Annotated in this window: 59 protein-coding genes and 1 tRNA gene (2 of these 60 cut by a window edge); 31 read left to right on the forward strand and 29 right to left on the reverse strand. The window is 64.8% G+C overall.

What is annotated here, in order from left to right; genetic code table 11:
• The 16 genes from ACEN9Q_RS19845 to ACEN9Q_RS19920 all read left to right on the forward strand — a co-directional run.
• Positions 1–645: the 3' portion of a YeaH/YhbH family protein gene (locus ACEN9Q_RS19845; protein WP_056443712.1), read on the forward strand. 627 nt of this gene lie to the left of the window's left edge; the window shows 645 of its 1,272 coding nt (coding positions 628–1,272); its start codon lies off the left edge, out of view; it ends in the stop codon at positions 643–645.
• 12 nt (positions 646–657) lie between these two features.
• Positions 658–2,184 carry a SpoVR family protein gene (locus ACEN9Q_RS19850; RefSeq protein WP_056443715.1) on the forward strand — a complete coding sequence of 509 codons (1,527 nt, stop codon included), beginning with the start codon at positions 658–660 and terminating at the stop codon, positions 2,182–2,184.
• A 569-nt stretch (positions 2,185–2,753) separates the two neighbouring features.
• The gene (locus tag ACEN9Q_RS19855; protein ID WP_056443718.1) at positions 2,754–3,410 is read left to right on the forward strand and encodes an energy transducer TonB; all 657 of its coding nucleotides are present in this window, start codon (positions 2,754–2,756) and stop codon (positions 3,408–3,410) included.
• 84 nt (positions 3,411–3,494) lie between these two features.
• The gene (locus tag ACEN9Q_RS19860) at positions 3,495–4,427 is read left to right on the forward strand and encodes a MotA/TolQ/ExbB proton channel family protein (RefSeq protein WP_082548064.1); all 933 of its coding nucleotides are present in this window, start codon (positions 3,495–3,497) and stop codon (positions 4,425–4,427) included.
• A gap of 3 nt (positions 4,428–4,430) precedes the next feature.
• On the forward strand, positions 4,431–4,859 hold the full coding sequence (locus ACEN9Q_RS19865) for an ExbD/TolR family protein (RefSeq protein ID WP_056443722.1): 429 nt from the start codon (positions 4,431–4,433) through the stop codon (positions 4,857–4,859).
• 91 nt (positions 4,860–4,950) lie between these two features.
• Entirely contained in the window at positions 4,951–5,382 is a 432-nt protein-coding gene (locus ACEN9Q_RS19870; RefSeq protein WP_200958343.1) for an ExbD/TolR family protein, read from the forward strand.
• A gap of 70 nt (positions 5,383–5,452) precedes the next feature.
• Positions 5,453–6,685 carry a tetratricopeptide repeat protein gene (locus ACEN9Q_RS19875; RefSeq protein WP_495625758.1) on the forward strand — a complete coding sequence of 411 codons (1,233 nt, stop codon included), beginning with the start codon at positions 5,453–5,455 and terminating at the stop codon, positions 6,683–6,685.
• 244 nt (positions 6,686–6,929) lie between these two features.
• Positions 6,930–7,901, forward strand: a complete 972-nt coding sequence (locus tag ACEN9Q_RS19880; RefSeq protein ID WP_056443727.1) for a bifunctional riboflavin kinase/FAD synthetase — start codon at positions 6,930–6,932, stop codon at positions 7,899–7,901.
• A gap of 92 nt (positions 7,902–7,993) precedes the next feature.
• Positions 7,994–10,885 (forward strand): isoleucine--tRNA ligase, encoded by a 2,892-nt coding sequence (ileS, locus tag ACEN9Q_RS19885; protein ID WP_495625759.1) that lies wholly within the window; start codon positions 7,994–7,996, stop codon positions 10,883–10,885.
• 53 nt (positions 10,886–10,938) lie between these two features.
• Complete coding sequence (lspA, locus tag ACEN9Q_RS19890) at positions 10,939–11,460, forward strand: signal peptidase II (protein WP_056443731.1); 522 nt, start codon at positions 10,939–10,941, stop codon at positions 11,458–11,460.
• 34 nt (positions 11,461–11,494) lie between these two features.
• Entirely contained in the window at positions 11,495–12,715 is a 1,221-nt protein-coding gene (gene coaBC / locus ACEN9Q_RS19895; protein ID WP_056443996.1) for a bifunctional phosphopantothenoylcysteine decarboxylase/phosphopantothenate--cysteine ligase CoaBC, read from the forward strand.
• A 43-nt stretch (positions 12,716–12,758) separates the two neighbouring features.
• The gene (gene dut / locus ACEN9Q_RS19900) at positions 12,759–13,208 is read left to right on the forward strand and encodes a dUTP diphosphatase (RefSeq protein WP_322403447.1); all 450 of its coding nucleotides are present in this window, start codon (positions 12,759–12,761) and stop codon (positions 13,206–13,208) included.
• A gap of 12 nt (positions 13,209–13,220) precedes the next feature.
• The gene (locus ACEN9Q_RS19905) at positions 13,221–14,318 is read left to right on the forward strand and encodes a M48 family metallopeptidase (protein ID WP_056443741.1); all 1,098 of its coding nucleotides are present in this window, start codon (positions 13,221–13,223) and stop codon (positions 14,316–14,318) included.
• 378 nt (positions 14,319–14,696) lie between these two features.
• Positions 14,697–15,593, forward strand: a complete 897-nt coding sequence (locus ACEN9Q_RS19910) for a DMT family transporter (protein ID WP_495625760.1) — start codon at positions 14,697–14,699, stop codon at positions 15,591–15,593.
• On the forward strand, positions 15,590–16,471 hold the full coding sequence (locus ACEN9Q_RS19915) for a DNA-3-methyladenine glycosylase family protein (protein ID WP_495625761.1): 882 nt from the start codon (positions 15,590–15,592) through the stop codon (positions 16,469–16,471). Before ACEN9Q_RS19910 ends, ACEN9Q_RS19915 begins: the two co-directional genes overlap by 4 nt.
• Before the next feature lie 88 nt (positions 16,472–16,559).
• Entirely contained in the window at positions 16,560–17,594 is a 1,035-nt protein-coding gene (locus tag ACEN9Q_RS19920) for a hypothetical protein (protein WP_495625762.1), read from the forward strand.
• A 7-nt stretch (positions 17,595–17,601) separates the two neighbouring features.
• Here the strand turns inward: ACEN9Q_RS19920 and ACEN9Q_RS19925 are convergent, their stop codons facing one another.
• On the reverse strand, positions 17,602–18,024 hold the full coding sequence (locus ACEN9Q_RS19925; RefSeq protein WP_056443752.1) for a T6SS immunity protein Tdi1 domain-containing protein: 423 nt from the start codon (positions 18,022–18,024) through the stop codon (positions 17,602–17,604).
• Positions 18,025–18,183: 159 nt separating this feature from the next.
• Positions 18,184–18,260, reverse strand: a tRNA-Met gene (locus tag ACEN9Q_RS19930).
• Positions 18,261–18,432: 172 nt separating this feature from the next.
• Here ACEN9Q_RS19930 and ACEN9Q_RS19935 point away from each other — a divergent pair.
• The 4 genes from ACEN9Q_RS19935 to ACEN9Q_RS19950 all read left to right on the forward strand — a co-directional run bounded on the left by ACEN9Q_RS19935 (position 18,433) and on the right by ACEN9Q_RS19950 (position 21,658).
• The gene (locus ACEN9Q_RS19935) at positions 18,433–19,014 is read left to right on the forward strand and encodes an NUDIX hydrolase (protein ID WP_056443755.1); all 582 of its coding nucleotides are present in this window, start codon (positions 18,433–18,435) and stop codon (positions 19,012–19,014) included.
• 10 nt (positions 19,015–19,024) lie between these two features.
• Entirely contained in the window at positions 19,025–19,747 is a 723-nt protein-coding gene (gene aat / locus ACEN9Q_RS19940) for a leucyl/phenylalanyl-tRNA--protein transferase (RefSeq protein ID WP_056443759.1), read from the forward strand.
• Positions 19,748–19,808: 61 nt separating this feature from the next.
• On the forward strand, positions 19,809–20,537 hold the full coding sequence (locus ACEN9Q_RS19945) for an arginyltransferase (protein ID WP_056443760.1): 729 nt from the start codon (positions 19,809–19,811) through the stop codon (positions 20,535–20,537).
• A gap of 77 nt (positions 20,538–20,614) precedes the next feature.
• Positions 20,615–21,658, forward strand: a complete 1,044-nt coding sequence (locus tag ACEN9Q_RS19950; protein ID WP_056443765.1) for a quinone-dependent dihydroorotate dehydrogenase — start codon at positions 20,615–20,617, stop codon at positions 21,656–21,658.
• Positions 21,659–21,792: 134 nt separating this feature from the next.
• On the opposite strand, the gene ACEN9Q_RS19955 is transcribed toward ACEN9Q_RS19950, so the two are convergent.
• The 7 genes from ACEN9Q_RS19955 to ACEN9Q_RS19985 all read right to left on the reverse strand — a co-directional run bounded on the left by ACEN9Q_RS19955 (position 21,793) and on the right by ACEN9Q_RS19985 (position 27,790).
• Entirely contained in the window at positions 21,793–22,725 is a 933-nt protein-coding gene (locus ACEN9Q_RS19955; protein WP_056443773.1) for a CysB family HTH-type transcriptional regulator, read from the reverse strand.
• Positions 22,722–23,795 (reverse strand): sulfate/molybdate ABC transporter ATP-binding protein, encoded by a 1,074-nt coding sequence (locus ACEN9Q_RS19960; RefSeq protein ID WP_056443775.1) that lies wholly within the window; start codon positions 23,793–23,795, stop codon positions 22,722–22,724. Before ACEN9Q_RS19960 ends, ACEN9Q_RS19955 begins: the two co-directional genes overlap by 4 nt.
• Before the next feature lie 2 nt (positions 23,796–23,797).
• Complete coding sequence (gene cysW / locus ACEN9Q_RS19965) at positions 23,798–24,712, reverse strand: sulfate ABC transporter permease subunit CysW (protein ID WP_056443777.1); 915 nt, start codon at positions 24,710–24,712, stop codon at positions 23,798–23,800.
• A 1-nt stretch (position 24,713) separates the two neighbouring features.
• Entirely contained in the window at positions 24,714–25,556 is an 843-nt protein-coding gene (cysT, locus tag ACEN9Q_RS19970) for a sulfate ABC transporter permease subunit CysT (RefSeq protein WP_495625763.1), read from the reverse strand.
• 145 nt (positions 25,557–25,701) lie between these two features.
• Positions 25,702–26,475 carry a sulfite exporter TauE/SafE family protein gene (locus ACEN9Q_RS19975; protein ID WP_495625764.1) on the reverse strand — a complete coding sequence of 258 codons (774 nt, stop codon included), beginning with the start codon at positions 26,473–26,475 and terminating at the stop codon, positions 25,702–25,704.
• 233 nt (positions 26,476–26,708) lie between these two features.
• Positions 26,709–27,347 (reverse strand): peroxiredoxin, encoded by a 639-nt coding sequence (locus ACEN9Q_RS19980; RefSeq protein ID WP_056443786.1) that lies wholly within the window; start codon positions 27,345–27,347, stop codon positions 26,709–26,711.
• A gap of 56 nt (positions 27,348–27,403) precedes the next feature.
• A complete protein-coding gene (locus ACEN9Q_RS19985; protein WP_056443789.1) occupies positions 27,404–27,790 on the reverse strand; it encodes a diacylglycerol kinase in 387 nt (128 codons plus the stop codon).
• Positions 27,791–27,930: 140 nt separating this feature from the next.
• Here ACEN9Q_RS19985 and ACEN9Q_RS19990 point away from each other — a divergent pair, with 140 nt between their 5' ends.
• Positions 27,931–28,716 (forward strand): IclR family transcriptional regulator, encoded by a 786-nt coding sequence (locus ACEN9Q_RS19990; RefSeq protein ID WP_056443792.1) that lies wholly within the window; start codon positions 27,931–27,933, stop codon positions 28,714–28,716.
• Positions 28,717–28,962: 246 nt separating this feature from the next.
• Here ACEN9Q_RS19990 and ACEN9Q_RS19995 read toward each other — a convergent pair whose 3' ends face one another.
• From ACEN9Q_RS19995 to ACEN9Q_RS20005, 3 genes are all read right to left on the reverse strand, one after another.
• Entirely contained in the window at positions 28,963–30,087 is a 1,125-nt protein-coding gene (locus ACEN9Q_RS19995; RefSeq protein WP_495625765.1) for a serine hydrolase, read from the reverse strand.
• A gap of 180 nt (positions 30,088–30,267) precedes the next feature.
• Entirely contained in the window at positions 30,268–30,963 is a 696-nt protein-coding gene (locus ACEN9Q_RS20000; RefSeq protein ID WP_495625766.1) for a nitroreductase, read from the reverse strand.
• Between the two features lie 9 nt (positions 30,964–30,972).
• Positions 30,973–31,872: a DMT family transporter gene (locus ACEN9Q_RS20005; protein ID WP_056443799.1), complete on the reverse strand. Its 900-nt coding sequence runs from the start codon at positions 31,870–31,872 to the stop codon at positions 30,973–30,975.
• A 356-nt stretch (positions 31,873–32,228) separates the two neighbouring features.
• On the opposite strand from ACEN9Q_RS20005, the gene phaP reads away from it, so the two are divergent.
• A complete protein-coding gene (phaP, locus tag ACEN9Q_RS20010; RefSeq protein ID WP_056443801.1) occupies positions 32,229–32,804 on the forward strand; it encodes a TIGR01841 family phasin in 576 nt (191 codons plus the stop codon).
• A 204-nt stretch (positions 32,805–33,008) separates the two neighbouring features.
• On the opposite strand, the gene ACEN9Q_RS20015 is transcribed toward phaP, so the two are convergent.
• The 9 genes from ACEN9Q_RS20015 to ACEN9Q_RS20055 all read right to left on the reverse strand — a co-directional run bounded on the left by ACEN9Q_RS20015 (position 33,009) and on the right by ACEN9Q_RS20055 (position 40,790).
• On the reverse strand, positions 33,009–33,734 hold the full coding sequence (locus tag ACEN9Q_RS20015) for an ABC transporter ATP-binding protein (RefSeq protein WP_495625767.1): 726 nt from the start codon (positions 33,732–33,734) through the stop codon (positions 33,009–33,011).
• Entirely contained in the window at positions 33,731–34,498 is a 768-nt protein-coding gene (locus ACEN9Q_RS20020; protein WP_495625768.1) for an ABC transporter ATP-binding protein, read from the reverse strand. Before ACEN9Q_RS20020 ends, ACEN9Q_RS20015 begins: the two co-directional genes overlap by 4 nt.
• Complete coding sequence (locus ACEN9Q_RS20025) at positions 34,495–35,718, reverse strand: ABC transporter permease subunit (protein ID WP_056443810.1); 1,224 nt, start codon at positions 35,716–35,718, stop codon at positions 34,495–34,497. The genes ACEN9Q_RS20020 and ACEN9Q_RS20025 overlap by 4 nt, the downstream gene beginning before the upstream one ends.
• An 11-nt stretch (positions 35,719–35,729) precedes the next feature.
• Complete coding sequence (locus ACEN9Q_RS20030; protein ID WP_495625769.1) at positions 35,730–36,659, reverse strand: branched-chain amino acid ABC transporter permease; 930 nt, start codon at positions 36,657–36,659, stop codon at positions 35,730–35,732.
• A 265-nt stretch (positions 36,660–36,924) separates the two neighbouring features.
• Positions 36,925–37,467, reverse strand: coding sequence for an adenine phosphoribosyltransferase (locus ACEN9Q_RS20035; protein ID WP_056443816.1), 543 nt, complete (start codon positions 37,465–37,467; stop codon positions 36,925–36,927).
• A gap of 62 nt (positions 37,468–37,529) precedes the next feature.
• Positions 37,530–38,480, reverse strand: coding sequence for a 4-hydroxy-3-methylbut-2-enyl diphosphate reductase (gene ispH / locus ACEN9Q_RS20040; protein WP_495625770.1), 951 nt, complete (start codon positions 38,478–38,480; stop codon positions 37,530–37,532).
• A 21-nt stretch (positions 38,481–38,501) separates the two neighbouring features.
• Positions 38,502–38,966 carry an FKBP-type peptidyl-prolyl cis-trans isomerase gene (locus ACEN9Q_RS20045; RefSeq protein ID WP_495625771.1) on the reverse strand — a complete coding sequence of 155 codons (465 nt, stop codon included), beginning with the start codon at positions 38,964–38,966 and terminating at the stop codon, positions 38,502–38,504.
• A gap of 108 nt (positions 38,967–39,074) precedes the next feature.
• Positions 39,075–39,782 carry an SDR family oxidoreductase gene (locus ACEN9Q_RS20050; RefSeq protein WP_495625772.1) on the reverse strand — a complete coding sequence of 236 codons (708 nt, stop codon included), beginning with the start codon at positions 39,780–39,782 and terminating at the stop codon, positions 39,075–39,077.
• Positions 39,783–39,881: 99 nt separating this feature from the next.
• Positions 39,882–40,790 (reverse strand): LysR family transcriptional regulator, encoded by a 909-nt coding sequence (locus ACEN9Q_RS20055; RefSeq protein WP_495625773.1) that lies wholly within the window; start codon positions 40,788–40,790, stop codon positions 39,882–39,884.
• Between the two features lie 78 nt (positions 40,791–40,868).
• On the opposite strand from ACEN9Q_RS20055, the gene radC reads away from it, so the two are divergent.
• On the forward strand, positions 40,869–41,543 hold the full coding sequence (gene radC / locus ACEN9Q_RS20060) for a RadC family protein (protein ID WP_322403491.1): 675 nt from the start codon (positions 40,869–40,871) through the stop codon (positions 41,541–41,543).
• A gap of 35 nt (positions 41,544–41,578) precedes the next feature.
• On the opposite strand, the gene ACEN9Q_RS20065 is transcribed toward radC, so the two are convergent.
• Genes ACEN9Q_RS20065 through ACEN9Q_RS20075 form a run of 3 tightly spaced genes read right to left on the reverse strand, consistent with a single transcriptional unit; the run spans position 41,579 to position 43,947 of the window.
• Entirely contained in the window at positions 41,579–42,634 is a 1,056-nt protein-coding gene (locus ACEN9Q_RS20065; protein ID WP_495625774.1) for a type VI immunity family protein, read from the reverse strand.
• Positions 42,635–42,643: 9 nt separating this feature from the next.
• Positions 42,644–43,372 (reverse strand): VRR-NUC domain-containing protein, encoded by a 729-nt coding sequence (locus ACEN9Q_RS20070; RefSeq protein ID WP_056443839.1) that lies wholly within the window; start codon positions 43,370–43,372, stop codon positions 42,644–42,646.
• Complete coding sequence (locus ACEN9Q_RS20075; protein WP_495625775.1) at positions 43,369–43,947, reverse strand: PAAR domain-containing protein; 579 nt, start codon at positions 43,945–43,947, stop codon at positions 43,369–43,371. Before ACEN9Q_RS20075 ends, ACEN9Q_RS20070 begins: the two co-directional genes overlap by 4 nt.
• A gap of 223 nt (positions 43,948–44,170) precedes the next feature.
• On the opposite strand from ACEN9Q_RS20075, the gene ACEN9Q_RS20080 reads away from it, so the two are divergent.
• The 5 genes from ACEN9Q_RS20080 (at position 44,171) to ACEN9Q_RS20100 (ending at position 46,947) form a co-directional block, all read left to right on the forward strand.
• Complete coding sequence (locus ACEN9Q_RS20080) at positions 44,171–44,722, forward strand: NADPH-dependent FMN reductase (protein WP_229412743.1); 552 nt, start codon at positions 44,171–44,173, stop codon at positions 44,720–44,722.
• Positions 44,723–44,890: 168 nt separating this feature from the next.
• Positions 44,891–45,127 carry a 50S ribosomal protein L28 gene (gene rpmB / locus ACEN9Q_RS20085; protein WP_025511730.1) on the forward strand — a complete coding sequence of 79 codons (237 nt, stop codon included), beginning with the start codon at positions 44,891–44,893 and terminating at the stop codon, positions 45,125–45,127.
• Between the two features lie 13 nt (positions 45,128–45,140).
• The gene (rpmG, locus tag ACEN9Q_RS20090; protein ID WP_029755886.1) at positions 45,141–45,308 is read left to right on the forward strand and encodes a 50S ribosomal protein L33; all 168 of its coding nucleotides are present in this window, start codon (positions 45,141–45,143) and stop codon (positions 45,306–45,308) included.
• Positions 45,309–45,443: 135 nt separating this feature from the next.
• Positions 45,444–46,544, forward strand: a complete 1,101-nt coding sequence (locus ACEN9Q_RS20095; RefSeq protein ID WP_495625776.1) for a hypothetical protein — start codon at positions 45,444–45,446, stop codon at positions 46,542–46,544.
• A gap of 124 nt (positions 46,545–46,668) precedes the next feature.
• Complete coding sequence (locus ACEN9Q_RS20100) at positions 46,669–46,947, forward strand: hypothetical protein (RefSeq protein WP_495625777.1); 279 nt, start codon at positions 46,669–46,671, stop codon at positions 46,945–46,947.
• Positions 46,948–47,037: 90 nt separating this feature from the next.
• Here ACEN9Q_RS20100 and ACEN9Q_RS20105 read toward each other — a convergent pair whose 3' ends face one another.
• The 5 genes from ACEN9Q_RS20105 to ACEN9Q_RS20125 all read right to left on the reverse strand — a co-directional run bounded on the left by ACEN9Q_RS20105 (position 47,038) and on the right by ACEN9Q_RS20125 (position 52,218).
• Positions 47,038–48,249, reverse strand: coding sequence for a DesA family fatty acid desaturase (locus ACEN9Q_RS20105; RefSeq protein WP_495625778.1), 1,212 nt, complete (start codon positions 48,247–48,249; stop codon positions 47,038–47,040).
• A 155-nt stretch (positions 48,250–48,404) separates the two neighbouring features.
• Complete coding sequence (locus tag ACEN9Q_RS20110; protein WP_495625779.1) at positions 48,405–49,742, reverse strand: mechanosensitive ion channel family protein; 1,338 nt, start codon at positions 49,740–49,742, stop codon at positions 48,405–48,407.
• Between the two features lie 9 nt (positions 49,743–49,751).
• Positions 49,752–51,062, reverse strand: a complete 1,311-nt coding sequence (locus ACEN9Q_RS20115; RefSeq protein WP_495625780.1) for an RsmB/NOP family class I SAM-dependent RNA methyltransferase — start codon at positions 51,060–51,062, stop codon at positions 49,752–49,754.
• Between the two features lie 18 nt (positions 51,063–51,080).
• Positions 51,081–51,692, reverse strand: a complete 612-nt coding sequence (purN, locus tag ACEN9Q_RS20120; protein ID WP_495625781.1) for a phosphoribosylglycinamide formyltransferase — start codon at positions 51,690–51,692, stop codon at positions 51,081–51,083.
• A gap of 76 nt (positions 51,693–51,768) precedes the next feature.
• Positions 51,769–52,218 carry a barstar family protein gene (locus ACEN9Q_RS20125; RefSeq protein WP_056443862.1) on the reverse strand — a complete coding sequence of 150 codons (450 nt, stop codon included), beginning with the start codon at positions 52,216–52,218 and terminating at the stop codon, positions 51,769–51,771.
• 391 nt (positions 52,219–52,609) lie between these two features.
• On the opposite strand from ACEN9Q_RS20125, the gene ACEN9Q_RS20130 reads away from it, so the two are divergent.
• From ACEN9Q_RS20130 to tfpB, 3 genes are all read left to right on the forward strand, one after another.
• Positions 52,610–53,131: a glycine zipper 2TM domain-containing protein gene (locus ACEN9Q_RS20130; protein WP_056443864.1), complete on the forward strand. Its 522-nt coding sequence runs from the start codon at positions 52,610–52,612 to the stop codon at positions 53,129–53,131.
• 135 nt (positions 53,132–53,266) lie between these two features.
• Positions 53,267–54,055 (forward strand): class I SAM-dependent methyltransferase, encoded by a 789-nt coding sequence (locus ACEN9Q_RS20135; protein WP_495625782.1) that lies wholly within the window; start codon positions 53,267–53,269, stop codon positions 54,053–54,055.
• A 12-nt stretch (positions 54,056–54,067) separates the two neighbouring features.
• Positions 54,068–54,599: the start of a type IV pilus assembly ATPase TfpB gene (tfpB, locus tag ACEN9Q_RS20140; RefSeq protein ID WP_495625783.1), read on the forward strand. 1,241 nt of this gene lie beyond the right edge of the window; the window shows 532 of its 1,773 coding nt (coding positions 1–532); its start codon is at positions 54,068–54,070; its stop codon lies beyond the right edge, outside the window.

Below are 54,599 nucleotides of genomic sequence, written 5' to 3' on the forward strand. Positions count from 1 at the left end.
ATCGAGCTCAAGCACAAGATCCATCACCTTCATACGCGCCTGCTGGCAATTCCGTTCATCGATCCGATCGACTTGCGCTACAGCAACCGGATCAAGATCCCGAAGCCGTCGACGGCGGCCGTCATGTTCTGCATCATGGACGTGTCGGGATCGATGGACGAAAGCCGCAAGGACACCGCCAAGCGTTTCTTCATCCTGCTGTACCTGTTCCTCAAGCGGGTCTACGAACGGATCGACGTCGTCTTCATCCGCCACCACACGGCGGCGGCCGAGGTCGACGAAAACGAGTTCTTCCACTCGCGCGAGTCGGGCGGCACCGTCGTGTCGTCCGCGCTGCACCTGCTGAACAAGGTCATCAGCGAGCGCTACAGCAGCGGCGACTGGAACAGCTATGTCGCGCAGGCCTCGGACGGCGACAACTGGGACAACGATTCCGTGCTGTGCAGGCAGATCCTGAGCAGCGCGATCATGCCCAGGGTCCAGTATTACACGTATGTCGAGATCACCGACGGACCGCCCCAGAACCTGTGGGAGCAGTACGCGGAGGTGGCGGCCACGCACCAGAACTTCGCCATGCAGAAGATCGTGACGCCGGCCGACATCTATCCGGTGTTCCGCGAATTGTTCAAGAAGCAGCCAAAGTAGCGAGGCCCGCTCATGCCAAGAGATCCCAACAACCCGCGCGCCCTGCCCGAGCAGTCCGAGTGGACGTTCGACCTGATCGAACAGGCGCACGAGGAAATCCGCCGGGTGGCCAGGAAGTTCGGCCTGGATACCTACCCCAACCAGCTCGAAATCATCACGGCCGAGCAAATGATGGACGCGTACACGTCCGTCGGCATGCCCGTCTCGTACAACCACTGGTCGTTCGGCAAGCATTTCCTGACGACGGAAAAGAGCTATAAGCGGGGCCAGATGGGCCTCGCCTATGAAATCGTCATCAACTCGAATCCCTGCATCGCCTACCTGATGGAGGAAAACAGCCTGACGATGCAGGCCCTCGTGATTGCCCATGCGGCCTATGGCCATAATTCCTTCTTCAAGGGCAATTATCTGTTCCGGACCTGGACCGACGCCGACGCCATCGTCGACTATATGGTCTTCGCGAAGAACTATATTGCCGAGTGCGAACAGCGCCACGGCATCGACGCCGTCGAAGAGCTGCTCGATTCCTGCCATGCGATCCAGAACTACGGCGTCGACCGCTACAAGCGGCCTGCCAAGTTGTCGGTGGCACAGGAAGCGGCGCGCCAGAAGGAGCGCGAGGAGTACATGCAGTCGCAGGTCAACGAGTTGTGGCGTACCCTGCCGCGGCGCGAGGAACAGATCCGCGACCAGCCACCGCCGCGCTTCCCGCTCGAGCCCGAGGAAAACCTGCTCTACTTTATAGAGAAGTACGCACCCCTGCTCGAACCGTGGCAGCGCGAACTCGTACGGATCACGCGCAAGATCTCGCAATATTTCTATCCGCAGCGCCAGACCCAGGTCATGAACGAAGGCTGGGCGACCTTCTGGCACTACACGATCCTGCAGGAGCTCTATAAGGAAGGGATCGTCGGCGACGGCTTCATGCTGGAATTCCTGCAGAGCCATACGAACGTCGTCTACCAGCCGCCGGCCACGAGCCCCTATTACAACGGCATTAATCCGTATGCGCTCGGTTTCGCGATGATGACGGACATCAAGCGGATCTGCGAAGAGCCGACGGACGAGGACCGCGCCTGGTTCCCCGACATCGCAGGCAGCGACTGGCTCAAAACGCTCGATTTTGCCATGCGCAATTTCAAGGATGAGAGCTTCATCGCCCAGTACCTGTCGCCCAAGCTGATCCGGGAATTCCACTTCTTCGCCGTGCTAGACGACGACCGCAGCGACAAGCTGACGATTTCAGCCATCCACGACGAAGCCGGATACCGTTACGTTCGCCAGCAACTGGCCGATCAATATAATATCGGCAACCGCGAGCCGAACATCCAGGTCTGGCAGGTCAATACGCGGGACGACCGGGCGCTGACGCTGCGTCATAGCCAGTTCCAGCGCCGCCCGCTGAACCAGCAGGCCCATGAGGTTCTGAAGCACGTTGCACGTCTGTGGGGCTTCGATGTACGCCTCGAGACCGTTGACCCATCCGGGCGCGTCGTCAGCAGCCTGGAGTGCCGTCGCGAGAAGCGCGCACGTTACTGACATCCCGGCCCGCGCTACTCGGCGCGGGCATTTTTTCTTCCATCCTGTTGACACCCTTCTCCCCTTGTGATGTAGTTCAACTAACCTTGGACGTGGTTAGTGAGCCATATCAATCGCCTGTAACCACATAAGATCTTGTTATGGCCGAGCCCTCTGATCTAGGGGGAAAACCGTTTCAACAGTACGCCCTCGCGCATGGAATTTCGATATAGTTGGCAGAAACGCCATGATGCTTTCTTATGAAATTTGCTGAGCTGCAAAATCGGCATCGAAAATTCGGCATTCCGGCGTTCGCGGCCTTATCTTCCACACATTACGAAAGGGGTCCACTCGACATTGCAAAACAACTAACTTCCACCTCCATCGGCATGCCTGCGCCGGTACTTTCTTGATCACTTTCTTTGCCTGTTTTCACAGACAAATAGCCTCTCTTTGAGGGTGTAAAAATGTATGTGCAAAAAAGAATTCGTAGGTATAATTCGCCGATGTCCCGGATGCGGCTCTTAGCTTTTTGTCGTGTTTTGTGGGTTTAGTAGCAACAAAAAAAGGTTGGTATTGGAGAAAGCAGGATGAATTTTTCGCATGAGAAGAACCCCGGGAAGAATTTGACTGGTATCGCCATTGTCATCGTCTTGCACCTGATCGTTGCTTACGGGATCGTGACTGGTCTCGGCAAACGAATGGTCAGCAAGATGGCCGAGGCAGTGGAGACCAAGATCATTGAAGACGTAAAACCGCCGCCACCTCCGGAGACGCCGCCCCCGCCGCCGCCGCCGGAAATGAAGGCGCCGCCTCCGCCGTTCATCCCGCCGGTGGAAGTGCAAGTACAAACCCCGCCGCCGCAGCAGAATGTGATCGCTAACGCGACCCAGACGAAACCGGCGACGACGGAAATCATCAAGGCGCCGCCGGCACCTCCGGCTCCGGTCGCCAAGCCGGCCGGTCCGGCCCGGACCCCGGCAGTCGCGGACTTCAATACGTGCTCGAAGCCGGAGTATCCGAAATCGTCGCTGCGTAACGAAGAAACGGGTGTGTCGACGATCTCGTTCCTGATTGGTTCGGATGGCGGCGTGAAGGATTCCAAGGTCACGAAGTCCAGCGGCTTCCGCGACCTGGATAAGGCTGCTCAGGTGGCACTGGGCAAGTGCCGGTTTAAACCGGCGACTGAGAACGGCCAGGCCATCGAGTCCTGGCAGCCGGTACAGTACGTCTGGACGCTGGAATAACCAGAGGCAGCGTATCGTCTCAACGCATGATTTTCGTTGTCATTAAGTTCAGCGAACTGTTCATTTTAAATTTTTGGAGGAAGCATGTTTAAGAATACCCGTTTGTCCGCTACCGTAGCGGCTCTCCTGTTCTCGGTCACTGCGGCATCGGCACTGGTGTCCGCTCCGGCCTTCGCCGACGCTCCGGCTTCGGCGGCAGCGAGCGCCCCGGCAGCGGCACCGGCGGCTGACGCAGCAGCACCGGCAGCGGATGCTGCTGCTCCGGCAGCGGCTCCGGCTCCGGCAGCTGGCGGCGAAGCCAAGAAGGAAGAAGTCGAGAACCCGTTCGGTATCTCGGCTGTCTGGGAAGGCGGCGTCGTCTCGCGCGGCACCCTGATCATCCTGGCCATCATGTCGATGGGTTCCTGGTACATCATGATCACCAAGCTGATCGACCAGATGAAGATCTTCAAGCAGTCGAAGGAAACCAACCAGAAGTTCTGGAAAGCACCGTCGATCGCCGCTGGTTCGTCGCAACTGACCGACGGCTCGCCGTTCCGCTTCATCGCTGAAACCGGCACCAAGGCAACCCAGCACCACGACGGCGCCCTGCTCGAGCAGATCGACCTGTCGACCTGGGTGACCATGCAGATCCAGCGCGCCGTGGACAAAGTCCAGTCGCGTCTGCAAGATGGCCTGTCGTTCCTGGCAACCGTCGGCTCGACCGCACCGTTCATCGGTCTGTTCGGTACCGTCTGGGGTATCTACAACGCACTGACCAACATCGGTATGACCGGTAACGCATCGATCGACAAGGTCGCAGGTCCGGTGGGTGAAGCACTGATCATGACCGCCTTCGGTCTGTTCGTTGCAGTTCCGGCCGTTCTGGGCTACAACTGGCTGGTCCGTCGCAACAAGTCGGCAATGGAAGACGTCCGCTCGTTCGGCGCTGACGTGCACTCGGTCCTGATCTCGGGCGCGATGCACACTTCGGAAGCTGCACGTGCCGCCGGCGCTGCCGCTAAAAAGGTTGGCTAAACCATGAGCATGAGTGTTGGCTCCGATAGCGGAGATGAAGATGCAGTGATGTCAGAGATCAACACCACGCCCCTCGTGGACGTGATGCTGGTTCTTCTGATCATCTTCCTGATCACCAGCCCGGTTGTCCTCCACCTGCAGAAGATTAAGCTGCCAGTCGAGACCAACCAGGCTGCCAAGACCACGCCGGAAGACGTGAACATCGTCGTCAACAAAGATGGCGAGATGTACTGGAACCAGCGGCACCTGAACAACACCGACGAACTGTTCGAATTCCTGGCCAAAGAATCGGTGAAAGTGCCGCAGCCGGAAGTGAAAATCCGTGGCGACCAAGAAACCCGCTACGAAGCCATCGGCAAGGTGCTCTACACGGCCCAGCGTGCCGGGATTCAGAAGGTCGGTTTCATCACCGAACCGCCTGATAAGGGCTGATCCTTCAGGACACAACCCGCCAGCGTGATAGCGGCGAGCCTCGCGGCTCCGCCGTTATCGCGCTGGTTCCCAAGATTTGAAAGGAAACACCATGGGTATGAACGTTGGTTCGTCCGGTGCTAAATCGGCAGATCCGGAACCGATGATGGAAATGAACATGACGCCGCTGATCGACGTCATGCTGGTGCTGATCATCATGATGATCATTACCATTCCAAAACAAAACCATTCGGTCAACTTGAACATGCCGGTTGGCAATCCGCCGCCGCCGACCAAGGAACCGGTAGTGATCACGATCGACGTGGACTTCGACGGTACGATCCTCTGGGATAACACCCCGGTCCCGGATCGCGCCACCCTCGAAGCAAAGCTGGCCAATGTGGCAGCCCAGGCTGATCAGCCGGAAGTGCACCTCCGTCCGAACAAGCTGGTCGAATACAAGGTTGTCGCTGGCGTGATGGCATCGGCCCAGCGTCTTGGCGTGACCAAGATCGGTATGGTCGGTAACGAACAGTTCCAGTAAATCGCTTTGGCTATAATGAACACGGCAGGGTTTCCCTGCCGTGTCTATTTTGAATGAAAGAATTTCGCTAATGTCCAAATTCCGCCTCGCACACCTCGGCCTCGTTCTGGCCGCACTCGGATTCACCGCCGCAGCTCCGGTCGTTGGCCTGGCTCCCGCCTACGCGGCCGAAGTCCTTCGTCCGGAAATCGGCAAGCCCCTGCAGGAAGCCCAGCAGATGATGAAGTCGGGCAGAAACAAGGAAGCCCTGGCCAAGCTGCGCGAGCTCGACAAGGTCGGCGGCAAGTCGGCAAACGAAACGTACCTGATCGAACGCACCCGTGCCGGTGCCGCGTCGGCTGCCGGCGATTACGACACCGCCGCCAAGGCCTTCGAATACCTGATCGGTTCGGGCAAGCTGTCGGCCACTGAAAAAGCCCAGTTCTCGGAAGGCCTGATCGGCATCTACATGCGTGCCGGCGACCTGGGCAAGGCAAACGCCGCCATCGAACGCCAGCTGAAGGAGCGCGACGATCCCAAGCTGCGCGCCTACCTGATGCAGAACTATTACAAGCAGGGCAATATCCAGGCACTGGAAAACGAACTGCGCACGGCCGAGAAAAGCGGCCGCCTGAGCGAAGACCAGTTGGGCATGCTGGCCAACATCCAGCTCAAGAAGAACGACAAGGCCGGCTACGTCAACACCATCGAGAAGCTGGCGGCCAACTATCCGAATGCCCGGTACTGGACCGACCTGCTGAACCGCGTGCAGGGCAAGCCGGGCTTCTCGGGCCGCCTGGCCGTGGACGTCTACCGTCTGAAGCTGGCCAACAACCTGATGAAGAAGCCGAGCGAGTTCATGGAAATGGCCCAGCTCGTGCTGCAGGCCGGCGCGCCGGCCGAAGCGCTCAAGGTCATCGACAAAGGCTACAAGGCAGGCGCACTGGGCACCGGTCCGGACGCCGCCCGTCACCAGCGCCTGAAGGACCTGGCCGAGAAGACCCTGGCCGACCAGAACAAGACCCTGGCCGCCACCGAAGCGCAGCTGATCAAGGACGGCGACAACGACGGCCTGGCCGCGCTCGGTTACGCGCTGGTCCAGTCGGGCCAGGCCGACAAGGGCCTGAAGATGCTGGTCGAGGCTTCCAAGGCCAAGGACCTGAAGCATCCGGAAGACGTCAAGCTGCACCTGGGCGAAGCGTATGCCGTCGCCGGCAAGAAGCAGCAGGCCATCAACACGTTCAAGGCCGTCGGCGGTACCGACGGCGCCGCGGACCTGGCCCGTTACTTCATCATGGCGATCAACAAGCCGATCTCCGGCTGAGCCACCGTGCTTCCTGCATGACGACCGCCTGCGGGCGGTCCGACAAAGCGCAGCCCGCTCCATGCCGGCTGCGCTTTTTTCTTGTGGTCTCCAGGGCGGACACCACTCTGCCCGCGAGAACGCCAGCGTGATGCAAACGTTACGCGTGGGCACCGGTGCCCACCCTACCAACCAAGGCATTGCGCTGTGCAACATGACCTTTGCCGTATAATCTGGTATTTCGCCTAGAAGCACGAACCATCCAATGAAGGTATTTCGCGGACTTCCCAACGACAGGGCACGCGCGCCTTGCGCACTCACGATCGGCAACTTCGACGGTGTCCACCGCGGCCATCAAGCGCTGTTGTCCCACGTGACCGCGAGCGCCCGCAAGCTCGGACTGGAAGCCGCCGTGATGACGTTCGAGCCCCATCCGCGCGAATATTTCGCCGGCCGCAGCGGCGATATGTCCAAGGCCCCGGCGCGCATCGCCAACCTGCGCGACAAGCTCGAATCGCTGGAAAATGCCGGTGTCGACCGCGTCATCGTCGAACACTTCAACGAGCATTTCGCGTCGATGTCGCCGGATGAATTCACGCAACGCGTGCTCGTCGACGGCCTGCACGTGAAATGGCTGATGGTCGGCGACGACTTCTGCTATGGCGCCCGCCGCGCCGGCAACGTCGCCCTGCTGGCCGAGGCCGGCAAGCATTATGGCTTCGAAGTGCACAGCCTGCCGGCCGTGCTGCACGACTCCACCCGCATCTCGTCCTCGGCCGTGCGCGCGGCGCTCGCGGCCGGCGATTTCGACGCCACCCGCGCCCTGCTCGGCCACCCGTATTCGATGTCCGGCCACGTGATCCATGGCCAGAAACTGGGCCGGACGCTGGGCTTTCCCACCTTGAACCTGCGCGTCGCCCACCGTCCCGCGCTGGCCGGCATCTTCGTCGTGCAGGTGCATGGCCTGGCCGATCGGCCGCTGCCCGCCGTCGCCAGCCTGGGCGTCCGTCCGACCGTCGAGGACGCGGGCCGCATGCTGCTGGAAGTCCACGTGTTCGACTGGAACACGCCGTGCTACGGCAAGCTCGTGCGCGTGGAATTCCTTACCAAGCTGCGCGACGAGGAAAAATACATCGACCTGCCGACGCTCACGGCCGCCATCGAGCGCGACGCCGAGCAGGCGCGCGCCTGGTTCGCCCGACGCGCCGGCGCCCTCACGGCCACCGACCGAATTTGACCGGGACGTCGGCGGTCTTACCGCCCGCCTGTCCCGACGGCCGCGCGCCGTCCCGTCATCACGAACAACAGCAGTCCACTTTAGAAACCACCATGTCCGATACCAAGCAGGGCCAAAAAGCAGGCCAACAAGGCAATAAGAAGCCGGAGAGCAAATACCCGGTCAACATGACCGACACCCCCTTCCCGATGCGCGGCGACCTCGCCAAGCGCGAACCGGGCTGGGTCAAGCAGTGGCAGGACAAGAAGCTCTACCAGCGCATCCGCAAGGCGGCCGCCGGCCGGCCGAAATTCATCCTGCACGACGGTCCACCGTACGCGAACGGCGACATCCACCTGGGCCATTCCGTCAACAAGATCCTCAAGGACATGGTCGTGAAATCGCGCACCATGGCCGGCTACGACGCGCCCTATGTGCCGGGCTGGGACTGCCACGGCATGCCGATCGAGATCCAGATCGAAAAACTGTACGGCAAGAACCTGCCGACGGCCGAGGTGCTGCAAAAGGCGCGCGCCTATGCGCTCGAACAGGTCGACCGCCAGCGCACCGGCTTCATCCGCCTGGGTGTGCTGGGCGAGTGGGACAATCCGTATCTGACCATGAACTTCAGTAACGAGGCCGACGAACTGCGCGCCCTCGGCACGATGCTCGACAAGGGTTATGTCTACCGCGGCCTGAAGCCCGTGAACTGGTGCTTCGACTGCGGCTCGGCGCTGGCCGAAGCGGAAGTCGAATACCAGGACAAGCGCGACCCGGCCATCGACGTCGGCTTCCCGTTCGCGGAACCGGAGAAGCTGGCGCTGGCGTTCGGCCTCGACAAGCTGCCCGCCGGCGACGGCTTCATCGTGATCTGGACGACGACGCCGTGGACCATCCCGTCGAACCAGGCGTTGAACGTGCATCCGGAAGTGACGTACGCATTGGTCAGGGCCGAGCGCAACGGCAAGCCGGTGCTGCTGATCGTCGCGCAGGACCTGGCCGAAGCCGTCCTGCAGCGCTACAAGCTCGAAGGCGACATCGTCGCGACGGCGACCGGCGAGCAGCTCGCCGGCATCCGCTTCAAGCACCCGCTGCACGCGGCCGATCCGTTCTACGACCGCACGTCGCCCGTCTACCTGGCCGACTACGTGACCACCGACAGCGGCACCGGCGTCGTCCACTCGGCACCGGCCTACGGCCTGGAAGACTTCCAGTCGTGCAAGGCGCACGGCATGAAGGACGACGAGATCCTGAAACCCGTGATGGGCGACGGCCGCTTTGCGAGCACGCTGCCGCTGTTCGGCGGCATGACGATCTGGGAAGCGTCGAAGCCGATCTGCAATGCGCTCAACGAAGCGGGCGCGCTGTTCGAACTCAAGATGTTCGACCACAGCTACATGCACTGCTGGCGCCACAAGACGCCGATCGTCTACCGCGCGACGAGCCAGTGGTTCGCCGGCATGGACGTCACGCCGAAGGACGGCGGCCCGACCCTGCGCGAGTCCGCGCTGGCCGGCATCGCCGACACGCAGTTCTTCCCCGACTGGGGCCAGGCGCGCCTGCAGGGCATGATCGCCAACCGTCCGGACTGGACCCTGTCGCGCCAGCGCCAGTGGGGCGTCCCGATGGCCTTCTTCCTGCACAAGGAAACGGGCGACCTGCACCCGCGCACGCCGGAACTGCTGGAACAGGTGGCCAAATTGATCGAACAGGGCGGCATCGACGCCTGGCACAAGCTCGACCCGCGCGACCTGCTGGGCGATGACGCGTCGCTGTACGAAAAGAACCGCGACACGCTGGACGTGTGGTTCGACTCCGGCACGACGCACCAGACCGTGCTGCGCGGCTCGCACGCGCAGCAGTCGCACTTCCCGGCCGACCTGTACCTGGAAGGTTCGGACCAGCACCGCGGCTGGTTCCACTCGTCGCTCCTGACGTCGTCGATGCTGAACGGCCGCCCGCCGTACAAGGCGCTGCTGACGCACGGCTTCACGGTCGACGAGCATGGCAAGAAGATGTCGAAGTCGCTGGGCAACACGCTGGCGCCGCAAAAAATCTCCGACACGCTGGGCGCCGACATCCTGCGCCTGTGGGTCGCGTCGACCGATTACACGGGCGAGCTGGCGATCAGCGAAGAAATCCTGAAGCGCGTGACGGAGGCCTATCGCCGCATCCGCAACACGCTGCGCTTCCTGCTCGCGAACACGTCGGACTTCGATCCGGCCACGAACGCCGTGCCGGTGGCCGAGCTGCTCGAGATCGACCGCTACGCGCTGGCCGAGACGGCGCGCCTGCAGGATGACGTGGCCAGGCATTTCGAGCGCTACGAATTCCACCCGGTCGTCTCCCGCCTGCAGAACTTCTGCTCGGAAGACCTGGGCGGCTTCTACCTCGACATCCTCAAGGACCGCCTGTACACGACCGGCGTGAACTCGCATGCGCGCCGCTCCGCGCAGACCGCGCTGTGGCACGTCGCGCACGCGCTGCTGCGCATCATGGCGCCGATCCTGTCGTTCACCGCCGAGGAGGCATGGGCCGTGTTCGCGGGCGAGCAGGCCTACAAGGACAGCGACGAAACGATCTTCACGCAGACGCTGTGGCAATTCCCGGCGATCCCGGACGCCGCCGCCCTGCTGGACAAGTACGCGCTGCTGCGCGCCGTCCGCGCCGACGTCACCAAGCAGCTGGAAGAAGTGCGCGCGTCCGGCGCGATCGGCTCGTCGCTGCAGGCGGAACTGGCCATCAAGGCCGCCGGCGACAAGTACGCCGCGCTGGCAAGCCTGGACGACGACCTGAAGTTCGTGTTCATCACGTCGCAGGCCGCCGTCGAACAGGTGCCCGACGCGGCCGCGGAAGCCGTCGCCGTGACACCGTCCGACGCCGCCAAGTGCGAGCGCTGCTGGCACTACCGCCGCGACGTGGGCCACGACCATGCCCATCCGGGCCTGTGCGGCCGCTGCACGAGCAATCTGTTCGGCAGCGGCGAAAGCCGCCGCTTCGCCTGACGCACGGACGTCCCGGGCCGCGCGGCCCGGGTTTTCACTTCACCACCATCGACATGGCCAGCAAAAAAAAACCAACATTCTCCGCCGTCCCGTCGCGTTCCGGCGGGAGTCTCATCCCGTGGCTCGGCATCGCCTTCATCGTCATCCTGCTCGACCAGATCAGCAAGATCACCATCACGCGCACCTTCATGCATGGCGAAGAGAAGCCGGTCACGGGCTTCTTCAACCTGGTGCTCGCGTATAACCCGGGCGCGGCGTTCAGCTTCCTGTCGACCCAGGGCGGCTGGCAGCGCTACCTGTTCGCGGGCATCGCCATCGCCGCCGTCTGCTTCATCATCTACCTGCTGCGCAAGCACGCGGGCCAGCGCTTGTTCTGCTGGGCCCTCGCGCTGATCATGGGCGGCGCGCTGGGCAACCTGATCGACCGCATCGCGTACGGCCACGTGATCGACTTCCTCGATTTCTACTGGCGCGGCCTCGGCCACTTCCCGGCCTTCAATATCGCCGATACGGGCATCACGATCGGCGCGTTTTTATTCATCGTGGACGAACTGCGCCGCGTGAACAAGCACTGAACAAGCACTGAGCAAGAACGGAGGATTCATGAGCATGGACCTGAAGGGCAAGAAGATCGTCCTCGGCCTGTCCGGCGGCGTGGCCTGCTACAAGGCCGCGGAACTGTGCCGCGCCCTCGCCAAGGAAGGCGCGCACGTGCAGGTCGTGATGACCGAAGCGGCCACCCACTTCATCGGCACCGTGACGATGCAGGCCCTGTCCGGCCGGCCCGTCTTCACGGACCAGTGGGACGGCCGCGTCCACAACAACATGGCGCACATCGACCTCACGCGCGATGCCGACGCCATCCTCGTCGCGCCCTGCTCGGCCGACTTCCTGTTCAAGCTCGCGCACGGCGCCACCGACGACCTGCTGTCGACCTTGTGCCTCGCGCGTCCGCACCGGGTGCCGCTGCTGGTGGCGCCCGCGATGAACGTCGAGATGTGGGAAAAGGCGCCCACGCAGCGCAACGTCGCGCAGCTGCGCGAGGACGGCCTGTGCATCCTTGGCCCGGCCGCCGGCTCGCAGGCCTGCGGCGAGACGGGCATGGGCCGCATGCTGGAACCGGACGAGCTGCTGGCCGAACTGGTCGCCTCGTTCCAGCCCAAGCTCCTCGCCGGCAAGCGCGTGCTGATCACGGCCGGCCCGACCTATGAAGCGATCGACCCCGTGCGCGGCATCACCAATCTCTCGTCGGGCAAGATGGGCTATGCGATCGCGCGCGCCGCGCGCGAGGCCGGCGCCGACGTCACGCTCGTCTCCGGCCCGACCGCGCTGCCGACGCCGCACGGCGTGCGCCGCATCGACGTGCAGAGCGCACGCCAGATGCTGGACGCCGTCGTGGGGGCCGTCGCCGGCCAGCACGTGTTCGTGGGCGTGGCGGCCGTCGCCGACTGGCGCGTCGACAATGCCAGCGATCGCAAGATCAAGAAGGACGGCAGCGGCGACGCCCCGCACCTGCAGTTCGCGGAAAACCCGGACATCCTCGCGACCGTCGCCTCGACCACGTCGCTGAACGGCTGGCCGTACTGCGTCGGCTTCGCGGCCGAATCCGAGAACCTGATCGAATACGGCGCCGTCAAGCGCGAGAAAAAAGGCATTCCTCTGCTCGTGGGCAATATCGGCCCGCAGACGTTCGGGCAGGATGAGAATGCGATCGTGCTGTTCGACGAAAGCGGCCACACGGTGCTCCCGCGCGCGACCAAGCTGGAACTGGCGCGCCAGCTCATCTCCGAGATCGCCAAGCGCCTGGAACGGCGTTCGCTGCTGGCCTGAATCATCCCGCACTATCCAAAGCATCCGACACACTGAAGCATCCATGAAGAACATCGACCTGAAAATCCTCGACCCGCGCATGAAGGACTTCCTGCCGGCCTACGCCACCGCCGGCAGCGCGGGCCTCGACCTGCGCGCATGCATCGAGGCGCCCATGACCATCGAGCCCGGCCAGACCGTGCTCGTGCCGACCGGCCTCGCCATCCACATCGGCGATCCGGGCTATGCGGCGATGATCCTGCCGCGTAGCGGACTCGGCCATAAGAACGGCATCGTTCTGGGTAATCTGGTAGGCTTGATCGACTCCGATTACCAGGGCCAGTTGATGGTCTCGACCTGGAATCGCGGCCAGACCGCGTTCAACCTGCAACCGATGGACCGCCTGGCGCAGCTGATCGTGGTGCCTGTCATGCAGGTGGGCTTCAACGTCGTGGAGGATTTCGCAACGAGCGACCGGGGCGCTGGAGGATTCGGCTCCACCGGCAAACATTAAAATGAGGAGCACATGACCGGCATTCATCGTCAGCGCCCCGCGGGCATCAGGACTGCCGCGCTGGGCATCACCGCAGCCTTGCTGCTGTCGGCCTGCGCCACGCAGGCACCGCGTCAACCGTCGGGCACACCGCGCATCGTCGAACGTCCCGTGGAGGCCCCGGGCCTGACGCCGCAAATGGCCGCCGCGGCCGACACGCTGACGAAGATGGCGGACCTGCAGCACCGCCTGTACAAGGTCGCCGCGCCGCTGCTGATCCAGAATGCCGAGTTGTGCAAGGGCCAGGCCCGCAACCTGCTGGGCTTCACGGCGAAGAACCGCTGGTCCTACCCGGGCGACTACAACGAAGCCGCCCACGTCGCCTTCGGCATGGACGAACGCCTCCAGGTGACGGGCGTGCTCGCCGGCAGCGGCGCCGCGCGCGCGGGCCTGCAGACGGGCGACGTCCTGCTCGCCGCCGGCGGCAAACCGCTGCCGGCCGGCGAACACGCGCTGTCCCAGGCCGGCGCCATCTTCGGCAAGATCATCGCGTCGCAGGCGAGCCTGCCGATGACGGTCGAGCGGCGCCGGAGCGAGCGCCAGCTGACGATCCCCGTCACGCGCGCGTGCGCCTTCGCGATCGAACTGGGCAACGCGGACAACGTCAACGCCTACGGCGACGGTTCGCGCGTGCTCGTCACGCGCGGCATGATCAACTTCACGCACGACGACGATGAACTGGCCTTCGTGCTGGCCAAGACGATGGCCCACAACATGCTGGGCCACCCGGCCATGCAGCGCAACAGCGCGACGATCGGCAGCATCATCGACAACCTCAAGAGCATCGTGCCCGATACGTCGATGCTGATCGGCAGCGGCGGCATCAAGGCCATGCCGGCGGACGCCGACGCCGCCGCGGACCGCCTCGGCATCTACCTGGCCGCACGGGCCGGCTACGACATCGAGGAAGCGCCCGCGTTCTGGAAGCGCCTGGCCGAAGCGTATCCGCCGACCGTGTTGAACGGCTACAGCGCCAATCATCCGGCGTTGCCGCAGCGGCTGGCGGCGGTGGAAAAGGCGACCGCCGAAATCAAGAGCAAGCGGTCGGGCAAGCGGCCGTTGCTGCCTTGAGCGGCAGCGGATTGGCGTGATCGACGGGGCCGCGTTCGCGGCCCTGTTCATTTGCGTTGCACCGGATGCCGCGACATATCATCCGCCTGTTGAACGCGTGGGCACGGGGTGCCCACCCTACGTTGGGCTTCATCGGACTGCTGGAGGCGTGGGCACCCTGTGTCCACCCTGCGTTGCGCATCGGTAGGGTGGGCTCCCCGAGCCCACGCGCCCGACTGGCCGCAAATCTGCCGGTCGCCAGCAGTACCCGCGCGCTTTTTGTATCATGACCGATTCCCCGCCTCCGCCGCCCGATTCGGGCGCAAGAAACAGGAAGGCGGGGCAAGCGGCGCGCCCTATCATCCGGCGCCGGCCCGACCTGATACCGACCCAGGAACCATGAACACTGCCAACCTTCTTCGCCTCATCCTGCTTGCCGCCATCTGGGGCGGCTCCTTCCTGTTCATGCGCATCAGCGCACCGACACTGGGGCCCGCCGTGCTGATCGAATTCCGCGTGCTGTTCGCGGCCCTGTTCCTCGCCGCCGTCGGCGTCGTCCTCAAAAAACGCCTCGACCTGCGCGCCCACTGGAAGCACTACTTCATCCTCGGCTTCTTCAACTCGGCCTTCCCGTTCCTGCTGTTCGCGTTCGCGGCGCGCACGCTGCCGGCGTCCGTGCTGGCCGTCCTGAACGCCACCGCGCCGATGTGGGGCGCGCTGCTCGGCGCCGTGTGGGGCCGCCAGCCGATCCGCGCGCGCACGGCGCTCGGGCTCGTGCTGGGGACCGCCGGCGTCGCGCTGCTGGTCGGCTTCGACCACGCCGCCAGCCGCCCCGGCGCCGGCATCGCCGTCGCGGCCGCGCTGCTGGCCTCGTTCAGCTACAGCGTCGCGAGCCTGTACGCGCGCACCGCGAAAAGCGTCGAGCCGTTCGCCAACGCGCACGGCACCATGTGGACGTCCGCGCTGATGGTGCTGCCCGCCCTGACCCTGTTCCCGCCCGCCGGCGCGCCGACCGCCGGCATCGTCGGCGCCGTGATCGCACTGGGCGTGCTGTGCAGCGGCATCGCCTACATCCTGTACTTCCGCCTGATCGAACAGGTCGGCACCACGTCCGCCCTCACCGTCACGTTCCTAAGCCCCGTATTCGGCATCCTGTGGGGCGCGCTGTTCCTGGGCGAGGCGATCGGCTGGTACACGATCGTGGGCTCCGGCATCGTGCTGGTCGGCACCGCGTTCGTCACCGGCGTCAATCTGCGCGTCGGCCGCGCGGCGCCGCAGCCGGCAACGAACAAATGAGCCGCCACGCCGCGATCGCGCTGCCGGCCGGCTACCGCCACGCGGATGCCTTCGCCTTCCACGGCCGCGACGCCGATGCGCTGGCCGAAAGCGTCGACCCGCACGCGGGCCGCATCCGCAAGGGCGTGCTGCTGGACGGCGTGCCGGCCATGCTCGACATCACGCTGCATGCGGATCGCGCCGAGTGCGTCGTCGCCAGCGACGGCACGGTCGCGGACGATGCCGTGCACGACGCCCTCGTGAACATGCTGGGCCTGCGCATCGATCCTGCGCCGTTCGAACGGGCGGTGCGGGACGATCCGCTGTTCGGGCCCGTCGTCGCGCGCCAGCCGGGCCTGCGCGTGATCCAGTCCGCCACCGTGTTCGAGGCGCTGACGTGGGCCATCATCGGCCAGCAGATCAACCTGCCGTTCGCGATCGCGCTGCGCCGCACGTTCATCGGCCTGGCCGGGCGTGCCCATTCGGGCGGCCTGTGGTGCTATCCGGAGGCGGCCGATGTCGCCCGCCTCGACATCGAGCAACTGACCAGCCGTAAGTTCTCCGGCGCAAAGGCCGAGACCCTGCTGCGCTTCGCCCGCCTCGTCGCCGACGGCGCGCTGTCGCTGGCGCGCGCGAGCGACGCCGCCGACGTGAGCGAGCGCCTGCTTGCGGTCAAGGGCATCGGTCCGTGGACCGTCAACTATGGCTTGCTGCGCGGCTGGGGCTATGCGGACTGCTCGCTGCATGGCGACGTGGCCGTGCGCAACGCCATCGGCCGGCTGCGCGGCACGGAACGTCCCGACATGCGGGCGGCCGAAGCGTTCCTGGCGACGTATCGCCCTCACCGCACGATGGCCGCGGCCTATCTCTGGGCCAGCCTGGGCCAGCCTGCCGGCTGACGCACGCCATCGATGACTTGTGCCGCCACAAGGCATCGCTTCTCCGCTTGTCCAGACTGCTCCTAGCCGGACTCGAGTGGAGATAGCAATGAAAGCGAAAACGTGCATGGCGGCAGTGCTGATGGTCCACGCCGCCGTCGCCCAGGCGGACACGACCGCCGACACCATCGCCCCCGACGATCACGGCGCGTATCTGTCGGTCGCATTCGGCAACGGCCGCATCTACGGCGGCAACGCGAGCGGCTACCGCTGGATGCGCGGGCGCACGTTCGAAGTCCGCGCCGGGCGCCAGCAGGACGAGGTGTTCGGCCTCGCCCTGCCGTCCGGCTGGACCATGCGCGTCGACTTCGTCCATTACAACGAAGGCCATCCGGACAACAACCACCGCGACGGCTTCGCGCTGCAATGGCTGGCCGTGCACCGTTTTTCCCCCATGTGGACGGGAGAGCTCGGTGCCGGTCCCTACCTGAGCATGAACACGACGGAAATCGCGACGCCGACGGGCAATACGCAAATCGACGATGCGCGTCTCGGCGTCCTGCTCAGTGCCGGCCTGCGCCTGGCCGTGCCCGGGCCGTCCGGCACCCACGTGCGGCTCGGCTACAACCACGTGGCCATGCACACCGTGCACCGGTCGGACGCGCTGGTGCTGGGCATCGGACGCCAGTTCGGCGCCGCCGAGCCCGCGCCCGACGTCGTGCCGGACGGCCGGCTATGGCTCGGCGGCACGTTCGGCACGTCGATCACGAATATGGCGGGCACCCACGGCGCCCACGCCGGCGTGCTGGAGGCCAGGCAGTATGCCGAGCGGTGGGGCATCGGCTACAAATTCCTGTTCGAAGGCGACGATGGCGCGCGCGTCGACCGGCGCGGGCTCGCGGGGCAGCTGTGGTACGTGCAGCCGGTGACGCCGCGTTTGTCGATGAGCGCCGGCCTCGGGCCTTATGTCGCCGCGAACCGGCGCGACGGCAATCGGACGGCCACGAATCTCCTGATCAGCTTCCAGGCCGAACGTGCGCTGTCCGCGCGCACGCGGGCCATCGTCAACTTCAACCGCATCAAGACCTTCCGCAAGACGAACGACCGCGACCTGTTCCAGATCGGCCTGCTGCAACGCTTCTAGCCCGCCTCTAACCGTGCCCCTCCCAGCGCGGCAGCCCGTCGAACTGCTGGGCGCCTTCGCCGGCGAAACGGATCAGCTCGTGCAAGGGCACCATGGCCAGGTTGTCGCGCCCGTAGTGCCCGCCCAGCGCACTGGGTATCTTCAGACAATACTTGCGCCCGGCCGTCAGGGGGCCCAGCGTCGTCTCGGCCAGGCGCACCTGGTCGGGCATGTACCAGCCGTCGAGGAATTCCTGGTTGTACGACAGGGCATCGAGGGCGGCGCGGTCTTCGGCGACCGGCTCGCACCTGAGGTCTTGCGGGGACAGGCGCCAGTACATGCCGTCCTCGTCGCGGACGATCAGATTGCCGAAGGCGTTCTCGCCCAGCACCTCCACGGCGTTCAGGCCGGTCCAGCCCCACGCGTCGTTGATGTCTTCCACAGTAATCATCGTTAGCTCCGCTTTCAACGCAGTCCCTGTCTTCGACCGGGCTGGGCGGGGCGCGTTGCGGACAGAGCGGGAATGCTTGAGCCGGGTCGAATGGGCGAATCCGGGCGGCCCAAAACGAAAAAACCGCTGATCCGGAACAGGATCAGCGGTTTTGGAATCTGGTTGCGGGGACAGGATTTGAACCTGTGACCTTCGGGTTATGAGCCCGACGAGCTGCCAGACTGCTCCACCCCGCGTCTGATGCTTTGCATTATACGCACCTTCGGCACTTTAGGCAATCACGGTTCTCCGACTCCCCAAGATCGCAGCATAAGTTGCCTCCGCCATGGTGCGAACCGCTGGCGGATTGCGGTACAGCCGACACCAATACGGTGGTAAAGTAAAGGCAATTCAATTCATCCGTTCCCTATGAAATTCTGCTCCGAGTGCGCCCACCCGGTCACGGTGGCCATCCCCGAAGGCGACAACCGTCCGCGTTTCGTGTGCACCAATTGCGGCACCATCCACTACCAGAACCCGAAGATGGTGATCGGCTCGATCCCCGTGTGGGAACAGGACGGCGAGCTCAAAGTCCTGCTGTGCAAGCGCGCCATCGAGCCGCGCTACGGCTACTGGACGCTGCCGGCCGGCTTCATGGAAAACGGCGAGACCACCAGCGCCGCCGCCGCGCGCGAGACCGAGGAAGAAGCCGGCGCCAACGTCGAGCTGGGCAATCTGTTCACGCTGCTGAACGTCGTGCACGTGCACCAGGTCCACCTGTTCTACCTGGCGCGCCTCGTCGACCTCGATTTCGCGCCGGGCATCGAAAGCCTGGACGTGCAATTGTTCAGCGAAAACGAGATCCCGTGGAGCGACCTGGCCTTCCCCACCATCCGCACCACGCTCGAACTGTTCTTCGCCGACCAGCACAAGGTCCGCGCAGGCGGCACCTACGGATTCCACACCCACGACATCGTGGGTCCAATGCGCGCCCCCGTCCAACCCGATTGACCGCCTGACCATGATTCCCTGGCTCGAGGCCCATACGCCGTTCCCCGACGTGTCCGAAGCGTTGACGACCGACGCGCCGGGCCTGCTGGCGGCCGGGGCGGACCTCTCGCCGCAACGCCTGCTGCAGGCGTACCGGCACGGCATCTTTCCCTGGTTTTCCGAGGGCCAGCCCATCCTCTGGTGGAGCACCGACCCGCGCATGGTGCTGTACACCGACCGCTTCAAGGTCAGCGACAGCCTCAGGAAGACGCTGCGCCGCATCGAGCGCAGCCGCCAGGCCGGCGGGCCCTGGGTCGTGCGCTTCGACGGCGCCTTCGAGGCCGTGATGCGCGCCTGCGCCGCGCCGCGCAAGGACGGGCCCGGCACATGGATCTCGGAAGACATCATCGCCGGCTACACGGGCCTGCATCGCATGGGTTATGCGCACTCGTCCGAAGTCTGGCTGGACGGCGAACTGGTCGGCGGCGCCTATGGCGTGTGCATCGGCCGCATGTTCTATGGCGAATCGATGTTCGCGCGCGTGCCCGACGCGTCGAAGGCGGCACTGGCCTACCTGGTCGCCTTCTTGCGCAGCCAGGGCGTGACGATGGTCGACTGCCAGCAGGAGACGGGCCACCTGGCCTCGCTGGGCGCCGCCCCGATCCCGCGCCGGGATTTCCTGCGTCACCTGCGCCAGGCGATCGACGAGCCCGCCATCGAACGCTGGGAAGTCGCGCCACCGTTGACCACCTAACGGTGCGCGCCGCCGTCTTTGGCTACAATGGGTTCCACACACGTCGTTCCGAGAGCTTTGCATGACGCACCTGAATGATCTGCCATTTTCCACGCTGCAGTTCTATACGACTGCACCGTATCCTTGCAGCTACCTCGATGCACGCCAGGCCCGTTCGCAGGTCGCCACCCCGTCGCACCTGATCAATGCGGACGTGTATTCGGAACTCGTGCGCAACGGCTTCCGCCGCAGCGGCATCTTCACGTACCGCCCGTATTGCGACGGCTGCCGGGCCTGCATCCCCGTGCGCGTGGCGGCCGAGCGCTTCACGCCCAACCGCAGCCAGCGGCGCGCCTGGACGCGCCACGACGACCTGACGGCGATGGTGGCCAACCTGTCGTTCTCCGACGAGCACTATGCGCTGTACCTGCGCTACCAGACGACGCGCCACGTGGGCGGCGGCATGGACCAGGACAGCCGCGACCAGTACGCGCAATTCCTGCTGCAGAGCCGCGTCAACACGCGCCTCGTGGAGTTCCGCGAACCCGACGGGACATTGCGCATGGTGTCGATCATCGACGTGCTGTCGGACGGCCTGTCGTCGGTCTACACCTTCTTCGACCCGGACGTGCCCGGCGCCTCGTTCGGCACGTACAACGTGATGTGGCAGATCGGCCAGGCGCGCGAACTGGGGCTGTCCTACGTCTACCTGGGCTACTGGATCGAACAGAGCCCCAAGATGGCGTACAAGATCAATTTCCGGCCGCTGGAGGCACGTATCGACGGCGTGTGGGGTGTGCTGGAACGGTGAAGGGCCCCGGGCGGCGGCGAAACTGCGGCATTGCCTCCACACAAGGTAAAATGTCGCGAATTCCGAATTAGGCCATCATGTCCGACAAACTCCTGTACGCCCTCGCCCGCCCCCTGCTGTTCTCCCTCGATCCCGAAACGGCCCACAACGTCACCCTGCCCGCCCTGCGCCGCGCGGCGGCCCTGGGGCTGACGGGCATCGTCAGGAAGCCGAAGCCGGATCCGCGCACGGTGATGGGCATCACGTTCCCGAACCCGGTCGGCCTGGCCGCCGGCCTGGACAAGGACGGCGCGTACATCGACGGCCTGGCCGCCCTCGGCTTCGGCTCCATCGAGATCGGCACCGTGACGCCGCGCGCCCAGCCGGGCAACCCGCGGCCGCGCATGTTCCGCCTGCCGGCCGCGCGCGGCATCATCAACCGCATGGGCTTCAACAACGGCGGCGTCGACGCCTTCGTCGCCAACGTCCAGGCCTCGCGCTTCTACCAGGAACGGCAAGGCGTGCTGGGCCTGAACATCGGCAAGAACGCCGACACGCCCATCGAACGCGCCGCCGACGATTACGTGGCCTGCCTGCGCAAGGTGTATCCGTACGCCAGCTATGTCACCGTGAATATTTCGTCGCCGAATACGAAGAACCTGCGCCAGTTGCAGGGCGCGTCCGAACTGGATGCCCTGCTGTCCCAGCTCAAGGAAGAGCAGTCGCGCCTGGCCGACAAATATGGCCACTACGTGCCGCTGGCGCTCAAGATCGCGCCGGACGTCGATGGCGACCAGATCCGCAACATCGGCGGCGCCCTCGTCCGCCACGGCATCGACGGCGTGATCGCCACCAACACGACCTTGGCCCGCCGCGACGTGGAAGGCATGCGCCACGCGGCCGAAACGGGCGGCCTGTCGGGCGCGCCCGTGTTCGAACAGTCGACCATCGTGATCCGTGCGCTGAAGGCCGAAGTCGGCGACGCCGTGCCGATCATCGGCGTGGGCGGCATCCTGAGCGGTGCGGACGCGAAGGCCAAGATCGCGGCCGGCGCCCGGCTCGTGCAGTTGTACAGCGGCCTCATCTACCGCGGGCCGGCCCTCGTGCGCGAGTGCGCGGACGCGCTGCGCGAGAAGCGCTGAACGTTCGATCTGATCGTTAGCGTGTAAACGTCGTCCCTGCGAAGGCAGGGACCCAAGTTCGTTCGCGCAGCCGATACGCAAAAATTGGGTCCCCGCCTGCGCGGGAATGACGTTGATTGAGTGTGCGAGGACTTTTACTCCGCCGCCACCGGATGCAGCGCCTTCTCGATATCCGACTTGGTAAAACCCTGGGCGAAACGCTCGATGAAATCGTAGGCATACGCGCGCAGATAGGCGCCGCGGCGCACCGCCAGCCGCGTCACGTTCGGCGCGAACAGGTGCGACGATTCGATCGCGCGCAGGCCGCGGTCGCGGCCGTGGTCGAACGCCATCGAGGCGACGATGCCGACGCCCATCCCCAGCGACACGTATTGCTTGATGACGTCGGAATCCATCGCCGTCAGCATGATGTCGGGACTCACGCCGGCGGCGGCGAACGCGGCATCGATGTGGCTGCGGCCGGTAAAACCCACGTCGTACGTGATCAACGGATGTTCGGCGAGGTCGGACAGCTTGATCGGCGACTGCGACAGCAGCGCATGGCCGTCCGGCACGACGACGAGGTGGCTCCAGCGATAGCACGGGAACGACACGAGGCCGGGGAACGCGGACAGGCCCTCGGTCGCGATGCCGATGTCGGCGCGGCCCGACAGCACCCATTCGGCGATGTGTTCCGGCGCACTCTGCTGCAGGGCGATGCGCACGCCCGGGAACGCCGTACGGAACGCCTGCACGACCTGCGGCAGCGCGTAGCGCGCCTGCGTGTGGGTGACGGCGACCGTGAGCGTGCCGCTGTCCTGCGCGGCGTATTCGCTGCTGGCCTGCTGCAGGTTCTCGGCCTCGACGAGCAGGCGCTCGACGATCCTGAGGATGCCCTTGCCCGGGTCCGTGAGACCGGTCAGGCGCTTGCCGTTGCGCTCGAAGATGACGACGCCCAGCTCGTCCTCCAGTTCGCGGATCTGGCGCGACACGCCCGGCTGCGACGTGAACAGGGCATTGGCCACGTCGGTCAGGTTGAAATTGCGGCGCGCGGCTTCGCGCACCGAGCGCAACTGCTGGAAATTCATATGCCGTCTCCCTGGTCGACGAACACGTGCATGCGCCTGGGTTTGACCAGCAGCGTTTCGCCGTCGCGCAGGCCGAGTTCGCGGTAGCGCTCGTTGGGAATCACCGCCTCGATGATCTGGGCATTGTCGGCGCGCTCCAGGTCCAGCTGGGCCAGCGGGCCGATCGCGTGCGCGCGGCGCAGTTTCACCGCGACGCCCTCGCCGCCGGGCACGTAACGCTCGACGTCGAGGTCGTGCGGACGGACGTAGGCGATGCCTTCGCCGTTCTGCACGTTGGCGTACTGGGGCGCGTGGAACGTGGCGTCGCCGCTGGCCAGCACGCCTTCGTGCACGCGGCCGTGGAACAGGTTGACGTTGCCCAGGAAGCCGTAGACGAACGGCGACGCGGGGTGGTTGTAGACGTCGGCCGGCGTGCCCAGCTGCTCGACGTGGCCCTTGTTCATCAGCACGACCTGGTCCGCCACTTCGAGCGCTTCTTCCTGGTCGTGGGTGACGAAGATCGACGTCACGTGCAATTCGTCGTGCAGCTGGCGCAGCCAGCGCCGCAACTCCTTGCGCACCTTGGCGTCGAGCGCGCCGAACGGTTCGTCCAGCAGCAGCACGCGCGGCTCCACGGCGAGCGCGCGCGCGAGGGCGATGCGCTGGCGCTGGCCGCCCGAGAGCTGCGGCGGGTAGCGGTCGGCGATCCAGTCCAGCTGCACGAGCTCCAGCAGCTTTTTCACTTTTTCGCGGATCTGCGCTTCGGACGGGCGCTCCTTGCGCGGTTTTACGCGCAGGCCGAACGCGACGTTCTCGAACACCGTCATGTGCTTGAACAGCGCGTAATGCTGGAACACGAAGCCGACCTGGCGCTCGCGCACGTGGCGTGCCGACGCATCGTCGCCGTCGAGCAGCACGCGGCCCGCGTCCGGGAATTCGAGGCCGGCGATGATGCGCAGCAGCGTGGTCTTGCCGCAGCCGGACGGGCCGAGCAGCGCCGTCAGCTCGCCGTCGGCGAACTTCAGCGAGACGTCGTCCAGGGCCGTGAACTGGCCGAACTGCTTGCGGATATGTTGGACTTCGATCGTCATGTTCAATGCTCCGTGGTGTGACCCTGCACGCTGGCCTTGTGGGCCCGGTGCATGCGCCATTCGATAAAGGTTTTCACGGCCAGGGTCACGAGGGCCAGCAGCGCCAGCAGCGACGCGATCGCGAACGCGGCCGTGAAGTTGTATTCGTTGTAGAGGATCTCGACCTGCAGCGGCATCGTGTTCGTTTCGCCGCGGATGTGGCCGGAGACGACGGACACGGCGCCGAACTCGCCCATCGCGCGGGCATTACACAGGATCACGCCGTACAGCAGGCCCCATTTGATGTTCGGGAGCGTGACCTTGAAGAAGGTCTTCCAGCCGGACGCGCCCAGCACGAGGGCCGCCTCTTCCTCCTCGCTGCCCTGCGCCTGCATCAGCGGGATCAGTTCGCGCGCGACGAACGGGAACGTGACGAAGACGGTCGCCAGCACGATGCCCGGCACGGCGAACAGGATCTTGATGTCGTGGTCCATCAGCCAGGGGCCGAACCAGCCCTGCGAACCGAACAGCAGCACGTAGATCAGGCCCGCGATCACGGGCGAGACGGAGAACGGCAGGTCGATCAGCGACAGCAGGATGCTCTTGCCGGGAAAGTCGAACTTGGCGATGGTCCAGGCCGCGGCCACGCCGAACACGAGGTTCAGCGGCACCGCGATGCCGGCCGCGATGAACGTCAGTTTGATGGCGGACAGCGCGTCCGGATCGAGGACGGCTTCCTTGTACGTGTCCCAGCCTTTCCTGAGCGCTTCCGTGAACACGGCGACGAGCGGCACGAACAGGAACAGCGTGAGGAAGGCCAGCGCCACAAAGATAAGCGCGTAGCGCACCCAGGACGGCTCCAGCGCATTGGTCGCCTTGCGCGGCGCCGGTGCGGCGGCGGCCTTGTCTTTCAGTTGATTGTCGAGGACGGCACTCATGTCACTTCCCCGCACGCTTGCGCGCCCAGGCCTGCAGCAGGTTGATGGCCAGCAGCAGCAGGAACGAGACGAGCAGCATCACGACGGCGATGGCCGTGGCGCCCGTGTAGTCGTACTGCTCCAGCTTGGTGATGATGAACAGCGGCGTGATCTCGGACACCATCGGCATATTGCCCGCGATGAAGATCACGGAGCCGTATTCGCCGGTGGCGCGCGCGAACGCGAGGGCGAAGCCCGTCAGCAGCGCGGGCACGATGCTCGGCAGGATGACGCGGACAAACGTCTGCCACGGGCCGGCGCCCAGGCTGGCGGCGGCCTCTTCCAGCTCGCGTTCGGCGTCTTCCAGCACCGGCTGCACCGTGCGCACGACGAACGGCAGGCCGATGAAGGTCAGCGCGATGACGACGCCCAGCGGCGTGAACGCGACCTTGATGCCGGCCTTTTCCAGGTATTGCCCGATCCAGCCGTTGGATGAATACAGCGCCGTCAGCGTGATGCCGGCGACCGCCGTCGGCAGCGCGAACGGCAGGTCGACAAGGGCGTCGACGAAGCGCTTGCCGGGGAACTGGTAGCGCACGAGCACCCACGCGACGATGCCGCCGAACACGACGTTGATCGCGGCGCCGATCAGCGCGGCGCCGAAGCTCAGCCGGTACGACGCCATCACGCGGTCGGACGTGACGGCGCCGACGAATGCATCCCAGCTCATCGTGAACGTCTTGAGGAAGATCGCCGACAGCGGGATCAGCACCAGCAGCGCCAGATAGAAAATCGTGAACCCGAGCGACAGTCCGAAACCGGGGATCACCCGGTTGGCGCTGTTACGGGATAGTAAATTGGTCATCGCACGCCTTATTACAATTTCTTCTAACGGAACGAGATCATCGCACTGGAATCAAATATTACAAACGAAACATTCCTCATTTGCATAGACGATTCCCGTATTAGCGATCCCAGAAGTAGGAAAGGCGCCTTGCGGCGCCTTTCGTTCAGTGGAGCAGCTTGACCGCCACTCCCGCCAGCGTCATCGCCAGCACGCCCCGTAATACCTTTTCCGGTACGGCCCGGGCGGCCCAGGAACCGAGTGTGATCCCTGGCAACGAGCCGATCAGCAAGGTCAGCAGCAGGGGCCAGTTGATCGACCCCAGCCACCAATGGCCGACCGCGGCGATGGCGGTCAGCGGCACGGCATAGGCGATGTCGGTACCGGCGACCTCGGCCGGTGTCAGGCGCGGATACAGCATGACGAGCAACGTGGCCCCGATGGCGCCCGCTCCGATCGACGAGATCGTCACCAGCGTGCCCAGCAGCGCGCCGGACGCGACCGTGGCCGCGACCAGGCCGCGCCCCTGCAGCTGGCGCGACGGGCTCGCGTTGACCCAGGCAAGCATCTTGCCGCGGAACAGGATGGCGACGACGGTCAGCAACACGGACACGGCGATCGAATAGCGGATGATCTTGCCGATCGCGGCATTGAGCGGGCCGAAGTACTGCAGCGCCAGGGTGGCGACGAGTGCCGCGGGCAGCGCGCCCAGGCACAGGCGGCCGACGATATCCCAGTGGACGGTGCCGCGCGAACGGTGGGTGACGGTGCCGGCGCTCTTGGTGATCGAGGCGAAGGCGAGGTCGGTGCCGACGGCGACGGACGGCGCGACGCCGAACATCAGCGTCAGCAGCGGCGTCATCAGCGAACCGCCGCCGACGCCGGTCATGCCGACCAGGACGCCAACGGCGAATCCCGACAAAATGTATGTAATGGACATGCTTTCCCCCCAGGTTGGCTCCAAGGGTAATGGTCCTCAACCGTAAAACAAACGACACGTTCCTTATTTGCTTATGCGGGCCGTGCGTGATCCCGGCGTTACGCGTGGGCTCGGGGAGCCCACCCTACGTGGCCGTGACGTACGATCGAATGCGGCGGCGAATTCGGTCCCCAGGTTTCATCCGGGCCGTAGGGTGGGCGGCCTCCGCCCACGATGCATGCCGTGTACGCCGATTATTTGTTCGGCTGCGGCGTCAGGCGCAGATACGGCTTCGGCGCGCTGAAACCTTTCGGATATTTCTGCTTGAGCTGCTCCGGGTCCTGAATGGTCATCGGGATGATCACGTCGTCGCCATCCTTCCAGTTGCCCGGCGTCGCCACGGTGTAGCCGTCGGTCAGTTGCAGGGCGTCGATCACGCGCAGCACCTCGTCGAAGTTGCGGCCGGTGCTCATCGGGTAGGTGATGGTCAGGCGGATCTTCTTGGCCGGATCGATCACGAACAGCGAGCGCACGGTCGCCGTGGCCGACTGGTTCGGGTGGATCATGTCGTACAGTTGCGAGACCGATTTATCGGCGTCGGCGATGATCGGGAAGCCGACGACGGTCTGCTGGGTTTCCTCGATATCCTTGATCCATGCCTTGTGCTGGTCGGCCGGGTCGACGGACAGCGCGATCGCCTTGACGTTGCGCTTGTCGAATTCCGGCTTGAGTTTCGCGGTCAGGCCCAGTTCGGTCGTGCACACCGGCGTGAAGTCGGCCGGGTGCGAGAACAGCACGACCCACGAATCGCCCGCCCATTCATGGAAACGGAGTCGGCCGATGGTGGAATCCTGTTCGAAATCCGGAGCCGTGTCGCCCAGGCGTAAAGTCATAATGATCTCCTTTGGTTGAGAGTTGGTCCGCCGCGCCGGCGCGGCGTGCCGATACGTCAAAAAAAGCGGTTGTACAGCACGACGGCCCAGGTGGCGGCCGCCATCGTGATCGCCAGCGCCACCGCCGCGCTGCCCAGGTCCTTGGCGGCCTTGGACAGCGGATGGCGCTCCAGCGATACGCGATCGACGACGGCCTCGATGGCCGCATTGATCAATTCCACGAGCAGCACGAGGCCCAGCACGCCGATCAGCGCCAGCTTCTCGAACGCGGAAATCTTCAGCAGCAGCGCGACGACGGCGGCCGGCACGGCCACCATCACCTCCTGGCGGAACGCGTGTTCGTGCTCCCACGCCGCGCGGAATCCCGCCATCGAATAGCGGAAGGCACCCACGATGCGGCCCAGGCCGCCCTTACTCTTGAACTCGCTGCTCGGTTGATCCATGTATCTTCGACAATCTGTACAGAAACGCCATTATGCGCATACAGCTCCGCCCCCGCGCAACACCAAACTGACAGGATTACCAATTCTTTTCACATTATGGTATAAAGTAGAGAAATATACCGCACTGCACCAACCACATCATGAAAATGGAAACCCCAGAACCGGCCAAGACTTCCATCCAGGTGATCGAGCGCATGGTGGCGCTGCTCGACGTCCTTGCCAGTTTTCCCGATCCCGTCAGCCTGAAAGAGTTGTCGAAGATCTCGGGCCTGCACCCGTCCACGGCGCACCGCATCCTGAACGACATGGTCGTGACGCGCTTCGTCGACCGCGTGGAACCGGGCACCTACCGCCTCGGCATGCGCCTGCTCGAACTGGGCAACGTGGTCAAGAGCCGGCTGTCCGTGCGCGAAGCCGCCGTCGACCTGATGCGCGCGCTGCACAACAAGACCAAGCAGACCGTCAACCTGTCGGTCCGCCAGGGCGACGAGATCGTCTACATCGACCGCGCCTTCTCCGAGCGCTCCGGGATGCAGGTCGTGCGCGCGATCGGCGGCCGCGGCCCCCTGCACCTGACGTCGACCGGCAAGCTGTTCCTGTCGATCGACGAACCGAAGGCGATCCGCGCCTACGCCACGCGCACGGGCCTCGCCGGCCACAACAAGAATTCGATCACGGACCTCACGCGCCTGGAGCGCGAACTGTCGCTCGTGCGCGCACGCGGCTACGCGCGCGACAACGAGGAACTGGAACTGGGCGTGCGCTGCATGGCGGCCGGCATCCACGACGACAGCGGCAAGCTGGTGGCGGGGTTGTCGATCTCGGCGCCGGCGGACCGGTTGCAGGACGACTGGCTGGAAGACCTGGTGACCACGGCGGCGCAGATTTCCGCGACGCTGGGACATCGGGTGGGCGGCGCCAGCTGAAAGACCGGGTAGGCGGCGCAAGCTGAAAGCCGTCGTTCCCGCGCAGGCGGGAACCTAAGTTACGCTGGCGTATCGCGACGTACTTGGGTTCCCGCCTCCGCGGGAACGACGTATCGAACATTGCCGCACGACGGGTGCCGTTACTTCACCACGGGAGCCGTTACTGCACGACGGGTGCCGTGACTGCACGACGGTCCCGCTACTACACGACAGGTGCCGCGGCTGCACCACGGTTGCCGCTAGCCTCTACTGCACCACGGGCGCCGCGGAGGCGGCAGACACGGTCGCCGGCACGGTCGCCGACACGGTCACGGGCACGCCTGCAGCCGCCGTGGCGGGAATGCCGGCCGGCTTGAGCGCTTCGAGCCAGCGGCGCATGCGTCCGGCGTCTGCCGTGCGCGACTGCTTGCCCTTGGAATCGAGGAACACCATGATCACGTTGCGGCCCTGAATCATGGCCTGCATCACGAGGCAGCGCCCCGCTTCGTTGATGAAGCCCGTCTTCTGCAGGCCGATGTTCCAGTCGGGCGAGGCGACGAGGTAGTTGGTGTTGTGGTACTGCAGCGCCCGGCCGCCCGCCTGGACGACGTAACCCGGATCCGTCGTGTACTGGCGCAGCAGCGGTTCCTCGTGCGCCACCTTGACCAGCTTGGCCAGGTCGCGCGCGCTCGACACGTTCTGGCTCGACAGGCCGCTCGAATCCACATAATGCGTATCGCTCATGCCGAGTTCGCGCGCCTTCGCGTTCATCGCCTCGACGAAGGCATCGATACCGCCCGGATAGTTGCGGCCCAACGCCGCGGCGGCGCGGTTTTCCGAGCTCATCAGGGCGATGTGCAGCAGGTTCCCGCGCGTCATGCGGGCGCCGACGGGCAGGCGCGAGCTGGTGAACTTGTGGCGGTCGACGTCGGCCTCGGTAATCGTCAGCACCTCGTTCAGGTCCTGCTGGGCCTGCACGACGAGCAGACCCGTCATCAGCTTGGTGATGGACGCGATGGGCAGCGCGACGGCGGCGTTCTTTTCGAACAGCACTTCCGAGCTCGTCTGGTCCATCACGTAAGCGACGTTGGAGCGCAGGTCGAGCGGGTCGTGCGTGCGGTTCAGGCCGGCGATTTCGCCGGCGCTGAGCACGGCCACGGCGGGCGCGGCGCGGCGGATGCGCTGGTACACGACGCGGCGCTTGCCGTGCACCATCTCGATCCGGCGCACCATGCGCTGGCGGTTGTCGGCCGCGATCACCTTGGCCAGGTCGGTGCGCTTGGCCTTGACCCGCTTGGCCGCGGCCGCGTGTCCCTTGTGCCTGGTCGCGGCTGCGGCGGGTTCCAGCACGAACATCATGGCAATGGCGGTGGCCAGCGCGAGCTTGAGCATCTGAAAATCCTTGAACGCGAACAGAAGAGCACTAAATGCAGTGTAGCGGAAGACGATTGGAGCGCAAGAGCGCACCAATCGAATGTACCACCTGCGCTCGCTTTTTTCTACAACGGAAAAAACGGTGCGTTGCAGAAATCTCTTGATTTTTCAATAGCTTGCCGACGCACCCCGAACCTGCTAGTCGAGGAAACGGGTGAACGCCGACACCGGTTCGCGTTCCGTCACGAGCGTGTTCTCGACCTTGTCCGGGTCGGCGTAGCCGAGCGCCATGCCGCACACGATCATCTCTTTATCGGACAATCCGAGCTCCTCGGCAATGATGCGGTGGAACTGCGTGAACGCGGCCTGCGGACAGGTGTCGAGACCGCGTCCGCGCGCGGCAACCATGATGTTCTGCAGGAACATGCCATAGTCGAGCCAGGAGCCCTTCTCCATCACGCGGTCGATGGTGAAGATCATGCCGACGGGCGCGTCGAAGAAGCGGTAGTTGCGGCCGTGCTGGGCCGCCATGCCGGCCTTGTTGTCGCGCGTGAGGCCCAGCAGCGCATACAGGTCCCAGCCGACCTTGCGGCGCCGGTCGACGAACGGCGACACCCACTCGCGCGGGTAGTACGCGTATTCCTCGACGTGCGCCCTGGCCTCGGCCGGGTCGGCGTAGGCGGCCAGGATGCGGCCGGAGAGGCGTTCCTTCGCGGCGCCCGTCAGCACGTGGACCTTCCACGGCTGCGTGTTCGTGCCGGACGGCGCGCGCGCCGCCACTTCCAGGATGGCTTCCACGTCCTCGCGCGCGACCGGGGCCGGCAGGAAGGCGCGGATCGAACGCCGCGACGTGATGGCGGCGTCCACCGCGCGTTGTTGTTCGGTCGTGATCATGTAGTCTCCTTATTTTTTGACGACGAATGCGACGCCCAGCACCGCGACGGCCATGCCGGCCACGCCGAGGCTGCTCAACCGTTCGCCGAACAGCAGCCAGGCCATCACGGCCGTCGTCGGCGGGGTCAGGTACAAGAGGCTCGTCACGCGGGTCGCGTCGCTGCGGCTGATGAGGCGGAACAGCAGGAAGATGGCGCCGATCGACAGCGCCAGGATCGACCACAGCAGCGCGCCCGCGAACTGCGGCGTCCAGTGGATCGCGTCCATGCGCGGGCCGAAGCCTTCCAGCAGCACGGCGAACGGCAGCAGGGCCAGCGCCGTCGTCGCGTACTGGATCACGGTGCCGGTGCGCAGGTCGAATTGCGGACAGAAGCGCTTCTGGTACATCGTCCCCGCCGTGATCGACAGCAGGGCCAGCACGCACAGCGCGATCGCCGCGGGCGCCAGGCCGTTCAGGTGGATTTTCGCCGCCACCACGAGGCCCACGCCGCACAGGCCCAGCATCAGCCCCAGCCATTGACGCGGCCGGACCCGTTCGCCGATCAGCGGCGCGGCGATGGCCGTCAGGATCGGCTGCATGCCCACGATCAGCGCGGACAGCCCGGCCGGCATGCCGAGCTTGATGGCGCTCCACACGCCGCCCAGATAGCCGGCCTGCAGCAGCAGTCCGGCCAGCGCCACGTGCCCCACGCGCCCGCGCGGCCACGCGGCGCCCGTCAGCAGCACGACGGGCAGCAGGATCGCCACGGCGCCCAGGCAGCGCAGGATGAGGAAGGACAACGGCGGCGCATACGGCAACCCGTATTTCGCGGCGATGAAACCGGTGCTCCAGAGAAACACGAAGAACAGCGGCATCGGGGACAGCCAGCGTGCCTGCTGCATGGCCGGACTGGCTGGCGTTGCGGTCATATCGGACATCGTCGGAAAGCAGATCGGACAACAAGTCTAGCATGGGCGACCGGTGCCGTTAGCCCTTGCTGCAAAGCACTAAAGTGTTGTAACCGCGCAAACACATATGGCGCAAACGATTGAAACCATTGATCTTACTCAAGAGATTGCGGTCCAATTGTGCGACGCATCAAAAGTGCTTGACGCATAATCGAAAAGCGTGAAAAATGGCTTCATGTTGCGGCGCACAATCTTTGAGTTATATCAAGTAGCCGCCTGAGTTTTTCCCTGTATCACCGCTTCACTGGTCCCTAAGCAGGTGTCCCAAGGCACCTCAAAAGCAAAGTTCACATAACGATCCATTACTGGAGAACCATATGTTTGCATTCCCTGAGCAGTTTTCGAACGCGACCAAAGCCAACCTCGAATCCCAGTTCGCCCTGTTTTCGGCCCTGACCTCCAAGACCTTCGAAGGCGTGGAAAAGCTGGTGGACCTGAACATCAACACCGTCAAGGCCGCGCTCGAGGACTCGTCGGCAACCACGCGCCAGCTGCTGGCTGTCAAGGATGCCCAGGAATTCTTCGCCGTGTCGGCTTCGCAAGCCCAGCCGGCCGCTGAAAAGGCCCTGGCCTACAGCCGCCAGGTGGCATCGATCGCCGCCGACACCGGCGCCGAGTTCTCGAAAGCCGCCGAAGGCCAGTTCGCCGAAGTCAACCGCAAGGTGATCTCGCTGGTCGACGAAGTGACCAAGAACGCCCCGGCCGGTTCGGAGACCTATGTCTCGGCCCTGAAAACCGCCATCAGCAACGCCAACGCCGGCTACGAACAGTTCACCAAGACGACCAAGCAGGCCGTCGAGGCGATCGAGTCGAACCTGAACGCCGCCGTGTCGCAGTTCACGCAAGCCACCCGCAAGGCTGGCGCTGCCGCCAACTCGGCTGCCGCTGCCTAAGCGGCAAGAATCACCGCGCTGCTTCCTCCTCGCAGGAAGCCAAACGGCCCGGACCGCGCAAGCGGTGCCGGGCCGTTCGTTTTATTTCCTCAAAAGCCTTGAAAACGTCATTCCCGCGCAGGCGGGAACCAGAGGTTGTTCACGTTTCGATAGCACAAGCAAAATTGGGTCCCCGCCTCTGCGGGGACGACGGTAATCATCCGACTATTCGCCCAGATACGCCGCCTGCACCCGCGGATCGTGCAGCATGTCCTGCGCATTGCCCGTCATCGTGATCGCGCCGGACTCCATCACATACGCGCGGTGCGCGGCCTGCAGCGCCAGCTTCGCGTTCTGCTCCACGAGCAGGACCGTGATGCCCTGCCCCGACACGTCGCGGATCACCTCGAAGATCTTTTCGACCATGATCGGCGCCAGGCCCATCGACGGCTCGTCCAGCAGCAGCAGGGTCGGATGGCACATCAGCGCGCGCGCCATCGCCAGCATCTGCTGCTCGCCGCCGGACAGCGTGCCGGCCAGCTGGCCGGCACGCTCTTTCAGGCGCGGGAACACCGCGTACCACTTCTCGATGTCGGCCTCGATGCCGGCCTTGTCGTTGCGCGTGTAAGCGCCCATCAACAGGTTTTCGTGGATGGTCATGCGCGTGAACACGCCGCGGCCTTCCGGCACCATCGCCAGCTTCTGCTCGACGAGCTTGAACGATTTGTTGGCGTTCAGTGGCTGGCCGAGATAGCTGACCGTGCCTTCGACCTTGCACGGCGGCAGCGTGCCCGTGATCGCTTTCAGGGTCGTCGTCTTGCCCGCGCCGTTGGCGCCGATCAGCGTGACGAGTTCACCGCGGTTGACTTCCAGGTCGATCCCTTTGACGGCCTTGATGCCGCCATACGCCACCTTCAGGCCGGCAATTTTAAGAACGTTGTCGGGCTTCAAGCAGCACCTCCGAGATAGGCTTCGATGACGGCAGGATTCTTCTGGATCTCGGCCGGCAGTCCTTCCGCGATCAGCTTGCCGTATTCCAGCACCGAGATGCGGTCGCACAGCCCCATCATGAGTTTCACGTCGTGTTCGATCAGCAGGATCGTGACGCCCGCGTCCTGGATCTTGACCAGCAGTTCGCGCAGCGCGACCTTTTCCGTCGCATTCATGCCGGCCGCGGGCTCGTCCAGCGCAAGCAGCTTCGGCTCCGTCGCCAGCGCGCGCGCGATCTCCAGGCGGCGCTGGTCGCCATACGACAGGAAGCGCGCCGTGCGCTGGGCAAACTGGCCGATGCCGACGAAGTCCAGCAGCTCCTGCGCGCGGGCGCGGATCGTGGCCTCTTCCCGGCGCGCGGCGCCGTGGCGGAAGATGGCGCCGAACACGCCCTGGTGCGTGCGCACGTGGCGCCCGACCATCACGTTTTCCAGCGCCGACATTTCGCCGAACAGCCGGATGTTCTGGAACGTCCGCGCGATGCCGGCCTTGGCGACGGCGTGCGGCGCGGACGGCGAATACGGCTTGCCGTCCAGCTCGAACGTGCCCGTGTCCGGCTGGTACAGGCCCGTGATCACGTTGAAGAACGTGGTCTTGCCGGCGCCGTTCGGTCCGATCAGGCCGTAGATCTGGCCCTTGGAGATCTTGATGCCGACGTCCGTCAGGGCCTGCAGGCCGCCGAAGCGTTTATTGACGCCGGAGATGTTCAGCAGGGTCTCGCTCATGCCTCGCGCTCCTCGTTTTCCCTTTCCTTGTCTTCCTTGGCGATGGCGGCAGCCGGACGGTCTTCCTTGATGGGCGACGGCCACAGCCCGGCCGGACGGTTCAGCATGATCAACACCATGGCCAGGCCGTACAGCAGCTGGCGCAGCACTTCGGCCTCGATGACGACCTTGCCGAACAACGCCTGCTGCGCGGGCTCGACGACGTGGCGCAGCACTTCCGGCAACGCGGCCAGCAGCACGCCGCCCATCACGACGCCGGGGATGTGGCCGATGCCGCCCAGCACGACCATCGCCAGCACGGCGATCGATTCCGTCAGCGAGAACGATTCCGGAGAAACAAAACCCTGGAAGGCCGCGAACATGGCGCCCGCGACGCCGCCGAACGACGCGCCCATCGAGAACGCAAGCAGCTTCACGTTGCGAGTGTTGATGCCCATCGCCTTCGCCGCGATCTCGTCCTCGCGGATCGCGACCCAGGCGCGGCCCAGGCGCGAGTGTTGCATGCGGCTCGTCATGAAGATCGTCACGATGCACAGCAGCAGGAACAGGAAGTAGTACGCGTTGACGGACGGGATGCCGAAACCGGCGATGTACACGGTCGCGCGCGACCCCGGTTCGCCGGCCAGCGACAGGCCGAAGATCCGGACCGGATCGATCAGGTTCACGCCTTGCGGGCCGTTGGTGAAATTGATCGGATCGTTCAGGTTGTTCATGAAGATCCGGATGATCTCGCCGAAGCCCAGCGTGACGATGGCGAGATAGTCGCCGCGCAATTTGAGCGTCGGCGCGCCCAGCAGCGCGCCGAACAGCGCGGCCACGAGCCCCGCCAGCGGGACGACGAACCAGACGGACAGGTGGATGCCGTTCGTGCGCACGTCCTCGCCGAAGGTGCGGACGATGGCGTCCTGCAGCTCGGGGTGGTAGTTCACGACGGATTCCAGCAGCGCGGCGAACTGCGGCGACGCCAGCAGGCCGGTGAGGTAGGCGCCGACGGCGAAGAACGCGATATAGCCCAGGTCGAGCAGGCCGGCGAAACCGACCACGATGTTCAGCCCGAGCGCCAGCATGATGTACAGCAGCGCCATGTCGATGATGCGCACCCACGAGTTGCCGAACTGCGCGGCGACGAACGGGAACACGAGCATCACGGCCAGCAGCAGCGCCATGCTGGCATACGATTGCCGCGGTTTGTGCGCGGTGTCGAAGGTCAGGAGAGCCATGTGACGCCTCCTTACGCGCGGTCGGCCACGCGCTCGCCCATGATGCCGGACGGCCGCACGGTCAGCACGAGGATCAGCACGATGAACGCGAAGATGTCCTGGTAATTACTGCCCAGGAAGCCGCCGGTGAGGTCGCCGATATAGCCGGCGCCCAGGCTTTCGATGATGCCGAGGACGATCCCGCCGATCATGGCGCCGTAGATATTGCCGATACCGCCCAGCACGGCCGCCGAGAACGCCTTCATGCCAGGCACGGTGCCCATCGCGAACTGGATCGACGCATAATTCGCGCCCCACATCACGCCGGCGACGGCGGCCAGCGCGGCGCCGATGGCGAACGTGGCGACGATGACGCGGTTCGAATCGACGCCCATCAGGCCGGCCACGCGCGGATTCTCGGCGACGGCGCGCATCGCGCGGCCCATGCGGGTCTTTTCGACGAGGAAGACGAGGCCGACCATGGCGGCGGCGGCCAGCACGAGCAGCAGCACCTGCGTGTGCGAGATCACGGCGCCGGCGACCGTGATCGGATCGGACGACAGCAGTTGCGGGAACGGCAGCGGGCTGCGGCCCCAGATCATCATGGCAAAGGTCTGCAGCAGGATCGAGACGCCGATGGCGGTGATCAGCGGCGCCAGGCGCGGCGCGTTGCGCAGGCGGCGGTAGGCGATGCGTTCGATGAGGATATTGACCAGCATCGTGACCGGAATGGCGCCGATGATGGCGATGGCCAACTGCACGCCGCCGGGCAAGCCGGGGAACGCGCTGTCCAGGAGTTTCAGGATCGTCAGGCCGACCATGGCGCCGATCATCAGCACGTCGCCGTGGGCAAAGTTGATCAGGTTGAGCACGCCGTACACCATCGTGTAGCCGAGCGCGATGAGCGCATACATGCTGCCCAGCACCAGCCCGTTCAGGATCTGTTGGACAAAAGTTTCCATGCTTGTGTGGTTTCCTTTCGAACTAACAAAAACGGCACCCGTGGTACGAGTGCCGCCATTCAAGCAACATAATTCCGAGCGTCATCATAGCGATGTTTTGGAAAAACCGACATCGAAAAATGGTCGGGGCAGCGAACAATAATTTTCTCTCAGCGCAAGCGTACTCGTCGTTCCCGCGCAGGCGGGAACTCAATTTTTCTCGCCAGGCCGCGAACCTTGGGTCCCCGCCTTCGCAGGGACGACGACCGACGGCGCCAAGCCAAGCTTACACGTCGCGCAGCGTCACCACCGGCATGCTCAGCGCACGCTTGTCCTTGAAGAACGCCACGTCGAACAGGGCCGCCGCGCCCACGACATCCTTGCCGATCCGGCGCAGCAGCGTCGCCGCCGCCTCGATCGTGCCGCCCGTCGCGAGCACGTCGTCGACGATCAGCACGCGCCGGCCCTTGATGCGCTCCGGCTGGATCTCGATCGTCGCGCTGCCGTACTCGCGGCGGTAGTCGATGCCGATCGCGTCGCCCGGCAGCTTGCCGGGTTTGCGCGCCATCGCGAAGCCGAGGCCGCGCTGGTACGCGAGCGCGCCCGCGAGCATGAAGCCGCGCGCATCCATCGCGAGCAGGAAGTCGACGTCCAGGTGGGCCGTGCGCTCCGTCAGCGCGTCGATGGCGAGCTGCCAGTGGTGCGGATTGTCGAAGACGCAGCCCACGTCGATGAAGTTGACGCCCGGCTCCGGGTAGTCCTGGAAGAATTCCAGCGGAATGGCGTCGAAAGCGGAGGGCGAGCGCGGGCGCAGGTCGAATACGTTCATGGGTCGGACAAAGGAATTGTTCGGCAGGCCCACGGCGCCGGCCGCGGGCGGGGAATGGCGGATCAGGCCGAAGCGGACGCCTTGCCGCCGTCCAGGCCCTTGGGCAGCGGGAACGTGACGTGTTCCTCGACGCCTTCGAGCGCACGCACGCTGGCGGCCCCGAGGTCCTTCAGGCGCTCGATCACGGCCTGCACGAGCACTTCCGGCGCCGACGCGCCGGCCGTGACGCCGATGCGCTTCTTGCCGGCGATCCAGGCCGGATCGATGCCGGCGGCGTTGTCGACCATATAAGCCGGCGTGCCCTTCTTTTCCGCCACTTCGCGCAGGCGGTTCGAATTCGAGCTGTTCGGGCTGCCGACGACGACCACGACTTCCACCTGCGGGGCCATGAACTTCACGGCTTCCTGGCGGTTCGTCGTCGCGTAGCAGATATCGCCCTTTTTCGGCTCGATGATGTTCGGAAAGCGTGCCTTCAGCGCCGCGATGATGTCGAGCGTGTCGTCGACCGACAGCGTGGTCTGCGAGACATAGGCCAGCAGGTCGGGATTGGCGACGTTCAGCGTTGCCACGTCGTCGACCGTCTCGACGAGGTGCATGCCCTGTTCCGCCTGGCCCATCGTCCCCTCGACTTCCGGGTGGCCGGCGTGGCCGATCATGACGATTTCCGCGCCCTGCTTGCGCATCTTGGCCACTTCCACGTGCACCTTGGTCACCAGCGGGCAGGTGGCGTCATAGACTTTCAGGCCGCGCGACTCGGCTTCCTCGCGCACCGCCTTCGACACGCCGTGCGCGGAAAACACGAGTGTGTTGCCGGCCGAGACGTCGTCCAGGTCTTCGATGAAGATGGCGCCCTTGTTGCGCAGGTCGTTGACGACGTAGGCATTGTGCACGATCTCGTGGCGCACGTAGATCGGCGCGCCGAACTGCTGCAGGGCGCGCTCGACGATCTCGATCGCACGGTCGACGCCGGCGCAGAAGCCGCGCGGCTGGGCTAACAGGATCTCGTTTTCCATGGTTCGGTGTGAAGGCTGTGGTTAGAGCACGGAAATCAGCTGGACTTCGAACCTGAGCGGCTGGCCAGCGAGCGGATGGTTGAAGTCGAACACGGCGTCGTCCGCGCGCATTTCGCGCAGCACGCCGGCAAAGCGGCCGCCGCCCGGCGCGCGGAAGTCGACCAGGTCGCCGACCTGGTAATCGGCGTCCGGTTCCGAGTTCTCGTCCAGGGTCTTCTTCGTCACGACCTGGATCAGCTCCGGGTTGCGCTCGCCGAACGCCTCGAGCGCGGTCAGGTCGAACGTCGTGTGCGTGCCTTCAGCAAGGCCGAGCAGGCGCTGCTCCAGGAACGGGGCGAGTTGGCCCTGGCCCAGCAGCAAGGTCGCCGGGGTGCTGCCGAAGGTCGTGACGAGGTCCGTCCCATCGGCGGTGGCAAGACGATAATGCAGGGTCAGGTACGACGAATCGGTGACGACGGGAGCGACGGGAGCGTTAGTGGAGGACATTGTTGCGTGTTCGGTTGACGTGCAAACCGCTATTGTAAGCCACCCGTGCCGCTCCCGCCTCAGCCGGCTCGATTTCTGTCGTGGGCGGGAAACGGTCGGGCATTGGGCTCAGCGGCGCAGCTTCCAGCCGCCGTCGACGTCGATCACGCTGCCGGTGATAAAAGTATTGCCGGCCAGCATGACGATGACGTCGGCCACGTCCGCCGCCGTGCCGACGCGGCCGGCGGGCACGGCGGCGCCCATTTCCTCGAACAGGCGGCTGCGCTGCGCGTCCGGCACGCGGTGCCACCATGGGGTATCGATCACGCCCGGCGCCACCATATTGACGCGCAGCGGCCGCAATTCCGACGCCAGGATGGGCAGCATCGCCTCCAGCGCCCCGTTGATGGCGGCCAGGCCCGCCGTTCCCGGCTGCTGGGCGCGGGCGGAGATGGCGCCGACCAGCGTCGCGGAACCGCCGGCCGCGATGCCGGACAGGCTGGCCTGCAAGGCGTTCAGCTGGGGCCAGAACTTGCCGTCGAAGCCGGCGTGCAGATCGTCCAGCGCGAGGTCGCGGAAGGCGCCCGCACCGGCCGCGCCGGACGCGCACACGACCAGGTGATCGAACGGCCCGTGGTCGGCAAAGAACGCGTCGCACTGCGCGCGCCGGGCGGCGTCGAGCTGGGCGAAGCGTACGCCGGGCACGTCGAGGGCGGCGCCTTTGGCGGCGTCGCGCCCCGTCACGGTCACGCTGGCGCCCAGTTGCGCGAAGCGGCGCGCGCTCTCCAGGCCGATGCCGGAGGTGCCGCCGATGACGATGATGCGCTGGTCTTTCATGATCTGCCTTTCGATGACGGTTGGGATGTCAGGCAGTGTAGGAGCGGCCGCGCGCCGGCGGAAATCGTATCCGGCGATACGACCCATCGGGGCCGCCGATCACGCGGCGACGCGGATGACCTGGTCGCGCAGCCAGGCGAGCGCGGGATCGGTATGAAAGCGCGGATGCCAGGCCGCGTACAACGCAAAACCCTGGCCGTCGAACGGCAGCGCAAAGCTGTCGAGCACGCCGGCATGCAGCGCCGCCAGCCGCGACGGCACGGTGGCGACGTGATCGGACTGGCACAGCAGGCCCGGCACGAGCGCGAACGACTGCACGGACAGCACGACGTTGCGTGCGCGGCCCAGCGCCTGCAAATGCTCGTCCATGAAGCCGTGCAGGCTGCCGCCGCTCGTCGAGACGAGCACGTGGCGCAGTCCGCAATAGGCGTCGAGATCGAGCGGCGCCGCGCCGCGCGGATGACCCTTGCGCTGCACCATGACGAAGTGTTCGTCGAACAACAGCCGCGCACGCATGTTCGCGGGGACCATGCGTTCCGAACCGATCAGCAGGTCGACCTCCCCTTCCTGCAGTTGCGCCGCGATCCGGGCGCCATCGGCCATGCGAAACGCGAGCCGCACGCCCGGCCCCGCGCACTGCGCCAGCAGGCCGGCCAACGGCAGGCCCAGCACGGCCGTCGACAAGTCGCTGGCGGCGATCTGGAACGTGCGTTGCGCGGCCGCGGGATCGAACGCCGGCTGCCCGCGCACGATGCCGGCCAGCTGGTCGAGGGCGGCGCGCACGGGCGCGGCGAGGTCGAGCGCGCGGGCCGTCGGCGTCATCCCGCGGCCGTTGTCGGCGGGCAGCAGCAACGGATCGTCGAACAGCTGGCGCAGGCGCGCGAGCTGGCCGGACACGGCCGACTGGCTCAGGTGCAGGCGCTGGGCGGCACGGGTGACGTTTGCTTCCGTCAGCAGGGCGTCGAGCGTGACGAGCAGGTTCAGGTCGAAGGCGCGGAGGTCGTTCATGCATCTATTATTGCGCATGCCCAAGCCGGCGCTGTCCCGTCGCGCGAATAATGCACGGTCTCACCATGGAGGGCTTGGATGGGTATCGAAGACTGGCCGGCACAGACCCGGCCGCGCGAACGGCTCGTGCGCGAAGGCGCGCAAGCGCTGTCCGATCCGGAACTGCTGGCGCTGCTGCTGCGCGTGGGCGTGCGCGGCAAGAGCGCCGTGGAACTGGGCCGCGACATCCTGCAGCATTTCGGCTCGCTGCACGGCCTGTTCGGCGCCAGCCTGGACGATGTGTCCGAGGTCCACGGCCTCGGCATGGCGAAATATGCCCAGCTGCAGGCCGTGATGGAGCTGGCGCGGCGCGCCATCGCCGAACAATTGCAGACCGGGGAAGCGTTCGGCTCGCCCGACCTCGTCAAGCGCTACCTGCGCATCAAACTGGGCGGCCAGCGCCACGAATCCTTCGTCGTGCTGTTCCTGGACGTCAAGAACCGCCTGATCGCCGACCGCGAACTGTTCCGCGGCACGCTCACGCAGACGAGCGTCTACCCGCGCGAAGTCGTCATCGAAGCCCTGACGCGCAACGCCGCCAGCGTGATCCTGGCGCACAACCACCCGTCCGGCCTGCCGGAGCCCAGCGAGGCCGATTTGCGCCTGACGCAGGCGCTGGTGCAGGCATTGGGCCTCGTGGACATCCGCGTGCTCGACCATTTCATCGTCGCCGGGCCGCTCGTCCATTCGTTTGCGGAGCACGGGCAGCTCTGATTCGGGTCGTTGCCGGAGCTGCCCGGATGGCTGTGCTATCGCGAATCCAGCTTCGGCTCATCCAGCAGCTTGGCCTTGTATGCCATCAGTCGGTCGGGCGGGACGTCGAGTCGTGTCAGCCATTGCGCCGCGGCTTCGCCAATCAGGCGGGGCTCGCTCCCGGCCGATGCGTACTGCAGGTGGACAGTCGGCATCCGGACGGGCCGCAGGAGCATATCCGGAAGCACCAGCCGCGCCGGCAGCGGCGCGTCCACCGGCGCCGCCTCGGGACGCGGCCCGGCCTGGATGACGACACCCGCCTCGTAGTCGAACAGACGGAACCAGTCCATGGGCAACTCCGACCGCACCACTGGCTCGCCGCCGATCTTCTCCAGGTAATCACGGTTGATGGCGGTGAGCCAGCTGACAGTCTTGATGCCCATGTGCGCATTGGCCGCGCCCGCAACCAGATTGCCGGCCTCGAACCCACGCAGTTTCGTCGCCAGGAATGCTTCGAACGCCTGGTTCTCGAGAAAGCGCAAGGCCGATAGCACGAGGCTGTGCCCGGCGTACCCGTGTGCCGCACGCAGGCGGCGGGCGCAGTCGATGAACAGCTGCACGAAGGCCCCGGAGTGCTGCTCGACGAACAGGAGCGGGACGCTGAACCGCAGGGCGCAGAGGCCCCAGCCGCCCATCTTGACCCGCCAGGCCTGTACGCCCGAAACTTGAAACTCCCACGGGCCGGCGTCGTGCGCCTGTTTGCCGCTGGTGTAGTGAAAGCTCACCAAGTCGTCCTCGTCCATCCGGGCGAGCATGGCCATGAGCGGTTTGGCCCTCGAGACGGCCTGTTTGCTGGGTCCCTCGGGCGGCTCTTCCCGGAAGAGCCAGGTCAGCGCCGGCCTGACGACCCGCTGGTACTCGTCGAAGCATGCGCAGATGGTTTCGCGGACAGCAGGCAAATGGGCGTCGGCGAAGAACAGCGTTCCCGCGATGGCCGGCACGCAACCGATATAGTCCTGCGGCCCATGCGTGGTCAGCATGCCCCCCGGCACGTTCAAGGCTTCTGGATGGGTCCGCATCAGCTCGAGCGGGTCGAACGGCAAATCTGTCATGTTCTGTCCTTAATATGCCGGCACACCGCCAGGTGGCGGTCGTTTTGTCACCGCCGTGTAGATTATTCCAAGAATTGCCGCTGCGGGGCCGAGCTGTTCGACCGGTATTTTCGACTTCTCCGGCTCGGTCTTGTTGCAATCGCAGTCCCAGAGTTCCAGCGGCACCAGCTTCTGTTGGTCGCCGGCGATGAGTCTATAGTCCACGAGCTGCCCGGCTCCATACGTATCGCCTGGGAACTTCATCTCGACCACCTGCTTGATATTGTCCTGCGTGGGCGGTCTGGCCGGGTCCTTGACGATGACCACGTCCGGCCGACGGGTGTAGCCCCGGCCGGCCTTGTACGGCTGCGGCCGGGTCGGGTCTTTCGGCCAAAGTGTCTTCGTCCAACCGGGCCACAGGTCACGCCCCTTGGTCTCGATGACCTTGTCCAGGAAGGGTTCGGGGGGACGCTTCGTCATGTCGTAGGTGTACTCGGCCTTGTACGGACTCGTGTGTCCGAGCGCGGTGTCGAGCGCCTTCAGCCGGCTGGACACGCACTCCTGCTTCAGCGAGCGGCCATCCTTCCCGATATTGGGCTGGGTTTGGCACTGGCACATCGCGGAGCAGAGGACCTTCTTGTCGGCGTAATCGAGCCTGGGCTTGTTGATGCGCACGACGGTCGTAGAGCCCCCCGGGGACATGTCGCCGACGGCCAGCGGCGGCTTGCCTGAAGGCGGGCCATTCGCCGGTCCCGTCATGCATCGCCGTCCTGCAACAGGTCAAATGCCAAGGCTTCGCGCACGTCCCGCACCACCCATTCGGTGTAGCCGTTTTTGTCGGTCGTGCCCTTGAGAGACTGACCACCAGTCGAGCGTACACGCACAGCCTGGCTACGCACCGGCTCGCCCGTAGTGGCGTCGACCAGCTGGAACCGGCCTTGGAAGCGTTCCTTTCCGGTGCCCACGGGTTCATCCTGGTAGCAGCCGGCAAGCGTACTGGAAATGAGCCCAAACCCTGCCATCAGATGAGCGGATGAGACGCCGTCCACGGCTGCCGGCGCAGCGGTATCGACCGGTCCTGTCCGGCTAAGCGTCTGACTGGAGATGAGTACGGCACCACAGGCGGTTTTGCATCCGTCGTAGGCCACCGCACGGCCTTCCGTACGAAACCCGTTGTCGCCCTGAGCGATGGGAAAGATTCCCTTGCAGCGCGGGCACGAAACCATGTCACCGACCCGCGCCCAGCCCTTCCCCTCCGTCGAGGAGAGTTGCGAGCAAGTGATGACGGTGCCGCCATGATTCGTTTTATCACCGATGACGATAAGCGCTTTCATGGTTGTCTCCGGTATTCGAAGCCGAGGTTTACGGAATGGAGCGCGCCGAGCTGGCCACATACTGCCGTGCTGCAGGCACGTCACTATTCCTCAACCCATAATCCAAGTTATAGAGTTCGCGCAAATTCCTGTATCAAGAACATCAGGCCAGTACGGAAAGCGCCGAGTTCGGCGCCAGCGCCGGAACTGCTAGGATGGCGTTTTGATCATGACAGTTGAGCAAATGACCCTACGCATCCTTGCCCTCTGCGGCAGCCAGCGCGCCCATTCGATGAGTGCCGGCGTGCTGCGCGCCTGCCGCGAGCTCGCCCCGGCCGGCGTCGCCATCGACCTCTTCGAGCAGCACAAGGATTTCCCGCTGTTCAATCCCGAGCGCACCGACGTGCCGTCCGGCGTGCTCGCCCTGCAGGAAGCGATCACGGCGGCCGACGCCCTCCTCATCGCCAGCCCCGAGTATGCGCACGGCGTCACGGGCACCATCAAGAACACGCTCGACTGGGTGGTCGGCCACGCGCCGTTCGCGCACAAGCCCGTCGCCGTGCTCAATCCGTCGTATCAATCGTTCCACGCCGACGAGGCGCTGAAGGAAACGCTGCGCACGATGTCGGCCGACCTCGTCCTCGACGCCTGCCTGCGCGTTCCCGTCATCGGTTCCGGCACCGATCCGGCACGGATCGCGGACATTCCCCGCTTCGCGGCGCCCATCGCGGCCGCGCTGCGCGCACTCGTGGCGCATATCGGACGCACGGCCGCAGCCCAGGCAACCGGAGAATAACGGTGTGAAAACAGGGGCTTACGACGCAAACATTGCGAAAATTTACGATTGTTAAATTTCTGCGATTTATCTAGAAACAATTTTTTTCCGCAAGTTGTTGATTACGCGACGGTTTTCAAGCTATACTCTCGTTTTTCCGATTGTGGAAGTTTATTCAAGGAGTGCGCTATGGCACGTGTTTGCCAAGTTACTGGCAAGGGTCCGATGGTTGGCAACAACGTCTCCCACGCCAACAACAAAACCAAGCGTCGTTTTCTGCCGAACCTGCAGAACCGCCGCATCTTCGTAGAATCCGAAAACCGCTGGGTCTCCCTGCGTATTTCGAACGCCGGCCTGCGCGTCATCGACAAGCTCGGCATCGACGCTGTGCTGGCCGACATGCGCGCCCGCGGCGAGAAAATCTAATTAGGGAGTCATCATGGCAAAAACTGGCCGCGACAAGATCAAACTGGAATCGACCGCAGGTACCGGTCACTTCTACACCACGACCAAGAACAAGCGCACGATGCCGGCGAAGATGGAAATCACCAAATTCGACCCGAAGGCTCGCAAGCACGTGGTCTACAAAGAAACCAAGATCAAGTAATCTGGTTCTTTGCACAAGAAAAGCCGCCCACTTCACAGTGCGCGGCTTTTTGTTTTTCTAAGCCATTGATTGGGGTCAGTTGATCTGCTCGCCCGCGTCGCTATAGTCGAGCGTCTACCCACGCTGGAGAAACGCATGATGTGGCGCTTTCGACTGTCGCTCCTGCCCGTCCTCGGCCTCCTTGCCGCCTGCGCCTCGCCCTACCGCCCGCCCGTCGTCGTACGCGACAGCGCGACCTTTCCCGGCATCGCGGGCATCGTCGCGATCGCCGGCGCGCGGCCCATCGACGTCATCCTCGTCCACGGCATGTGTACCCACGATACCGCCTGGGCCGAGCGCCAGATCGACCGCATCGCCGGGATCGTCGAGGCCCACGCGCCGGCGCCGGCCGTCGCCGATGTCACGCTCGCCGCGCCCGCGCGCATCGCCGTCGTCGAGCGCACGCGCCGGCTGGCGGGAGGCACGGTCCGCTTCCACGCCCTCGTGTGGTCGCCGCTGACGGCCGGGCTGAAGCACCGGCTCGACTTCGACATGACGGGCGCGCCGACCAATTGCACCGGCGCCGGCGAATGCAAGCCCAAACGCGCCTGGCTGAACGGCTACGTCAAGGACAACCTGCTGAACGATTGCCTGTCCGACGCCGTCATCTACGAAGGCGCGAGCCACGTCGCGATCCGCGATGCGATGGTCGAGACACTGGCGCACGTGATCGACAACGATCCGGACAGCGAGGCGCCCCTCGTCATCGTGGCGGAAAGCCTGGGCAGCAAGATGCTGTTCGACGCCTTGAGCGCCATGCTGGAATCGTGGCAGCCGCAGACCCGGGCGCTGGGCCAGCAGGCGGCGCGCCGGCTCGGCCTCCTGTTCATGGCCGGCAACCAGTTGCCCATCCTCGGCCTGGCCGAGCAGTCGGCCGGCCAGCGGGCGATTCCCGTGCAGGATGCGCTGCAGCACTTCCTGGATCTGCGCCGGCGCCAGCCCAACCGCCGCACGGAAGCCCTGCAGCGCCTGGCAGTCGTCGCGTTGACCGATCCGAACGACCTGCTGTCCTACCGGCTGCTGCCGGCCCGTTACGCGGCGCCGGACGTGGCCGTGGCGGACGTGCTCGTGTCGAACGACAAGACCTGGCTGGGATTGATCGAGAATCCGATGACGGCGCACCTGGACTATCTGGCGAATCCGGACGTGGGCACGTTGATCGCCTGCGGCTACCCATCCGAGGGCGCCTGCCGCTGACCGTCGCGACACGCTGCCGTGCGCTTGCCGGCGACGGATGCGCGTACAGTCGAATGGCCGGCAGTGCCATCCCATGCCATCGCGACGACGTGCAGCAACGGGATGAATCGGATGAATCGAGAGCATGATGAAAGAATCCCTCCCCACCAATACCTTCCGCGGCCTGCCGCTCACGCCCGAACAGGACAGTGAAATTCGGCACTATATCCACGTCAAGGAACGCAGCGGCATCCCGTGGGATACGCCCGAGCTCGCGGCCATGCTGGCGGACATGCTGGACCCGCCCGAGCTGGCCTTCGAAGAGCGCCAATCGATCGACGACAGCATGGAAGCCGAACACGCCACGGCCCAGGAAGGCGCCGACGATGTCCCGCCGGCCGAGGCCGGACGGCACACCACCTAGCACAAAGGCCGCCGCGGCCTGCCAAAAAGAAAACACCCCTGCGCGAGGGGTGTCCGTGATGGGCCGGCCGTGCCGGCCTCGTCCTGATGCTTACGCGTAGCTGCGCAGGCGCATCGAAAACTCTTGCAACGACTTGATACCCGACGCTTCGGCGCGGGCGCACCAGTCCTGCAGCTGGTGCAGCAGCTGGTCGCGGGTCGAGTGCGAGCGTTCCCAGATCGCGCCCAGTTCCACGCGCATCTCGTGCATCGTTTCCAGGACCTTGCTGTGCTGGAACAGCTCAACCAGCTGGGCCTGTTGCGGCGCCTGCAGCTTGGCCGGTTCGCGCTGCATCAGCTTGCGCGAGCTCTTGAGGAAGCGCGATTCCAGCTCCGCCTTGTGCTTCAGGTGCTCGACTTCCTCGCGGAACGCGTGCTTGACGGACTTGGCGTACTTCGCCATCACGTCGTAACGGTTGGCGATGACGGACTGCAAGGTGTCGAAGTCGGCTTCCAGCTTGTTCTTCTGCAGCCTCGGCTTGGGAATGGTCTTCTTGACCTTGGCCAGGCCCACCATTTCCATCGCGCGGATATAGGCCCAGCCGATGTCGAACTCGTACCACTTGCTCGACAGCTTGGCCGACGTCGCGAAGGTGTGGTGATTGTTGTGCAGCTCTTCGCCGCCGATGATGATGCCCCAAGGCACGATGTTCCTGGCCGCATCGTTGCAGTCGTAATTGCGGTAGCCCCAATAGTGGCCGATGCCGTTGATGATGCCGGCCGCCGTGATCGGGATCCACAGCATCTGCACGGCCCAGATCGTGATGCCGAGCACGCCGAACATCGCGACGTTCAGCGGCAGCAGCATCGACACGCCGAGCCAGCTGTAGCGCGTGTACAGCTTGTTCTCGATCCAGTCGTTCGGGCAACCGTGGCCGTATTTGTCGAGGGTTTCCTGGTTCTTCGTTTCGACACGGTACAGCTCCGCGCCGCGCAGCAACACTTCCTTGATACCGCGCGTCACCGGGCTGTGCGGATCTTCCACCGTCTCGCACTTGGCGTGGTGCTTGCGGTGCACGGCAGCCCATTCCTTGGTCACCTGGCCGGTGGTCAGCCACAGCCAGAAGCGGAAGAAGTGGCTCGCGATCGGATGCAGTTCCAGCGCGCGGTGCGCCTGGTGGCGGTGCAGGTAAATCGTCACGCCGGCGATCGTGATGTGCGTCACGACCAGCGTGTACACGACCATCTGCCAGACCGACAGGTCGAACAGACCGCCGTCCAGGAAGGACAGGCCGGTGTGCAGGATGTTGCTGAGAAAATTCATCGATACTCCACTAAGGATGACTAGGGTCGTGCCGTTCTTTCTATGGAACAGTCGCTATGACAAGAGTGTCACGCAATGGTGCATGACGCAAACACGCATTTTAACGTGGAACCTATGCCGCACGGCACGTATTGACGCAATCAAAGCGCGCCCGTCTAAGAATTCTGCGCCGGCTGCGTGATTCGCGCCACAACGGATGCTATATGGGAATCAAGGAGCCGGGTATCAACGGACGGAAAGCCCAATTTGACGGTACCGGACTGCACCAGGCAATAGATCTTCTTATTTATTTCCGAAACGACACCGCCCTGCCCGTTCTCCGGATCGGCGATCCAGAATCCGAGGTCGAGCTCGTAGCCGTCCGGCCCGAAGCGCGACAGCGATATGCCGGGCGCCGGGTCCTCCAGCACGCGCGGCGTGCCGACCGCCTGCGCGACCAGCAGCGGCATCGCCTGGTCCAGGTCCGAGCCGTACGCGAGCGTGACCTTGGTCGAGGCGCGCACGCGCCGCGTCGTCAGCGACTGGTTCTGCACCGGGCCGGAAATCAATAATTCGTTCGGCAGCACGGTCTCCACGCCGTCCAGCCCCTGCAGCACCGTGTAGCGCGTGTTGATCTGCGTGACTTTGCCGGTGAACGTGCTGACCGAGATCATGTCGCCGATCGAGAGGCTGCGCTCGAGCAGGATGATGAAGCCGGACACGTAGTTGCTGGCGATCCTTTGCATACCGAGACCGAGGCCGACGCCCAGCGCGCCGCCGAATACGGACAGCACGGTGAGGTCGATGCCCACCAGATTCAGGCTCAGCAGCACCGCGGAGACGATCAACAATGCGCGGCTCAGGCGCGCCAGCGCCACCCGCAGCGAGCTGTGCAGGGCATGCACGCCCATCAGGCGCTCTTCCAGCGCGGCGCCGGCCCACAGCGCGAGCACCAGCGCCACGACGACGGAGGCGATGGCCTGCAGGATATCCGCCAACGTCACGCTGCTCGATTTCTTGGGGCCGAACTGGATCTTGTAGCTGTCGAGGAAATCGAAGATGTCCGGCCACAGCCCCGTGATGTACAGCACGACGGCCAGCCAGGCGACGAGCGCGAAGATCTTCTCGAACGTGACGAGCGCCTGCCCCAGCTGACCGCGGCGCGCGAACACGCGGCGCAGCAGGTAGAACACGAGGCGGATCGCGGCAAGCGACCAGAACACGGGGATCGCCACTTTGACGATATTCGTGTGGAAGTGGCTTTTAATTAGCAGCAGCTGTGCCAGGTACAGCAGGCCGACGACGAGCAGCGGCGCCACGACGCGCGTAAAACTTTCCACGCCCGTGTGCAGCAGGCTGCCGTCCTCGCCGCGGCGGCGGCGCCACCACATGCGCACCAGTTGCGCGCTGAGCCAGCCGAACAGGATGCAGGCGACGATCGCCCCGATCTGCCACGGCATGCCGGGGCGGGTCAGGTCGTCGAACAGATCGTCGATCAGGCTGGTCAGCGGCATGGGCCCCGGTTATTCCGAAACGGAGTCCGAGGCAGCGTCGTCGGATTCCTCCGCAACGGCCTTGGGCGGCGCGGCCTTGCGCTCCAGCACGGCGGCAAAGAAGCCGTCGGTGCCATGCTTGTGCGGCAGCATTTTGAGGTAGTCGCCCATCTCCAGCGGAATGCGCTGTTCAGCCAGGACCTTGTTCATCGGCACCAGTTCAAAATCCGGATGCGATGCGAGGAACCCCTGCACGATGCCCTCGTTTTCTTCGTTCAGCAGGCTGCAGGTCGCATAGACGAGGCGGCCGCCGAATTTCACGAGGCGCGCGGCGCCGTCCAGGATCGACGCCTGCTTTTCCGTCAGCTCGACGATGCCCTCGGGCTGCTGGCGCCATTTGACGTCCGGATTGCGGCGCAGGGTGCCCATGCCCGAGCACGGCGCGTCGACGAGCACGCGGTCGATCTTGCCGGCCAGGCGCTTGACCTTGGCGTCGCGCTCGTGCGCGATGACGACCGGGTGCACGTTCGACAGCCCGCTGCGCGCCAGGCGCGGCTTCAGCTTCGTCAAACGCTTTTCCGACACGTCGAAGGCGTACAGGCGACCGGTACTGCGCATGATCGCGCCGATGGCCAGCGTCTTGCCGCCGGCGCCGGCGCAAAAGTCGACGACCATCTCGCCGCGGCGCGCACCCAGCAACTGGGCCAGCACCTGGCTGCCCTCGTCCTGCACTTCGATCGCGCCTTCCTTGAACAGCGGCAGGTTCTGCAGCGTCGGCTTTTTCCTGATGCGCAGGCCCAGTGCGGAATACGGGGTCGGCTCGGCGATGATCGGGGCCGTCGCCAGTTCGGCGATGACCTTGTCGCGGTCGGACTTCAGCGAATTCACGCGCAGGTCCAGCGGCGCCGGCGTGTTCAGCACGGCGGCCAGGGCCTGCGTCTCTTCCTCGCCGTACTGGGCGACGAACTTGTCGTACAGCCAGTCGGGCAGGTTGGCCAGTTTCTTCGGCGGCAGCAGGCTGCGGTCGATCTCGTTGATCCGCGTCAGCAGGGCCGTTTCGTCTTCCGTCAGGCCGCCCAGCGAGTCGGCGCCGATCGCTTCCGCCATGCCCAGCACCGTGAGGCGGCGCATCGTGGCGCCCGTGCCGGCGAAATCGGTAAAGAAGGACTTGTTGCGCAGGACGGAATAGACACATTCGGCGATGGCGCCGCGTTCACGGCCGCCGAGGCGGGGATGGTCCTTGAAGTAGCGCGACAGGGTGACGTCGGCGGGGGACATAAAGCGCAGGATCTCGCGCAATACCTCTTCAGCATTGCCGAGTATCGCGGGTGGCAATCTCATGGTGTTCCTTGAATAAAGTCAGGGGGTCGCGGCGATCCGGACCTCGCCGCCTTCGATGCTGAGCCTGTCTTCGATGAACAGGCGCACCGCTTGCGGATAAATGACGTGCTCCTCGGCCAGCAGGCGTTCGGCCAGGCTGTCCTCCGTGTCGCCCGGCAGCACGGGAATGCGGGCCTGGATCACGGCCGGACCGTGGTCCAGCTCGGCGGTGACGAAGTGCACGGTCGCGCCGTGCTCGTCCACGCCCGCGTCCAGCGCCTGCCGGTGCGTGTGCAGTCCGGGGAACAGCGGCAGCAGCGACGGATGGATGTTCAGCATGCGGCCCGCGTAGTGTTCGACGAACGGCGCCGTCAGGATGCGCATGAAGCCGGCCAGCACGACGAGGTCCGGTGCGAACCGGTCGATCGTATCCTGCAGGGCGGCGTCGAACGCGTCGCGGGTCGAAAATTCCTTGTTGGGGACGACGGCGGTCGGAATGCCGTGCGCCTGCGCAAATGCGAGGCCCATGGCATCCGGCTTATTGCTGATCACGGCGGCGATGCGGGCCGGCCAGGCTTCGGCCTGCTGTGCGCGCACGATGGCTTCCATGTTGCTGCCGCGGCCAGAAATAAGGATCACGATATTTTTCATAAGCGCGCATTGTAACCCGAGCCGGTGGGTGGGCCCAAGGAAAGGGAATGGCGGCAGGCCGCGCCAACAACGCTCGTTATTCGAACGGGCGCGCGCCCACCCATCCGACGGATTGGAGCGATTGGGGCTCTTCGAACGAATAAAACACGCGGAACGGGACTTTTTTCTCGGCCCAGAATTCGGCCGCGTCGCGGAATACGTCGAGCAGGGTTTCGCGCGCTTCCTTGTCGAATTTTTGCGTATTCGGCAATTGGTCCAGCACGGCGATGAAACCGGGTTGTGGTCCGGCCTCGGCAATGACTTCGGTGAGGCAGTTGCGCAGCGCGTCGAAATTCTTGCTGCACGGTTTGGGGAAAAAGAATTGCTCGCCGATGCGGGCGCAGACCTGCTGCTTCGTCAGCGCGTTCGTGCACAGCGCATAGAGAAAGTGATGACCCAGGCGCACCGCCTCCTTCTGCAGCTCCGGGGCACGGTAAGCGCGGATGGACTGCACAAGATTCGGCGGTACTCTCATCAACAAACTCATTTTTTCCTCAAGTCACCCAGTCTGGTTCTGTTGCTCCAGCGCGCGGTGGTTTGTGGAAGCGGCGGGCTTGTTCGCTTTCTCCTGGTCTCGTTTCCACGCGCCAATAAAACCCTAAGTCTCCTAAGGGTAACGTTTTGTGGTAATCGAATCAACCCGAATATGGACGAGCCGGCCATATTTGTAAAAAAAGACGAGTTTTTTCATCCATTGTTGGCGCTTTTTCCACGCTTTTCTCCTCTGAACGCGCGGTTTAACGAGACTACCTGCTGTTACATTTTGTTGCCACACGGATCGTAATAGAAGACCAAGTAGCGCTAAGATTCAAGTGTGGCGAATCGCCTTTGACCAATATGCCAACAGATCCGCAGCACCACCAGAACGAGGTATGACCATGAACTTGAAAGCCAAACTGATTCTTTCCGCCTTGGGCGTGTGCGCCCTGCCGCTGGCTCAAGCCCAGGCTGGCGATTTCGAAGACTTCGGCCGCGTGGTGCGCGTCCAGCCGCGCATCGAACAGGTGCGCACGCCGCGCCAGGAATGCCGTACCGACTATGTCCAGGCCCCGGTCCAGCAGCAGCGCAGCCAGGCCGGCACGGTCATCGGCGGCATCGCCGGCGCCCTGCTGGGCAGCCAGGTCGGCGGCGGCAACGGCAGGGTGGCGGCCGCCGCGGCCGGCGCGATCGCCGGCGGCATGGTCGGAGACAACGTCGACAACAACGGCCGCAACTACGCCCCGCAGGTGCAGGAACAGGCCGTGCAGCGCTGCCGCACCGTCGACTCCGTCCAGGAGCGCACCAACGGCTACGACGTGACCTATGATTACCGCGGCCACAGCTACACGACCGTCATGAACCGCGACCCTGGCAACCGTGTGCGCCTGCGCGTGTCGGTCGAGCCGGACCAGTACCAGTAACACTTCTTCCGGCGCGGGGGACCGCCCCCCTTCCCCGAGCCGTCGGCTTCCTCCGCAGCGTCTGCTGCCATCCACAGCGCTTCTTGCGCTGTGGATTCCCGCCCCCGATAATAGGATGTTCCCTTCGCTCATCCTATGCTCATCAAACGTAAATCCATCGAACAGGCCGAATCGTCGCGCCGCCCCGCCCGCAAGCCCAGGTTTGCGCCCGTCACCCTGTCCGAGCAGGACGGTGTGCGCTTCCTCCATTTCGGTACCGAATGGGTGCAAGGCGCCATGCGCATCCGCAAGCCGGACTGGCCGGAACTCGAATACGCCCAGCAGATGATGGCCTGGATGCTCTTCATCGACGCGCCGCAGGCCATCGCCCAACTCGGCCTCGGCGCAGCGACTTTGACCAAATTCTGCTACCGCCAGTTCCCGCAGGCGCGGGTGACGGCCGTCGAACTGAATCCGTCCGTCGTCGCGATCTGCGCCTCGATGTTCAAGCTGCCGCCGGAAGACGGGCGCCTGCGCGTGCTCGAGATGGACGCGCTGGACTTCGTGCTCGACGAGGCCAACCACGGCGCGCTCGACGTGCTGCAATGCGACCTGTACGACGCGACGGCGCGCGGCCCCGTGCTCGACACGCCCGAGTTCTACCAGGCCTGCGACGCCTGCCTGACGGACCGCGGCATCATGACGGTCAACCTGTTCGGCGACCACCCGAGCTTCGCGAAAAACATCAAGGCGATGCGCTTCGCGTTTGCCCACGTGATCTGCCTGCCTGAAGTCCACGAGGGCAACGTCGTCGCGCTGTGCTTCAAGACGAAGCCCGACCTCGATCCGGACCGCCTCGCCGCGTGCGCCGCGCAGATCGTGGCGGCGACCAGGCTGCCCGCCAGGTCGTGGGTCAAGGGCATCGCGGCGGCCGGCAAAAACTAGCGTCCTCTGACCATGCAGAAACCGAAAGCACTCGACCTGCAGACAATTTTTTCGTGGCTGCTGAACGACGGCATCGTCGAGAAGTCGACCGTCAAGCCGCATTTCGCCCAGGCGCAAAGCATCCTCAAAACGGCGGTCGGGTCGATGCATCCGCTCACGGCGGTCGCGCAGTGCAAGATCGTCTCGGCGAAGCCGCCCCATAAACTGCTGACGCTGGACGTGCTCAGCGAATGGTGCGCCGGCAAGGTCGGCCTGCCCTTCTTCCGCATCGACCCGCTCAAGATCGACTTCACGAAGGTCGCCGACGTGATGTCGGCCAGCTATGCGGCGCGCTTCAATATCCTGCCGGTGGAACTGGGGCCGGGCACCCTGGTCGTCGCCACGGCCGATCCGTTCCGCACCGAATGGCAGGACGAGATCGCGCGCATCTCGCGCCGGCGCATCGAGCTCGTGATCGCGAATCCGCTCGACATCGCGCAATACATCTCGCAATTCTTCAGCCTTGCGAAATCCATCCGCGACGCCAACAAGTCCAGCGGCCAGG

The sequence above is a fragment of the Massilia sp. Masssp93 genome (assembly GCF_059491295.1).

Bases quoted from the DNA above. Each gene is read 5' to 3' on its own strand.
- ACEN9Q_RS19850 (WP_056443715.1), top strand. From the start codon at position 658: ATGCCAAGAGATCCCAACAACCCGCGCGCCCTGCCCGAGCAGTCCGAG.
- ACEN9Q_RS19855 (WP_056443718.1), top strand. From the start codon at position 2,754: ATGAATTTTTCGCATGAGAAGAACCCCGGGAAGAATTTGACTGGTATC.
- ACEN9Q_RS19860 (WP_082548064.1), top strand. From the start codon at position 3,495: ATGTTTAAGAATACCCGTTTGTCCGCTACCGTAGCGGCTCTCCTGTTC.
- ACEN9Q_RS19865 (WP_056443722.1), top strand. From the start codon at position 4,431: ATGAGCATGAGTGTTGGCTCCGATAGCGGAGATGAAGATGCAGTGATG.
- ACEN9Q_RS19870 (WP_200958343.1), top strand. From the start codon at position 4,951: ATGGGTATGAACGTTGGTTCGTCCGGTGCTAAATCGGCAGATCCGGAA.
- ACEN9Q_RS19875 (WP_495625758.1), top strand. From the start codon at position 5,453: ATGTCCAAATTCCGCCTCGCACACCTCGGCCTCGTTCTGGCCGCACTC.
- ACEN9Q_RS19880 (WP_056443727.1), top strand. From the start codon at position 6,930: ATGAAGGTATTTCGCGGACTTCCCAACGACAGGGCACGCGCGCCTTGC.
- ileS (WP_495625759.1), top strand. From the start codon at position 7,994: ATGTCCGATACCAAGCAGGGCCAAAAAGCAGGCCAACAAGGCAATAAG.
- lspA (WP_056443731.1), top strand. From the start codon at position 10,939: ATGGCCAGCAAAAAAAAACCAACATTCTCCGCCGTCCCGTCGCGTTCC.
- coaBC (WP_056443996.1), top strand. From the start codon at position 11,495: ATGGACCTGAAGGGCAAGAAGATCGTCCTCGGCCTGTCCGGCGGCGTG.
- dut (WP_322403447.1), top strand. From the start codon at position 12,759: ATGAAGAACATCGACCTGAAAATCCTCGACCCGCGCATGAAGGACTTC.
- ACEN9Q_RS19905 (WP_056443741.1), top strand. From the start codon at position 13,221: ATGACCGGCATTCATCGTCAGCGCCCCGCGGGCATCAGGACTGCCGCG.
- ACEN9Q_RS19910 (WP_495625760.1), top strand. From the start codon at position 14,697: ATGAACACTGCCAACCTTCTTCGCCTCATCCTGCTTGCCGCCATCTGG.
- ACEN9Q_RS19915 (WP_495625761.1), top strand. From the start codon at position 15,590: ATGAGCCGCCACGCCGCGATCGCGCTGCCGGCCGGCTACCGCCACGCG.
- ACEN9Q_RS19920 (WP_495625762.1), top strand. From the start codon at position 16,560: ATGAAAGCGAAAACGTGCATGGCGGCAGTGCTGATGGTCCACGCCGCC.
- ACEN9Q_RS19925 (WP_056443752.1), bottom strand. From the start codon at position 18,024: ATGATTACTGTGGAAGACATCAACGACGCGTGGGGCTGGACCGGCCTG.
- ACEN9Q_RS19935 (WP_056443755.1), top strand. From the start codon at position 18,433: ATGAAATTCTGCTCCGAGTGCGCCCACCCGGTCACGGTGGCCATCCCC.
- aat (WP_056443759.1), top strand. From the start codon at position 19,025: ATGATTCCCTGGCTCGAGGCCCATACGCCGTTCCCCGACGTGTCCGAA.
- ACEN9Q_RS19945 (WP_056443760.1), top strand. From the start codon at position 19,809: ATGACGCACCTGAATGATCTGCCATTTTCCACGCTGCAGTTCTATACG.
- ACEN9Q_RS19950 (WP_056443765.1), top strand. From the start codon at position 20,615: ATGTCCGACAAACTCCTGTACGCCCTCGCCCGCCCCCTGCTGTTCTCC.
- ACEN9Q_RS19955 (WP_056443773.1), bottom strand. From the start codon at position 22,725: ATGAATTTCCAGCAGTTGCGCTCGGTGCGCGAAGCCGCGCGCCGCAAT.
- ACEN9Q_RS19960 (WP_056443775.1), bottom strand. From the start codon at position 23,795: ATGACGATCGAAGTCCAACATATCCGCAAGCAGTTCGGCCAGTTCACG.
- cysW (WP_056443777.1), bottom strand. From the start codon at position 24,712: ATGAGTGCCGTCCTCGACAATCAACTGAAAGACAAGGCCGCCGCCGCA.
- cysT (WP_495625763.1), bottom strand. From the start codon at position 25,556: ATGACCAATTTACTATCCCGTAACAGCGCCAACCGGGTGATCCCCGGT.
- ACEN9Q_RS19975 (WP_495625764.1), bottom strand. From the start codon at position 26,475: ATGTCCATTACATACATTTTGTCGGGATTCGCCGTTGGCGTCCTGGTC.
- ACEN9Q_RS19980 (WP_056443786.1), bottom strand. From the start codon at position 27,347: ATGACTTTACGCCTGGGCGACACGGCTCCGGATTTCGAACAGGATTCC.
- ACEN9Q_RS19985 (WP_056443789.1), bottom strand. From the start codon at position 27,790: ATGGATCAACCGAGCAGCGAGTTCAAGAGTAAGGGCGGCCTGGGCCGC.
- ACEN9Q_RS19990 (WP_056443792.1), top strand. From the start codon at position 27,931: ATGAAAATGGAAACCCCAGAACCGGCCAAGACTTCCATCCAGGTGATC.
- ACEN9Q_RS19995 (WP_495625765.1), bottom strand. From the start codon at position 30,087: ATGCTCAAGCTCGCGCTGGCCACCGCCATTGCCATGATGTTCGTGCTG.
- ACEN9Q_RS20000 (WP_495625766.1), bottom strand. From the start codon at position 30,963: ATGATCACGACCGAACAACAACGCGCGGTGGACGCCGCCATCACGTCG.
- ACEN9Q_RS20005 (WP_056443799.1), bottom strand. From the start codon at position 31,872: ATGACCGCAACGCCAGCCAGTCCGGCCATGCAGCAGGCACGCTGGCTG.
- phaP (WP_056443801.1), top strand. From the start codon at position 32,229: ATGTTTGCATTCCCTGAGCAGTTTTCGAACGCGACCAAAGCCAACCTC.
- ACEN9Q_RS20020 (WP_495625768.1), bottom strand. From the start codon at position 34,498: ATGAGCGAGACCCTGCTGAACATCTCCGGCGTCAATAAACGCTTCGGC.
- ACEN9Q_RS20025 (WP_056443810.1), bottom strand. From the start codon at position 35,718: ATGGCTCTCCTGACCTTCGACACCGCGCACAAACCGCGGCAATCGTAT.
- ACEN9Q_RS20030 (WP_495625769.1), bottom strand. From the start codon at position 36,659: ATGGAAACTTTTGTCCAACAGATCCTGAACGGGCTGGTGCTGGGCAGC.
- ACEN9Q_RS20035 (WP_056443816.1), bottom strand. From the start codon at position 37,467: ATGAACGTATTCGACCTGCGCCCGCGCTCGCCCTCCGCTTTCGACGCC.
- ispH (WP_495625770.1), bottom strand. From the start codon at position 38,480: ATGGAAAACGAGATCCTGTTAGCCCAGCCGCGCGGCTTCTGCGCCGGC.
- ACEN9Q_RS20045 (WP_495625771.1), bottom strand. From the start codon at position 38,966: ATGTCCTCCACTAACGCTCCCGTCGCTCCCGTCGTCACCGATTCGTCG.
- ACEN9Q_RS20050 (WP_495625772.1), bottom strand. From the start codon at position 39,782: ATGAAAGACCAGCGCATCATCGTCATCGGCGGCACCTCCGGCATCGGC.
- ACEN9Q_RS20055 (WP_495625773.1), bottom strand. From the start codon at position 40,790: ATGAACGACCTCCGCGCCTTCGACCTGAACCTGCTCGTCACGCTCGAC.
- radC (WP_322403491.1), top strand. From the start codon at position 40,869: ATGGGTATCGAAGACTGGCCGGCACAGACCCGGCCGCGCGAACGGCTC.
- ACEN9Q_RS20065 (WP_495625774.1), bottom strand. From the start codon at position 42,634: ATGACAGATTTGCCGTTCGACCCGCTCGAGCTGATGCGGACCCATCCA.
- ACEN9Q_RS20070 (WP_056443839.1), bottom strand. From the start codon at position 43,372: ATGACGGGACCGGCGAATGGCCCGCCTTCAGGCAAGCCGCCGCTGGCC.
- ACEN9Q_RS20075 (WP_495625775.1), bottom strand. From the start codon at position 43,947: ATGAAAGCGCTTATCGTCATCGGTGATAAAACGAATCATGGCGGCACC.
- ACEN9Q_RS20080 (WP_229412743.1), top strand. From the start codon at position 44,171: ATGACCCTACGCATCCTTGCCCTCTGCGGCAGCCAGCGCGCCCATTCG.
- rpmB (WP_025511730.1), top strand. From the start codon at position 44,891: ATGGCACGTGTTTGCCAAGTTACTGGCAAGGGTCCGATGGTTGGCAAC.
- rpmG (WP_029755886.1), top strand. From the start codon at position 45,141: ATGGCAAAAACTGGCCGCGACAAGATCAAACTGGAATCGACCGCAGGT.
- ACEN9Q_RS20095 (WP_495625776.1), top strand. From the start codon at position 45,444: ATGATGTGGCGCTTTCGACTGTCGCTCCTGCCCGTCCTCGGCCTCCTT.
- ACEN9Q_RS20100 (WP_495625777.1), top strand. From the start codon at position 46,669: ATGATGAAAGAATCCCTCCCCACCAATACCTTCCGCGGCCTGCCGCTC.
- ACEN9Q_RS20105 (WP_495625778.1), bottom strand. From the start codon at position 48,249: ATGAATTTTCTCAGCAACATCCTGCACACCGGCCTGTCCTTCCTGGAC.
- ACEN9Q_RS20110 (WP_495625779.1), bottom strand. From the start codon at position 49,742: ATGCCGCTGACCAGCCTGATCGACGATCTGTTCGACGACCTGACCCGC.
- ACEN9Q_RS20115 (WP_495625780.1), bottom strand. From the start codon at position 51,062: ATGAGATTGCCACCCGCGATACTCGGCAATGCTGAAGAGGTATTGCGC.
- purN (WP_495625781.1), bottom strand. From the start codon at position 51,692: ATGAAAAATATCGTGATCCTTATTTCTGGCCGCGGCAGCAACATGGAA.
- ACEN9Q_RS20125 (WP_056443862.1), bottom strand. From the start codon at position 52,218: ATGAGTTTGTTGATGAGAGTACCGCCGAATCTTGTGCAGTCCATCCGC.
- ACEN9Q_RS20130 (WP_056443864.1), top strand. From the start codon at position 52,610: ATGAACTTGAAAGCCAAACTGATTCTTTCCGCCTTGGGCGTGTGCGCC.
- ACEN9Q_RS20135 (WP_495625782.1), top strand. From the start codon at position 53,267: ATGCTCATCAAACGTAAATCCATCGAACAGGCCGAATCGTCGCGCCGC.